The following is a 49,344-nucleotide window of genomic DNA, read 5'->3' on the forward strand; positions in this document are numbered from 1 at the left end:
GGTATAAGAGACAGCCGTTATGGTGCCGCCGTGACTGCTGTTGGCACAGGTTCAGTCGGGGCCGGTTTCGTGCGCGCCCTCGCTTTGCCGTCAGAGTGCGGTGTCCGGTGTTCCGGCTGACTTGTTGCGGGTTTCCATGAGGTGCAGCTGCAGCTTTGCTTCTGCTTCCCGGCGCCGCTTGGCCTGCTCGCGCATCTGCCGTGTCGCCTCGGAGCTCGCGGAATGGATCTGTCCGGCCGTTCGATTGCGGGGAGCGCCACCGCCGGAGGGTGCCGCCGCCATAAGTTCTTCGCTCATGCCCAATGGTCACATGGCCGTGATCTTGCGGGAAGAGCTGATGCCGGAGCGTGACCGGATCGGAACCTGGCCATTCATAAGGGCCGGCGGCGGTTGGGAAGGCACCCCGGGCTTCGTAAGGATCGCTCACCGGGGCTCTTGCCGTCGGCCCCACCTTCATTTTACGGGCCCGGAGCCCGGCGAAACAGGGGTAAATATTCGCAGAGCCCGGCGTCGAACCTGGACCACTTTCGTTTCGGAAATTTCCGACGTATTATGCAGGCGTGCTTCCGGACATTTTCGGCGCCCTCGCGAACCCGTCGCGGCGCACCATCCTCGACGAGCTTCGCAACGGCCCCCGGACGGCGGGCGAGCTTACCGGCCTGCTCGCCCAGAGCCGGTCGACAGCCTCGGAACACCTCGCCGTGCTGCGCGAGGCGGGGCTGGTGCGGGAAGAACGGCAGGGACGCCACCGGGTTTACCACCTTCAGGCAGCCGGCCTGGCGGAGGTGCATGGCTGGCTGAAGCACTACGAGAACTACTGGAACCGGCGCCTCGACGCGCTGGGCAACGTATTGGACAGCAACCGGCCGAACGGCACCGCACCGAAAGAGGAGAACTGACATGACTGACAACACGATCCGCCTCACGCGCCACTTTCCGCACCCTCCGGAGGCGGTCTGGAAGGCACTCACCACCCCGGATCTGCTCGCTCGCTGGTGGGCCGCCGGCGACATCGCCCCCACCGTCGGGCACCGCTTCACCCTGGACATGGGCGGCTGGGGTACGCAGCAGTGCGAAGTCCTCAACGTGGATCCAGGCACGTCCATCAGCTTCCTCTTCGCCGAAGGCGCGCTGGACACCACCGTGACGTGGACCTTGGAGTCAGTGGAGGACGGCACGGTACTGCACCTGGAACATGCCGGCTTCAGGCTCGACACCGCAATGGGCAAACAGGCTTTCCAGGGCATGGGTAACGGCTGGCCGGGAGTTCTGTCCCGGATCGACGGCGTTCTCGTGGACGCTGCATAGCCGCAGGACTTCAGCGCGCACCATACAGAAACGGGAAGGGCCGGCACCGCAGGTGCCGGCCCTTCCTGCCTCCCCAAACCAGTCCCCTTGACTCTCCAGGCACCCCTTCCCTACACTTTTCATAAAGCAGAATCTAAATTCCACAAAGCGGAAACGGTAGAAAAGCCGAGAAGCAGGGAAGATAGATCAAAGCCCCTCCCCGGAAGGACCTACGATGACGTACACAGTGAACTGCTCCATCCTCCTGACGGAGCTGCCCCTGCTCGAGCGCCCGGCAGCAGCCAAGGCGGCAGGTTTTGACGCCGTCGAGTTTTGGTGGCCGTTCGAGAGCTCAGTCCCTTCCGACGCCGAAACCACGGCCTTCGAGCGTGCCATCACCGACGCCGGCGTGCAGCTTTCCGGCCTGAACTTCAACGCCGGAAACATGCCCGGCGGCGACCGCGGCCTGGTGTCCTGGAAGGGTCGCTGCTCCGAGTTCAAGGACAACATCGACGTCGTCGCCGGCATCGGCGAACGGCTCGGCTGCAAGGCCTTCAACGCCCTCTACGGCAACCGCCAGGAGGAATTCAGCCCGGAGGAACAGGACGAGCTCGCCGCCAAGAACCTGGCCGCGGCCGCAGAAGGCGTGGCCCGGATCGGTGGCACCGTCCTCCTCGAACCCGTCAGCGGAGCCCCGCGCTACCCGCTCCTCAAGGCCCAGGACGCACTCGACGTGATCGCCCGGGTCAAGGCGGAATCCGGCGCCCGGAACATCAAGCTCCTCGCGGACTTCTACCACCTGGCCGTCAACGGGGACGACGTCGCCGCCGTCATCGAAAACCACGCCAAGGACTTCGGCCACATCCAGATTGCCGACAACCCCGGCCGCGGGGCTCCCGGAACCGGCGAGCTTCCCCTCGGCGAGTGGATCGCCCGCAGCCGCGAACTCGGCTACGACGGCTACATCGGCCTCGAATACAAGGAACCGCAGGAAACCGCCTTCAGCTGGGCCATCCGCGAACACGCCGCCCGCTAATCCCCGCCCGCTCCATCTAAAGACTTCAGAAAGAGAACCATCATGAGCAACGTTGCAGTCATCGGACTCGGAATCATGGGCCTGCCCATGGCCATCAACCTCGTCAAAGCCGGCCACACCGTCACCGGCTTCAACCGCAGCCAGGACAAGATCGACAAGCTCGTCTCCGAAGGCGGCAAGGGTGCCTCCAGCATCGCCGACGCTGTTAAGGACGCCGACGTCGTCATCACCATGGTCCCGGACTCCCCGGACGTCGAGGGCGTCGTCAGCGGCCCGGACGGTGTCTTCGCCAACGCCAAGCAGGGCGCCCTGTGGATCGACGCCTCCAGCATCCGCCCCGACGTCGCCAAGCGGCTGGCCGACGACGCCAAGGCAGCCGGCATCCGCCCCCTCGACGCCCCCGTCTCCGGCGGCGAACAGGGCGCCATCGACGCCGTCCTGTCCATCATGGTCGGCGGTGACGCAGCTGACTTCGAGGCAGCCCAGGACGTCCTGAACGCCGTCGGCAAGACCATCGTCCACGTCGGCCCCTCCGGCTCCGGCCAGACCGTCAAGGCAGCCAACCAGCTGATCGTCGCCGTCAACATCGAGGTCCTCGGCGAAGCCATCGCATTCCTCGAGGCCTACGGCGTGGACACCGACGCCGCCCTCAAGGTCCTCGGCGGCGGACTGGCCGGCTCCAAGGTCCTGGACCAGAAGGGCCAGAAGATGCTGGACCGCAACTTCGACCCCGGCTTCCGCCTCGCCCTCCACCACAAGGACCTGGGCATCGTCACCTCCGCCGCCCGCGAAGCCAACGTCTCCATCCCGCTCGGCGCCGTCGTCGCCCAGCTCGTCGCCGCCACCGTCAACCAGGGCGACGGCGGCCTGGACCACTCGGGACTCTTCAAGCAGGTCCTCCAGCTCAGCGGCCGGAAGTAGCGCCTCCCCCGGAGTTTTTGTACAGATAATCGGCCCTAAAGGCCCTCCGGCGGCCATTATCTGTACAAAAACTCCCCAGCCGCCGTCGGGAATTACGACGGCGGCACCCCCACTAAGTGCCCGGCAAAACGCCGGGCCTTCCTTCAGCACACCCAAAAACAGACTTCCCAAGGAGCACACCATGACCAAGATGCGCACCGTAGACGCTGCCATCGCCATCCTGGAAAAGGAGGGCGCCACCGAGGCGTTCGGCCTGCCGGGCGCGGCGATCAACCCGTTCTACTCCGCCATGAAAGCCCACGGCGGCATCCGCCACACCCTGGCCCGCCACGTTGAAGGCGCCAGCCACATGGCCGACGGCTACTCCCGCGCAGCCGACGGCAACATCGGCATCTGCATCGGCACCTCGGGCCCCGCCGGCACCGACATGATCACCGGCCTGTACGCCGCGTGGGCCGACTCCATCCCCATGCTCTGCATCACCGGCCAGGCCCCGGTTGCCAAGCTGCACAAGGAAGACTTCCAGGCCGTGGACATCGAGTCCATCGCCAAGCCCGTCACCAAGATGGCCATGACCATCCTGGAGCCCGGCCAGGTTCCCGGCGCGTTCCAGAAGGCCTTCCAGCTGATGCGCTCCGGCCGCCCCGGCCCGGTGCTGCTGGACCTGCCGATCGACGTGCAGATGGCCGAGATCGAATTCGACATCGACACCTACGAGCCGCTGCCCGTCGAGAAGCCCAGGGCCTCCCGCAAGCAGCTGGAAAAGGCCCTGGACATGCTCACGGCCGGCGAGCGCCCGCTGATCGTGGCCGGCGGCGGCATCATCAACGCCGGCGCCTCCGCGCAGCTGGTGGAACTGGCCGAGCTGCTGAACGTTCCCGTCATCCCCACCCTGATGGGCTGGGGCGCCATTCCGGACGACCACGCACTGATGGCCGGCATGGTGGGCCTGCAGACCAGCCACCGCTACGGCAACGAGAACTTCCTGCGCAGCGACTTCGTGATCGGCATCGGCAACCGCTGGGCCAACCGCCACACCGGCGGGCTGGACACCTACACGGCGGGCCGCAAGTTCGTGCACATCGACATCGAGCCCACCCAGATCGGCCGCGTGTTCTCCCCGGACTTCGGCATCGCCTCCGACGCCGGCGCCGCCCTGGACGGCCTGCTGGAAATCGCCCGCGAACGCGCCGCCGCGAAGGCGCTGCCGGACTACAAGGCCTGGGTTGCCGAGTGCGCCGAGCGCAAGGCCACCCTGCACCGCAAGACCCACTTCGACAACGTGCCCATGAAGCCGCAGCGCGTATACGAGGAGATGAACAAGGCCTTCGGCAAGGACACCACCTACGTGTCCACCATCGGCCTGTCCCAGATCGCCGGCGCCCAGATGCTGCACGTGTTCGGCGCCCGCAAGTGGATCAACGCCGGCCAGGCAGGCCCGCTGGGCTGGACCGCCCCGGCCGCCCTCGGCGTCGTGCGCGGCAAGCCGGGCGAGAACGTGGTGGCCCTGTCCGGCGACTACGACTTCCAGTTCATGATCGAGGAACTGGCCGTGGGCGCGCAGTTCAACCTGCCGTACATCCACGTGGTGGTGAACAACTCCTACCTGGGCCTGATCCGCCAGTCCCAGCGCGGCTTCAACATGGATTACCACGTGTCCCTGGGCTTCGACAACATCAACTCCCCCGAAACCGAGGGCTACGGCGTGGACCACCTCAAGGTCGCCGAGGGTCTGGGCTGCAAGGCCATCCGTGTGACCAGCCCCGAGGACATGCCGGCCGCGTTCGACAAGGCCAAGGCCCTGATGGGCGAGTTCCAGGTTCCCGTGGTGGTTGAAGTGATCCTGGAAAAGGTCACCAACATCTCCATGGGCCTGGAGATCAACGCCGTGAACGAGTTCGAGGAACTGGCCACCACGGCAGCCGACGCCCCCACCGCCATCCTGGCCCTGCAGGACTAGCAGCCTGCAGGACTAACAACCTGCAGGCCCCGCATCCAGGGTCCAGCAGACGCATCGAAAAAGTACCGAAGATAAGGCAAGCAATGCGCATCGTGATCGCGCCGGACAAGTTCAAGGGCTCACTCTCCGCCCCGGACGTCGCCCGGCACCTTGAAACCGGGCTCCGGAACGGCACCGCCACAGCGGGCTTGCCCGGCACCCTGGAGGTACTGCGGATTCCCGTGGCCGACGGCGGCGAGGGCACCCTCGACGCCGCCGTCGGCTCCGGGTTCACCCGGCGCCGTGCCGTGGTCAGCGGCCCCACCGGGCAGCCGCTGACGGCCGAGTTCGCGGTCCGCGGCCGGGAGGCCGTAATCGAAATGGCCGCGGCGTCCGGTTTGGCCGTGCTCCCGCCCTCCGCTTTTTCCAAGAACGACGGCGGGAGGCCGGGTTCCGGGTCCGCCCGGACTGCCAGCAGCCTGGGCACCGGCGAACTGATCCGTGCGGCGCTGGACGCCGGCTGCCGGCAGATCATCCTGGGCGTCGGCGGCAGCGCCAACACCGACGGCGGCGCCGGAGTTCTGCAGGGGCTCGGTGCGAAGCTGCTCGACGCCGCCGGCAACGAACTTCCCCTCGGCGGCGCCGCCCTTGCGGACCTGGCCGCCATCGACTTCTCCGGCTTTGATGCGCGGCTGGAGGAGTCCCGTTTCATTCTGGCGAGCGACGTGGACAACCCGCTCCTCGGAGCGGAAGGCGCGGCCGCCATCTTCGGACCGCAGAAGGGCGCCACCGCCGCGGACGTCGGCGAACTGGACGCCGCCCTGGCCAATTTCGTCCAGGTGCTCGCCACGGAGATCGGGCCCCGCGCGGTCAAGGCCGCCGGCGCACCGGGCGCCGGGGCGGCCGGCGGCGTCGGCTACGCCGCCATCGCGGCACTGGCCGCATCACGCCGGCCGGGCATCGACGTCGTGCTTGAATTCACCCGGCTCGCCGACCGGCTGGCCGGCGCGGACCTGGTGATCACCGGCGAAGGCAGCCTCGACGAACAGAGCCTGCTGGGCAAGACGCCCATGGGCGTCGCCCGCGCGGCAGCTGCCGCGGACGTGCCGGTACTGGCTGTCTGCGGCCGCACCACGCTCTCGCCGGAACAGCAGCAGAACTCCGGCTTCCGGCAGGTCTATCCCCTGACGGCACTGGAGAGCAATGTAGAGATATGCATAGCTGAAGCAGGACGCCTGCTTCAGGAATTGGGTCAGCACATCGGCGTGCACCTGACCGACACTGCTAACACGAAGGAGCCCCTGAATGTCTGAAGAACGCTTTGACCTGGTCATCCGGGGCCGGCGCATCCTCACCACCGCCGGGATCGCGGCCCGTGAAGTGGGCGTGCGCGGCGGCAAGATCGTCGCCCTCGAACCGCTCGGCAACGGCCTGCAGGGCGCCGAGGTGGTTGAACTCGCCGACGACGAAACCCTGATCCCCGGCCTCGTGGACACCCACGTGCACGTCAATGAGCCCGGCCGCACCGAGTGGGAGGGCTTCGCCTCCGCCACCCGCGCCGCGGCTGCCGGCGGCGTCACCACCATCATCGACATGCCGCTGAACTCCATCCCGCCCACCACCAACGTGGACGGCCTCAAGCTCAAGCGCGAGGTGGCCGAGGACCAGGCGTTCGTGGACGTCGGGTTCTGGGGCGGCGCGATCCCGGGCAACAAGGCCGACCTGCGCCCGCTGCACGACGAGGGCGTCTTCGGCTTCAAGTGCTTCCTGCTGCACTCCGGCGTGGACGAGTTCCCGCACCTGGAAGCGGACGAGATGGAGGAGGACATGCGCGAGCTGAAGTCCTTCGACTCGCTCATGATCGTCCACGCCGAGGACTCACACGCCATTGACCATGCACCCCACCCCGGCGGCGCCCACTACTCCACCTTCCTGGCCTCCCGCCCCCGCGGCGCCGAGAACAAGGCCATCGCCGAGGTGATCGAGCGTGCCCGCTGGACCGGCGCCCGCGCCCACATCCTGCACCTGTCCTCCTCCGACGCCCTGCCGATGATCGCTTCGGCAAAGCGCGACGGCGTGCACCTCACCGTGGAGACCTGCCCCCACTACCTCACGCTCATGGCCGAGGAAATCCCCGACGGCGCCACCGCGTACAAGTGCTGCCCGCCCATCCGCGAAGCCTCCAACCGCGAGCTCCTCTGGCAGGGCCTGCAGGACGGCACCATCGACTGCATCGTCTCCGACCACTCCCCCAGCACGCTGGACCTGAAGGACCTGGAAAACGGGGACTTCGCCGTCGCCTGGGGCGGGGTTTCCTCGCTGCAGCTGGGCCTGTCACTCATCTGGACCGAGGCCCGGCACCGCGGCATCCCGCTGGAACAGGTGGTGTCGTGGATGGCAGAGAAGCCCGCGTCCCTGGCGCGGCTCTCCAACAAGGGCCAGCTGGCGCTGGGCTACGACGCCGACTTCGCCGTCTTCGCCCAGGACGAGGCCTTCGTGGTGGACGTGTCCAAGCTCAAGCACAAGAACCCGATCACCCCGTACGACGGCAAGGCACTCTCCGGCGTGGTCCGCCGCACCTACCTGCGCGGCAGCGTGGTGGACGGCCAGACCCCCGGCGGCAAGCTGATCCGCCGCGGCGGCATCTGAGGGCCGCGCGGTGGCTGTGCATGCCCATTCACCGCGCGGCACGTCGGCCCGTAGTTTCGCCAAGGCCCACGGCCTGGCCGTCTGGGTAGCTCCGCCCGAAGGCCAGGACATCGACCCGGAGGTCCTGGCCCGGGCTGCCGAACTGGTGCTGGAACGGGCCCTTCAGTTTGCTCCGGAGGCGGAAGTCCACTGGCCTGCCGCCGGAGCTGCAACATCCGCCGCCGGGAGGCACCCGGGCATGCCCCCTGGGGAGGGGGCGCCCAACGGCGCGCCCGGCGGCGGAACGTCCGTGCCGCCGTCGTCCTCTCCGGAGGACTCCCAAACGGACTCCTCGGAAAGTGAGTTCCCGGAAACGGACTCCGCACAAAAGGACGACGGCGCCGCCACCCACCTCCCGCCGTCGGCCGGACACGTCAGCCGGGTGGCCGTGGACCTTGCCCGCTCCGAGGTGCTGCTGGACGGCGACCTGGTGCCGCTGACCGGCGTCGAATTCAAGCTGCTGCGGTACCTGGTGGAGCACTGCTCACGGACTGTGGACCGGGAGGAGCTAAGGCTTTTCCTGGAGTCGTGCGACAGCCCCGGCGCCGCCGCCCGTTCCATCGACGTGTACGTGGGCCGGGTACGGCGGAAGCTGCGCGGCGGCCGGCACGCGATCGCCACCGTCCGCGGCGGCGGCTACCGCTTCATCTGCGGACCCGCTGCGACCGTCCGAGGGCCTGCGGAATACAGTATCTAAGGCTGCTGTTATCCATCTCAGTCCGATCAGTGAATTCGCTTGACCAGATTTTCGCTCGACCCAGATCCATCAGAAGGAATGCCATGAGCCCCAAACTGACCACCAAGCTCCAGCCCGGAACCCAGGCGCCGGACTTCACCCTGCGGGACGCAGAAGGCAAGCAGACCTCGCTGGCCGATTACCGCGGCAAGAACGTCATCGTGTACTTCTACCCCGAGGCCGCCACTCCCGGCTGCACCACCGAAGCCTGCGACTTCCGCGACAACCTGGCTTCCTTCCAGGGTTCCGGCTACGCGGTGCTGGGCATCTCCCCCGACGCGCCGGAGAAGCTGGCGGCTTTCACGGGCGACTTCGATCTCACCTTCCCGCTGCTGGCCGACGAAGACCACGCCGTGGCCCTGGCCTACGGCGCCTGGGGCGAGAAGCTCATCGACGGAGAAGTGCACGAGGGCATCGTCCGCTCCACCGTGGTCCTGGACCCCGAAGGCAAAGTCACCCTGGCCCAGTACCAGGTCAAGGCGCAGGGCCACGTCCAGGCGCTCCGCGAACAGCTCGGCGTCTGACCCCCGACGCCTCCTCATCCCAGACGCGTCCTCACCTTTCACCGCCTGATTCCAGACGCGTCCTCACCTTTCGCCGCCTGATCCCAGACGCGTCCTCACCTTTCGCCGCCTGATCCCAGACGCGTCCTCACCTTTGGTCGCTTAAACCGAAACCCTCCCGCATGAACTGCGGGAGGGTTTCGGGTTAAGCGGCAGGACGTGAGGACGCGTCGGGTCGTGGGCGGCAGGACGTGAGGACGCGTCGGGTTTTAGGCGACGGGATGTGAGGAAGGGTCTACTTCAGGACCACGGTCCGGTTGCCGTTGAGGATGATGCGGCCTTCGCAGTGCCAGCGGACGGCGTTGCTGAGCGCCTTGCATTCGGTGTCGCGTCCGGCGGCGACGAGGTCCTCGGGGCCGAAGGTGTGGTCCACCTCGACGACCTGCTGCGCGATGATCGGGCCCTCGTCGAGTTCGGCGTTCACGTAGTGCGCGGTGGCGCCCACGGTCTTCACGCCGCGGGCGTAGGCCTGGTGGTACGGCTTGGCACCCTTGAATGACGGCAGGAACGAGTGGTGGATGTTGATCGCCCGGCCGTCCAGCTTGCGGGCCAGGTCGTCGCTGAGAACCTGCATGTACCGGGCGAGCACCACCAGTTCAACGTCGAGGTCATCGACGATCTCCAGCAGCCGGGCCTCTGCCTCCGGCTTGGTGGCTGCGGTGACCGGGATGTGGAAGAACGGGATGCCGTGCCAGTCCACGAGGGCCTGGTGATCCGTGTGATTGGACACCACACCCACCACCTCGATGGGCAGTTCACCCACGCGGGCGCGGAAAAGCAGGTCGTTGAGGCAGTGGCCGAACTTCGAGACCATGATCAGGACCTTGCGGCGGGACCCGTTGCGTTCCAGCCGCCACTTCATGTTGTACTTCTCGGCAACCGGGGCGAAGCCTGCGCGCAGCTGCTCCAGGGTGGCCTCGTTGCCGTCGGACGCGAAGTGCACCCGCATGAAGAAGTGCCCTTCGGACCGGTCGCCGAACTGCTTGTTGTCGATGATGTCGCAGCCGTACTCGAGCAGGAAGCCGGAGACGGCGTGCACGATGCCCGGGCCTTCGGGGCAGTCCAGGGTCAGCACGTGCTCGACGCTGTTGGCGGGCTGCCCGGCGGCACGCGGCTCAGTCTGAATAGCAGTCATGGTCAGCACTCAATTACATTCACAGCGAGGCCTCCTCGAGAGGTTTCCTTGTACTTGGTTTTCATGTCGGCGCCGGTCTCGCGCATGGTCTTGATGGCCTTGTCCAGCGACACCTTGTGGCTGCCGTCCCCGTGCAGGGCCAGGCGTGCGGCGTTGATGGCCTTGACGCTGGCGATCGCGTTCCGTTCGATGCACGGGATCTGTACCAGCCCGCCCACGGGGTCGCAGGTCAGCCCGAGGTTGTGTTCGATCCCCACCTCGGCGGCGTTCTCCACCTGTTCCGGGGTGCCGCCAAGCACCTCACAGAGTCCGGCAGCGGCCATGGAGCAGGCCGAGCCGACCTCACCCTGGCACCCAACTTCCGCACCGGAGATTGAAGCGTTGATCTTGAACAGGATCCCGACGGCGGCCGCCGCCAGCAGGAACCGCACCACACCGTCGTCGTTGGCGCCGGGAACAAACTTAACGTAGTAGTGCAGGACGGCCGGCACGATTCCTGCTGCCCCGTTGGTGGGGGCGGTGACGATGCGGCCACCGGCCGCGTTCTCCTCGTTGACGGCCAGCGCGAAGAGGTTCACCCACTCCATCGCGCGGAGCGGGTCCGTGCTGGCCGAGTCCTTGGACAGCGTCTGGAAGAGCTGCGGCGCACGCCGCTTCACCTGCAGCCCGCCGGGCAGGATGCCCTCCGCGGAGCAGCCGTTCTCCACGCATTCGCGCATGACGGCCCACAGCTTCAGCAGTTCCTCGCGGAGCTCCGCCTCGCTGCGCCATGCCAGCTCGTTGGCGAGCATGACGTCGGAGATCGACATGCCCTCGCGGCGGCAGATCTCCAGGAGCTCGTTGGCCGTGGTGAAGGGGTACGGCAGCTGGGTGTCGTCGGCAACCACCTTGGCACCGGCGTCGGCATCACCGTCGACGACGAAACCGCCACCGATGGAGTAGAAGCTCCGTTCGCTCAGTACCGTGCCGGCGTGGTCCAAAGCGCGGAACGTCATGCCGTTGGGGTGGGCCGGCAGCGACTTGCGCCGGTGCAGCACCACGTCCTCGTCCCAGTTGAAGTCCACCCGGTGGTCCCCGCCGATCCGGAGCTCGGCGTCCAGGGCGGCGGCTGCCACCTTGTCGTCGGCTGTGGACGTGTCCACGGTTTCCGGCTCCAGGCCCTGCAGGCCGAGCACCACGGCCTTGTCGGAACCGTGGCCCCGGCCGGTGGCGCCGAGGGATCCGAAGAGCTCTGCCTGGACCCGAGTGGTCGAGCTCAGCAGCCCGCCGCCCTTGAGTCCGTCGGCGAACTGCTTTGCCGCCCGCATCGGGCCGACCGTGTGTGACGACGACGGCCCGATGCCAACGGAAAACAGGTCCAGTGCGCTAAGCGCCATTAAGGCACCTCAGGGGAAGCGAACTCCCTCATGGCGTCCAGGAGCCAGCGGCCCAGGTAATCCGCGAACGAGGCGCGGGGGAACAGCCGGAAGCTTTCCTCCCCGTCCTTGAACAGGACGACCGGAATGTTGCCCACCTCGGTGTTCAGGGCGGTGCCCGGCTTGAGGGTGCGCGGGTGCAGGTCCAGGGCGCAGCCCTTTTCCAGCACCGCACGGGCCCGGGGGCCGGACAGCTCGAACGTGGTGCGGTTGGCGGACAGGTCCACCACCTGCCCGGCGCCGTCGCCCAGGGCCGACTTGAGGGAGCCGATCAGGTCCCCGCCCAGGGAGTCGTGGGCGTCTTCCGGGGCTACCACCAGGAACTCCTGTGGGCCAAGCCACAGGACGCTGATGCGGTCCGTGCCGCGGACCTCGCCGCAGCTCACCGGCAGGCCGCCTGTGACGGAGCCGATCCGGGCGCCGGTTTCGGAGTTCGGGTCAACCCGGACGCCGGCCATGGTCTGGAACGGGCCCTCCTTGAGGGTGACTGTTCCCTGCACGGACCCGGAGTCGAATGCTTCGGCGAGGTGGGAGGCTGGGCTGCGGCGGATTTCCCGGAGTCCATTGATGCCTGTGAAGGCTGCGGTGTTAGCCATCTTTGCGGGTCCCTTCGGGGTCAAACAGTACGGTTTCTGCCACGACTACGTCGACGAGCTGGTTGCCGGCGGCAGCCACCAGGGTTTCGCCGATCCGGTTGCGGCCGTTCTTGATCAGCGCCAGGCCGAACGAGCGGCCCAGGGCGGCGCTGTGGTAGCTGGAGGTCACGAAGCCCTGCATCGGGACCGGGCCGTAGGCGGGGTTCGCCGGGATGCCCTTCTCCACCAGCTGGGTTCCTTCCGGAAGCTTCAGCGAGCCGTCCACTGGAAGGACGCTGACCAGGTGCTTGCGGTCATCGCGGTGCTGGTCGACGCGGTTGTAGGAGCGCTTGCCGATGAAGTCCTTGGCCTTGGAGACGATCCATTCCATGCCGGCGTCCTGCGGGGTGACCGTGCCGTCGGTGTCCTGGCCGACGATCGGGTAGCCCTTCTCGGCGCGCAGCACGTGCATGGTCTCGGTGCCGTAGGGGGTGATGTTGAACTCGGCGCCGGCCGCGGCAACGGATTCCCACGTGTTCAGCCCGTACCAGGACGGCACATTGATTTCGTACGCCAGTTCACCGGAGAACGAGATCCGGCAGACGCGGGCCTGCACGCCGGACGCGAGGGTGGTTTCGCGGAAGGTCATGAACGGGAACGCCTCGGCGGACAGGCCGCCGTTGGCTGCCAGTTCCGGGGCGACCTTGGCGATGACGTCGCGGGACTTGGGTCCGACGACGGCGATCGTGCTCCACTGTTCGGTCACCGAGGTGCAGTGCACATCGAGTTCCGGCCATTCGGTCTGCAGCCATTCCTCCAGCCAGTCCAGCACCTTGGCGGCGCCGCCGGTGGTGGTGGTCATGAAGTAGGTTTCCTCGTCCAGGCGCAGGGTCACGCCGTCGTCGAAGATCATGCCGTCAGCGAGGCACATGACGCCGTAGCGGGCAGAACCCGGAGCCAGCTTCTTGAACGCGTTGGTGTAGATGCGGTTCAGGAACTCGCCTGCGTCCTTGCCGCGGATCTCGATCTTGCCGAGGGTGGTGGCGTCCATGAAGCCCACGGAGTCGCGGACGGCGGCGCACTCGCGGAGTACGGCCTCGTCCATGTCCTCGCCGTTCTGCGGGTAGTACCACGGCCGCTTCCACTGTCCGACGTCCTCGAACAGGGCGCCCTGGGCGACGTGCCAGGGGTGGATCGATGTGACCCGGGCGGGGTCGAACAGCTCGCCGCGCTGGCGTCCGGCCAGTGCCGCGAAGGCCACGGGGGTGAACGGCGCACGGTAGGTGGTGGTGCCGATGTCGCCGATGCCCCGGGAAGCCTCGCCGGCCTGGCGCAGGGCCGCGGCGATGACGCCGATGGCGTTCACGCCGGACGTCTTGCCCTGGTCGTTGGCGGTGCTGATGGAGGTGTAGCGCTTGACGTGCTCTACGGACCGCATGCCGGCGCCGGTGGAGCGCAGGACGTCGGCCACGGACTGGTCACGCTGGAAGTCGACGAAGTGGTGGTGCCAGTCGTCGGGGGTTCCGGTCTGGCCGGGGACAACCCACAGCTGGCGGGTCGGGGCGGATGCCTTTGGCTCGGCCAGGACGGACGGCTCAACAGCGGACTCGAAGCCGGCAGCGATCACTGCGGCGGCACCGGCGGAGATGCCCTCGGCCAGGCAGTCGGCGAGTTCGAAGCTGCCGCGGCCCGAGCCGATGGTCTGCTGGTTGGCAACCAGGGTGGACGGCACGAAGGCCGCGAGGTCCTCGTCCCAGCGCAGCTTGCCCTGGCGCTGCGAGTGCAGGTGCACCAGCGGGCTCCAGCCGCCGGACACTGCCAGCAGGTCGGCGGCGATCTCTTCGACGCCGGAGGTGAGTTCGCCGTCGTCGTTAATGCTGCGGACGGTGACGCTGTTCAGGCGGCCATCCGGGTCAGCGGCGGTGTTGGCCACGGCGCTGCCGATGAGGACACGGGTGCCGGCTTCGACGGCGGCGGCAGCCACCGGGGTGAGGCTGGAACGGGCGTCGACGACGGCGGCGACCTTGATCCCGGCGGCGCGCAGGTCCGCGACGAGGGCGTAGGCGCTGTCGTTGGTGGTGCTGACCACCACGCGCGAACCGGCAGCCACGGCGTAGCGGTTCAGGTAGGTACGCACGGCCGAGGCGAGCATGATGCCCGGGCGGTCGTTGTTCTCGAACACCAGGGGACGCTCGTGGGCGCCCGGGGCCAGGACAACCTGGCTGGCACGGATGTGCCAAATCCGCTGGCGGGAGACGCCGGAAGCTGCCGGGCTGGAGAGGTGGTCAGTGCGGTTCTGGACCGCGATGACGTAGTTGGAGTCGTACGCGCCAAAGGCGGTGGTGCGGTTCAGCACGGTGCTCTCGGCGCCGGAGACGAGCTCGGCCTCGACGTCGGCGACCCATTCGAGCGCCGGCTTGCCCTCGATGGTCTCGGCCAGTTCGGGGGCCGTGGATCCGGACAGCAGCGAGCCGCCGAGTTCCGGCTGGTCGTCCATCAGGATGACGCGTGCGCCGCTGCGGACAGCTTCGCGGGCTGCGGCGAGGCCTGCGGGGCCGCCGCCGATCACCAGGATGTCGGTGTGGACGTACTTCTTGTCGTACTCGGCGCGGTCATCGGCCGGGTCCAGCTTGCCGAGGCCGTTGAGCAGGCTGGCCTGCAGGCCGTCCACGAGCGAAACGGTGGTGGCGGGGAGCATGGATTCGGCGACGTCGCCGGGGAACCGGGCCTCGATCCGGACCAGCGCGTTGGGTTCTTCCACGCCTGCGGCCAGGATGCCGCGGGCACGGTCCTCGTACAGGGAGTTGCCGGCGGCGACGCGGCCGTTGGCCAGCATCGCGGAGGCCAGCGTGTCACCCGGGTGGCCGGTGAATTCCTCGCCGTCCACGGTGAAGCGCCAGGAGATGCTGCGGTCGATGCGGCCGCCGGTGCTGAGGCGCGCGTTCTGGGAGGTCACTTGGTCGCTCCTTCCGGGGCGGTGCTGGGGCTGAGGGGGGTGGTGCTGGCCGGGCCGGTGCTTGCAGTGCCGGTGTCAGCTGCCGGAGGGACGGGTGCGGCAGGCCGCGGCGTCCCCATCGGGTAGACGGCCTGGATGTCGTACGTGACCGTGTCGCGGAGCATGTTGAACCACTGCCGGCAGCCGGTGCTGTGCACCCAGCGTTCGGCGAAGGTGCCCTTGGTGTTCTCGCGGTAGAACAGGTACTCGGCCCATTCCCGGTCCGTGAGGTCGTTGGGGTTCTCGGGGTAGGGCACGTGGGCCTGGCCGCCGTAGTGGAACTCGGTTTCGTCCCGCGGGCCGCAGTTGGGGCAGGAGATAAGCAGCATGTGCGTCTTCTTTCTTATGGACCGTGGCTAGTGGGCGACGGCGGCAGCGCCGTGTTCGTCGATCAGGGCGCCCGTTTCGAAGCGCTCCAGGGCGAACGGCTTGTTGAGCTTGTGCGGTGCGCCGGTGGCGATGGTGTGCGCGAAGGTCAGGCCGGCAGCGGGCGTGCCCTTGAAGCCGCCGGTTCCCCAGCCACAGTTGACGAACATGTTTTCCACCGGGGTGGTGCCCACGATCGGCGAGGCATCCAGCGTGGTGTCCACGATGCCGCCCCAGGTCCGGAGCACGTGTGCCCGGGCGAAGATCGGGAAGAGCTCGACGGCGGCGGCCATCTGGTGCTCGATCACGTGGAAGGAGCCGCGCTGGCCGTAGCCGTTGTAGGAGTCGACGCCGGCGCCCATGACCAGTTCACCCTTGTGCGCCTGGGAGACGTACACGTGGACGTGGTTGGACATGACGACGGTGGGGTGGACCGGCTCGTGGAGCTCGGACACCAGTGCCTGCAGCGGGTGGGACTGGATGGGGAGCCGGAAGCCGGCCATCTCCGCCAGGACCGAGCTGTGGCCGGCGGCGCAAAGGCCCACCTTTTCGGTGTTGATGGTGCCGCGGTTGGTCTTGACGCCCACCACGCGTTCGCCGTCCTTGATGAAGCCGGTGACTTCGCAGTTCTGGATGATGTCCACGCCCATCTCGTCACACTTGCGGGCGAAGGCCCAGGCGACGTGGTCGTGCTTGGCGATGCCGGCGCGCGGCTGGTAGGTGGCGCCCATGACCGGGTAGCGGATGTCGTCGCGGATGTTCAGGATGGGGCAGAGTTCCTTGACCTGCTGCGGGTCCAGCCATTCGGCGTCCACGCCGTTGAGCTTGTTGGCGCCCACGCGGCGGATGCTCTCGCGGACGTCGCCCAGGGTGTGGGCCAGGTTCATCACGCCGCGTTGGCTGAAGAGGAAGTCGTAGTCGAGTTCCTCGGGCAGGATCTCCCACAGCTTCAGGGCGTGCTCGTAGATGGCGGCGGACTCGTCCCAGAGGTAGTTGGAACGGATGATGGTGGTGTTGCGGGCCATGTTGCCGCCGGCGAGCCAGCCCTTTTCCAGGACGGCGATGTTGGTCATGCCGTGGTTCTTGGCCAGGTAGTAGGCGGTGGCCAGGCCATGCCCGCCGCCGCCGACGATCACGGCGTCATAGGAGGGCTTGGGGTCCGGGTTGTGCCACAGGAATTCCGGGTGCTCCGGGAGGTGGTGCGTGCTCACTGGGCTGCTCCGATCATGTCATTCTCAAAAGCGGCGATTTCGCCTGCGCCGCTGAGCTGGGGGTACAGGGGGAACTTCTCGGCGAGCGCGGTGACGCGTGCGCGGAGTTCGACGGCGGTGTCGTCGTCGAGCGTTCCGGTGCCGGCGGCGCCGATCAGGGCCTTGGCGATGATGTCCGCGACCTCGGTGAATTCGGCGGCGCCGAAGCCACGGGTGGCCAGGGCCGGGGTACCGATCCGGAGGCCGGAGGAGACCATCGGCGGGCGGGGGTCGAACGGGACGGCGTTGCGGTTGACGGTGATGCCGATCCGGTGCAGGGTGTCCTCGGCCTGCTGGCCGTCCAGCTCGGAGTTGCGCAGGTCAACGAGGACCAGGTGGACGTCCGTGCCGCCGTTGACCACCGTGATGCCGGCAGCTTCGACGTCGGACTGCAGGAAGCGCTCGGCCAGCAGCTTGGCACCTTCGAGAACGCGCTGCTGGCGCTCCTTGAAGCCCTCGGATGCTGCGAGCTTGAAGGCCACGGCCTTGGCGGCGATGACGTGCTCCAGCGGGCCGCCCTGCTGGCCGGGGAAGACTGCACTGTTGATCTTCTTGGCGTACTGTTCCTTGGCGAGGATGACGCCGCCGCGGGGACCGCCGAGGGTCTTGTGCGTGGTGGTGGTGACGACGTCGGCGTACGGCACCGGGTTGGGGTGCAGGCCTGCGGCGACGAGGCCGGCGAAGTGCGCCATGTCCACCATCAGGTAGGCACCGACGAGGTCGGCGATCCGGCGGAACTCGGCGAAGTCGAGCTGGCGGGAGTAGGCGGACCAGCCGGCCACGATGAGCTTAGGCTTGTGCTCCAGGGCGAGGGCCTCGACCTCGGCCATGTCAACGCGGAAGTCGGACTCGCGGACGTGGTAGGGGACCACGTTGTAGAGCTTGCCGGAGAAGTTGATGCGCATGCCGTGGGTGAGGTGGCCGCCGTGGGCCAGGTCCAGGCCGAGGATGGTGTCGCCCGGGTTCAGCAGTGCGAACATGGCGGCAGCGTTGGCCTGCGCGCCGGAGTGCGGCTGGACGTTGGCGAACTCGGCGCCGAAGAGTGCCTTGATGCGGTCGATGGCCAGCTGCTCGACGACGTCGACGTGCTCGCAGCCACCGTAGTAACGCTTGCCCGGGTAACCCTCGGCGTACTTGTTCGTGAGGACCGAACCCTGCGCCTCCATGACGGCCGCGGGAGCGAAGTTCTCCGAGGCGATCATTTCCAGCGTTGACTGCTGGCGGTCCAGCTCGCGGGCGACTGCTTGCTGGATCTCGGGATCGACTACGGAAAGTCGGTCGTTCAACTGCTCAACCACGAATGCTCCTTATGAAATACCACTTAGCTTGGGACTGATATATCAGTATGACGACAATGGTATGATTGAGCTCACAACAGAGTCAATAGCAGAAGCAAAATGACAATGCGCTTCCGCTTGGAGCCCAGAAAGGGAACCTCGCTGTGAATGCTCTTCCCGCCATGCCACCCGCCGAGGATGAAACGCTGTCCCAGGCCGAGGCAGCGTACCGGCAGCTGCGCGACAAGCTGATCATGCTGGACATCCGTCCCGGCGAGCCCATCAATGACGGCCAGCTGGCGGCCGAGCTCGGCTTCGGACGCACCCCCGTTCGCGAGGCCATCAAGCGGCTGGAGGTGGACCACCTCGTGGTGTCCTACCCCCGGCGCGGAACCTTCGCCACGACTGTGGACTTCACCGAACTGGCCGACGTCTCGGAGATCCGGGAACTGCTGGAGCCGCTCGCGGCGCGGCGTGCCGCCAAGCGGGCCAACAGCGCCATGCGTGACGAACTGCTGGACGTGGCCAAAGCCATCTCCGAACTGGCGCCGACGCCGGCCCAGTCCCGGGAGCTCATGCGCTACGACCTGACGGTCCACCGCCTGATCTACCGTGCAGCGGCCAACCCGCACCTTGAGGACACCCTGATCCGTTACGACAACCTGGCCACGCGCATTTGGTGCCTGGTCCTGGACAAGGTGCCGTCAGTGAGCGGCCACATCAATGAGCACGTGGACCTGCTCAAGGCCGTGGCGGAGGGGGACGCGGACAGGGCAGGCGAGCTGGCGCTGCACCACGTCACGAGCTTCGAGGAAACCATCCGCAAGGTGCTCTAGGCTGCACCCGGCCACAGACGCTTCCTCACCTCTGGTCGCCCAACCCCAAACGCTTCCTCACCTCTGGGAACGGAGAATCCCCCGGGACTTTTCCCGGGGGATTCCCCGTTCATGGGTGAATGCGGGACTGGCAGGGTCGCAGCCTGATTTCTAGTGGCCGCCGCCTCCGATCACGCCTTTTTCGACGGCCTTCGTGACCGCATCGGCCTCGTCCTGGGTGAGGGTGCCGTCCTTGACCGCCGTATCGAGCCTGGTCTTCAGCGCTGATGCGCGTTCGGCCTGCTTCGCCTCGCGGATCTCCGTCAGGGCCGCGGTGACCTTGGACTCCTCGACGCCGAGTGCCGCGGCAAGCGACTTGGCCATCGCCGCGTCCTGGGCGGTGCGGTCAGGTTTGGTGCCCTCGGCGGGCGCCGCCGTCGGCTTGTTGGCCTCGCGGAACGCCTGGATCGCCTCGGTCACTTTCGCTTCATCAACGCCCAGCTTGGTGGCAAGGTCTGCAGCGATCTGGCCGCGGTCGCCTCTGTGGCCGCCCCGGACGCCGTCAGTCGAGCCGCTGCCCTCCGCCGACGTGCTCGAGGTGGCGCTGGGGCTCGGGGTGGTGGCGGCCGAGGCCATTCCGGTAACCCCCAGGCCGGCACCGAGCGCCAGCGCGCCCGCAGTGATGCCGAGGGTGATTTTCTTGGTTCGTGACATGGTGTCTCCTTGATCGGCCGTGCCATACGGCTGTGAACGGAAGGGCCTCTGTCCTAGCCCCCTTCCTCAAAGATCCGGGATCACGTTAAGGCGCCGCTGTTCGGAAACTGTCAGGAGGCTGTGAACCCCGCCGGCGGACCCGGGTGCCTCACTCTTCGGTGTGCCCCATCCTCCGGCTGACTTCCCGGGCGGAATGCTTGAGTTCCTGGACCAGGGTGCGTGATTTGCGGGGGTCGAACCGGAATTCGGGTCCCGAAACACTTATGGCGCCCAGGACGGTCCCGTGATGGCCGAACACCGGCGTGGCTATGCCGTTCAGCCCCAGCTCAAGTTCGCCATATACGGTCGCATAGCCTGCTTCGGCCACCTCAGCCAACTGTTCTTCAAGATTCTGCCTCGACGTGATGGTCCTCGGAGTTGTGGGTGGCATGCCTGTCTCGCCGAGGACACGGCTCCGTTCGGCGGCGTCCATGGCCGCAAGGAAGACTTTTCCGCTGGACGTGGCATGAATCGGGGTCAGCCTGCCGATCCAGTCCTGGGTGGCCAGCGTGGACGGCCCCATGGCTTCGTCGACATTCACGACGTAGTTGGAACTAAGGACGGCAAGGTTGACCGTTTCCCCGGTCTGGGCGGCGAGTGCTTCGAGAATAGGCCGGGCCTCGCGGACGAGATTGAGCCGCACCGGTATGGAATTTGCGAGCTGCAGGATCCCGAGCCCCAGCTGGTACTTGCCGCGTCCAGTGTTCTGTTGCGCCATTCCGCGGGCTTCGAGCACACGCAGCAGCCGGGAAATCGTGGACCGGTGCACGCCCATTTCCTCAGCCACCTCGCTGACCCCTGCCCCGCCCGTCCGGGCAAGGATCTTCAGCACCGTTATGGCCCGCTCAACAGACTGCAGGCTTGCCTGTGGCTCCCCGTCCGCCGCGAAATCAGGTCCCTGCGTTTTGTGAGACAGCATGCCTCATTTTCGCAGACGAATCCGCCGCCCTGAAATGCCGCCGGCTCCGGCGCATCACGGCCGGACGGCTGCGCGCCTCCGGCAGGAACATCACCAATCGGATCCGCGACGTGCGCACAGCGCAACAAATCGACCGTGATTTATGCCACAAAACCTATTGACAGTGCGGAGGGCGCACACCAGACTTGTTGCATATGGGATTCAATGTTGCTCCTACCGCAACTGGACCCTCTGCCTTCTCCGTTCCGACCAGCCCCTGATCGACCCTGTACTTCCCAAACGAGGCGGGACCCCGGAGCAGCCGATCCGCAAGACACGGCAACGACGCGTGTCTTTCAAACAGGCTTTCGCCCGCGCTATGCCATTCCTACTCCACCGAAAGTGATTGTGAGGATCCCATGAGTTTCAGATCAGTAGACGAGGCCCCGATTCGCGGCTTCCACCGCAAGCTAATCGTTGCTTGCTCGGGAGGGCCCCTGCTCGACGGCTACCTGCTGGCAATTGTCGGCATCGCTCTTCCCGGCATCACCAAAGACATGCATCTGCCCGCGAGTACCGAAGCCATGATTGGCGTCGCTTCACTGATCGGGATGTTCTTCGGCGGTCTGATCTGCGGGCCGCTGACGGACCGCATCGGCCGCAAACCCATGTACACCCTCGACCTGCTGGTCCTGATCATTGCCTCCGTACTTTCAATCTTCGCCACGGAAGCATGGCACTTGATCCTCCTGCGCTTTATTATCGGTGCAGCCATCGCCGCGGACTATCCCATTGCCACAGCGCTTCTTTCCGAGTGGCTTCCCACCAAACGGCGCGCCCGCATGTTCAGCGCGGTCATCATCATCTGGTACATCGGCGCGTCCCTGGCCTACCTTGTCGGTTACCTCATCAACGAGGTGATGGGTGAGGACGGCTGGCGCTGGATGCTCGCCACGGCCGCCGTACTGGCAACAATCGTCTTCCTGCTCCGTGTCGGCACGCCGGAATCACCGCGGTGGCTTGTTGGTGCGGGGCGCGTCGAAGAGGCCTGCAGGGTCATTGAGGCCACCCTCGACACCAAAGTCACGGCCGCCGAACTGGCCGGCTCCATGCCCCTGGCGGACGAAGGGCGGGGCAGGATTGCCGACCTCTTCCGCGGCATTTACCTGCGGCGGATGGTGTTCATCGTCGTCTTCTTCACCTGCGCGATCGTGCCGCTCTTTGCCCTGCTGACATTCGGTCCGCAGCTGCTCGGATCTTTGGGCATGGAGTCAGGCAATGAAGCGAACCTCGGCACAGCCATCATCAACCTGGTGTTCGCGATCGGCTGCCTGCCGGCCATGCGGATGCTCGACAGCATTGGACGCCGCAAGACCATCATCTGGTCCTTCGGCCTGATGGTGCTCCCGCTGCTCGCACTGGGAGCGTGGACGAACGCCCCGGGTCCGATCATCGTAGGGTTCTTCTGCCTCTACGCACTGTTCTCCGGTGGCCCCAGCATCCTCGAATGGGCCTACCCCAACGAGCTCTTCCCCACCCGCATCCGCGCTGCCGCCGTCGGAATGGCCGTTGCCCTGACCCGCTTTGGCGCGGCCGTGGGAACCTTCCTGGTCCCGCTCTCCCTCTCCACCCTGGGCACGTCGACGACGATGTACATCGGCGCCGGCATCACATTCGTCGGTTTCCTCGCCTGCATGGCCTGGGCTGAGGAGACACGGAACCGCTCCCTGGAGGAGACCGGCGCAACCGGGGTGGTGCCGGCATCCCCTCATCCGGCGCCGGTCCTCACCGCCGCCAGTAAGACCACCGCGGGGCGCTGAGCCGCCCTCAAGAGCCGGTCCCCAAAACCACACGCGACAGAACCACAAGGAGCAACGAGCAAATGACCGAGATCCGCGAAATCCTTCCCATCCCGGAGCGGAACCGGACCGTGGCCACAGCCATGGGAATCCATGACCAGCAGGCCGGGTTCACGCCGGTGGCTCCGTTGAGGGCGCCTGACGGCGCGCCCAACGTCGTGATCGTCCTGGTCGACGACATGGGGTTTGGTGCCTCAAGCGCCTTCGGTGGGCCGTGCGAGATGCCGACGGCGGACAGACTGTCCGACGACGGCCTCCGCTACAGCCGCTTCCACGTTACGGCCTTGTGCTCCCCCACCCGGCAGGCACTCATGACCGGCCGGAACCACCACTCCGTCGCCATGGGGGTGACCACCGAGATGAGTACCTCCGCCCCCGGCTACACGGGCTTCCGCCCTGCCAGTGCCGCCACGATCGCGCAGACGCTCAGCCACAACGGCTACAGCACGGCCGCGTTCGGCAAATGGCACCAGACCCCTCCACGGGAAGTCAGCCCCTCGGGGCCCTTTGACCGCTGGCCCATCGGTGAAGGCTTCGACAAGTTCTACGGGTTCATGGGCGCCGAAATGAACCACTGGTATCCCCAGCTCTTCGACGGAACCACGCCGGTGGAACCGGACCGGCTGCCGGAAGACGGCTACCACCTCTCCGAAGACCTCGTCGACCACGCCATCGACTGGGTCCGCACGCAGAAGACGCTCACGCCGGAAAAACCGTTCTTCAGCTACATTGCCTTTGGCGCCACGCACGGCCCCTTCCATGTGGGCAAGGAGTGGAAGGACAAGTACCGCGGCCGCTTCAACCAGGGCTGGGATGCCCAGCGGGAAGCCACCCTTGCCCGGCAGAAAGAACTCGGCATCGTCCCGGAATCCGCCGAGCTCGGCCCCTGGGCCGACGTCGTGCCGCACTGGGACGAACTCGACGACACGGAACGCCGCGTTTCCGCGGCCTTCATGGAAACCTACGCCGGCTTCGCCGAACACACGGACCGCCAGGTTGGCCGCTTCGTGGACGCGCTGAAGGAAATGGATCAGCTGGACAACACCCTGTTCATCTACCTTCTGGGCGACAACGGCGCCTCAGGGGAGGGCGGCATCGAAGGCACCATGCGTGAGCACCTGGTGGGCCACGGCTTTCAGGACAGCACCGAAACCATGGCCCGGGAGATCGACGCGCTGGGTGACGCGACCACCTACGCCATCTACCCGGTCGGCTGGGCGCTGGCCATGAACACGCCCTACCAGTGGACAAAACAGGTGGCCTCGCACTACGGCGGAACCCGGGACGGCATGATCATGAGCTGGCCAAAGGGTATCGAATCCGGCGGCGGAATCAGGCACCAGTGGCACCATGTCATCGACATTGCCCCCACCATCTTCGAAGCAGCCGGAATCCCGCACCCCGTTCTGGTCAACGGCGTCAGGCAGCAACCCATCGAGGGCACCAGTATGCTGTATACCTTCAACGATCCCGACGCCGAGGACCGACGGCGGACACAGTACTTCGAGATGTGCGGAAACCGCAGCATCTACCACGAGGGGTGGACGGCGGTTACCCGGCACGGCACTCCCTGGCAAATGGTGCCCGAAGGGCTGCCGGCCTTCGACCAGGACGTGTGGGAGCTTTATGACACCCGGAGCGACTGGAGCCAGGCCCACGACCTCGCCGAAACGTATCCGGACAAGCTGCGCGAACTTCAGCAGCTGTTCCTGATCGAAGCCAGCAAGTACAACGTGTTTCCCCTCGACGACCGTGTCACCGAGCGGGAGAACCCGGAGGTTGCCGGACGGATCGACCTGTTCAGCGGCAGGACCTCGGTGACATACCGGGCCGGGATGGGGCGCTTTACGGAAGAGACGACCCTGAACGTGAAGAACAGGTCGCACAGCGTCACGGCCCGGGTGGACATCCCCGAAGGCGGCGGCGACGGCGTCCTTATTGCCCAGGGCGGACGGTTTGGAGGCTGGTCCCTGTACGTGGTGGACGGGCACCTCAGCTACGCCCACAACTGCTACGGCCGGGATCTTTACACGGTGCGCTCGGAGGAGCGGCTGGAAGCCGGACCGCAGGAGCTCACCTTAGAGTTCCAGTACGACGGCGGCGGCATCGGCAAAGGGGGCGAAGTCCGGCTGGCTGCCGGCGGCAGGATCGTCGGCAAGGGCCGGGTGGAGCAGACCACCGCGTACTACTTCTCCTTCGATGAGACGCTCAACGTGGGGGTCGACCGCGGCACGCCGGTCACCGACGATTATCTCCCGGTGAAGAACGCCTTCACCGGAACCATTGACTCCGTCCGCATCGACCTTACCGACGACGGTTCAGAACACCACCTCACGGCCGCGGACCGCCAGCGCATCGCCCTGGCCCACCAGTAGCCGCACGGAACCGGTTTGTGTCCGCCGGCCATAGTCATCTGACCGGCGGACACGAAAAACTAACGAAACCGAGGAAATGAATCTGTTCACGAACAACCTCCCAGCCCCTGCTTTTCCCGAGGGGGCACACTCAGTGGCCCCGAACAAGGGCTGCTGTGCGCCGGTCCGGGAACGTGGGCCGGCGGAAACCGCCAGCGGACAGGAGGCACATTCCACACCGCGTTCCGGGCCCGCCGCGCATTGTGACATCGAGCTGCCGGGTGGATGCTTTCAAATGGGTGACGGCTTTGGCGAGGGGTATCCGTCGGACGGCGAGACACCTGTCCATGAGGTGCGGCTGGACGGGTTCCGAATCGATTCGACAGCGGTAACCAACGCCATGTTCGCGACGTTCATTGCCGCCACCGGCTACCGGACGGAGGCGGAACTGTACGGGTCCTCCGCCGTGTTCCATCTGTTGTCCACGGCCAAAGCCGGCGAGGTCCTCGGTGCGGCCACCGGGTCACCCTGGTGGCTGGAGATCCGGGGCGCGCATTGGGCGCACCCCACCGGGCCGTCGTCGAACTGGAAGGAAGTACCGGACCACCCGGTCGTGCACGTCTCGCACCACGATGCCCTGGCCTACTGCGCCTGGGCGGGGCGCCGCCTGCCCACTGAAGCCGAATGGGAGTACGCCGCCCGCGGCGGCCTGAACGGGATGCGGTACGCCTGGGGGAACAACCTAACCCCCGGCGGGGAACACCGCTGCAACATCTGGCAGGGCGCCTTTCCCACGGCAAATAAACAAGAGGACGGCCACCTGGGTACCGCCCCCGTAAAGTCCTTCCCTCCCAACGGCTATGGCCTGTACGAGATGGCAGGCAACGTATGGGAATGGTGCAACGACTGGTTCCTGCCCAAGTATTACCGGAATTCCCCCACCGAAAACCCCCAAGGGCCCACCGTCGGCAAAGGACGCGTCATGCGAGGCGGCTCGTACCTCTGCCACGACTCGTACTGCAACCGCTACCGCGTGTCCGCCCGGACCTTCAACACTCCCGAGTCCTCCTCCGGCAACCTCGGCTTCCGCACCGTCGCCGCCCACTAGGAAGAACCCGACGTGACTCAAACCACACCGCCCACCGGTCAGCGCCGCAGTCTTACCGCCCGGATACTGCGTGGGGGAGCCGAACCAGATCCCCGGTTCACCCTCGCCAACGAACGCACATTCCTCGCCTGGATCCGCACGTCCCTGGCCCTGCTCGCCGGCGGAGTCGCCGTCGAGGCTTTCATGGCCGACTTCTTCAGCCCGGAACTCCGCAAGACCGTCTCTCTGCTCCTTCTCGTGCTGGCTCTCACGATTGGCGGAGGGTCCTTCTTCCGCTGGCTCAACATAGAACGCTCCATGCGCCACAAAACGCCGCTGCCCCTGCCCTGGATTGCACCAATCCTTGCCACGGGCTCCGCCCTCGTTGCGGTCGCAATGGCAGGCTTCGTCCTGGTGAAACCCCTCTGACCATGCCGACGAAACGATCCGTCACCAGCCACTGCGACCCCGGACTGCAGCCCGAACGCACGGACCTGGCATGGGGACGCACTGCCTTGGCCCTCGTGGTCTCCGCGGCCATCTTCCTGCGATGGCTCCCGCACCACGGCTGGTTCGTGAGTGTCCTGATAGCGGCCGCCACCATCTCCGCCTGGACCACTCACTTGACCCGAAAGCGCCGGTTCCGGCGGGCCGTCCAGGGCATAAACCGGGGACAGGTGCCTCCAGACACCGCATCCGCGGCAACCCTCGCTGCCAGCGTGATCGTCCTGGCACTGCTGGGAATCTATGCAGTCATGTTCCTGCCCCCGATGCAGTGACCTGCGTAAGATGCACGGCGATCGCATAACCTCGATCGCGGCATCACCTACTGAGGGGTAGTGTGAAGGCCATGGACGAGTCGCCTCGAGACGGTGAGCTGACACCGGAGCTGTTCTCCAACGTGGACCGGGCCACGCTTCGGCGCCAGGTGTTGGAGATCATCAGCGACGTCCTGGCCGATTCTGACCCGAAGAAGGCGTGGGCCAGGGAGCAGCTGCTTGACCTCCTGGCGGCGCATATGGATGACCCTGAACAGGCGCTGCTGCACCATCTGATCAGCACGAGGAACGTGCCCGATTCCTCCCATGAGGAGGAGACTTCCGAACATGTCCCGAGGATGCTGCTGACCGCGTTCCAGCCCATCAGGCTGCTGGCAAGCGGAGAAGTGATCGGGGTTGAGGCGCTGTCGCGGTTCGTGAGCCATGAAGGGACAAGCGCAGACGTCTGGTTCCGGGGAGCAGCGGACCTGGGGCTGGGGCCGGACCTGGAAATCGCCGCCCTCCACCTCGCCCTGGCTGCAGCCGGCGAGATTCCGGAACAGCTTTTCGCGTCGTTCAACCTGAGCCCCGCCGCCTGCGCCGACCCCCGGGTCCAGGCGCTGATGCTGGGCGGGGCCGTCGCCCCGGACAGAATGGTCATTGAGATCATGGGTGACATCGCCGACCGGGAACTGTCGGCCCTCGCCGAGGTTCTGAGCCCCCTGCGCCAGCACGGCGTGCGCCTCGCCGTTGACGGCTCCGGACCGGCTGCCACCTCGGCCAAGCAGATCCTGCATCTGCTCCCGGACATCATCAAGGTGGACCGCGAGTTTCTCTGCGGCGCCGCCGCCGCGGGCGACGGGCCGCCCACGGCCCCCTTCGTTTTCGCCCTGGCCGAGCAGACCGGCGCGACGCTGTCCGCGGAAGGGATCGAAACCCGCGAGGAACTCTCGGCGGTGATGGAACAGGGAATCACCAGGGGCCAGGGCTACCTCCTGGGCAGGCCCTCGGTGGACCCCCGGGACTGGGCAGCCTGGACCGGCGATCCTGAGCCGGTGGAGGACCGCGAATAGGAACGTGCCGCAGCCGCCGGCAGGCCGGCCTTTCGGAAGGGATCGTATTAAACGCCGACGGCGGCCCCCACCGTTAGTGGGAACCGCCGCGCGGGTGGGCTGAAGTCAGCCCCGTGTTGCGAAGGATCCTTTGTTGCGGAAAGACCCTTAGACGATGGCGGCGCGGAGTTCCTTCGCAGCCTGTGCCGGGTCCTCGGCACCGTAGATGGCGCCACCGGCGACGGCGACATCAGCGCCGGCCTTCTGCACGTCACCGATGGTGGCGAGCTTCACGCCGCCTGCCACGGAGAACGGAACGCGGGCCTCGGCACCGGCCTTGAGCAGACCGTTCAGGTCGAAGCCGGGCTTGGCCTGCTCGTCCAGGCCGGCGTGCATCTCGACGAACTTGGCACCCAGGGCACGGACTTCCTTGGCGCGGGTGACCTTGTCCTCGATGCCGATCAGGTCAACGACGACGCCCTTGTTGTGGGCCTTGGCAGCCTTGACCGCACCGGCGATGGTGGAGTCGTCGGCGGAGCCGAGAACGGTGACCAGGTCGGCGCCGGCCTTGAAGGCGATGTCGGCTTCGAGTTCACCGGCGTCCATGGTCTTCAGGTCGGCGAAGACGATCTTTTCCGGGTGGGCGTTCTTCACGGCGGTGATGACGGAGAGGCCTTCGGCCTTGATCAGCGGGGTGCCCAGTTCGATGATGTCAACGTGCTCGGCAACCTTGCCGGCCAGTTCGAGGGCAGCTTCGGTGGTCAGGAGGTCAATGGCAACCTGGAGCTTCATGATGTTTCTTCCTTTGTTCGATTAGGTCTTTCAGGATCGGTTTCTCCCTGGTTCCATCCTCGAATGCCGGGCGGGTGGGCGCTACGACATGATCGGACGGTCTTTCCCACCCAAAGGGATAGGGGACGGCCGCGATTTTTATACAATGGACAGGTGTCCGTTCCCACCCAAGCCACCACAGCTGCATCCCTCCCGGAGACGCCTGAGGGCGTAGGGCCGCTGCTGGCGGCCATCGAGCGCCTGTCCACGGCTTCGCTGACCGAGATTGCCCAGCGGCTGCACGTGGCCACCCTCCCGTACGTGGCCAGCAGCGCACTTGTGATTTTTACGGAAGACTGCACCGGCCGGCCGCAGAAGAAATCGGGTGATGAGTCTGTCATCAGCCAAGTTTCGATCGCGGAACTGGACGCGGTCAGGGAGTTGCTGGCGGGGCACGAAGCCTGGCAGGGGCGGGCACTGATCGGAGGGCAGGAACGCCCGGTCCTTGCGTTGCCGTCGCCCACGAACGCGCTGCTGGTACTGGTCGATCCGCGGCCGGCGGCGGGCGAACGCGGTGAGGCTCCGGCGGAACTGGAAGTGCCGGGGCTGGTCCGCTACCTGTGGAACCTCGCCGCCGAACGCATCCGCGAAAAGGTGGCGGATGCACCGCCGTCGTACCTCATTGAGTCCCGCGCGGCGTCAGCCGAACGGGTCAGGGTGACGGCGGAGCTGGTGGACCGGCACTCAACCACTCTGGAGACCCTGCTGGCCGCGCTGCGCTCCCCCGCCCTGGCCGACGACGCCGCGCGCAAGTCCGCCACCGACGTCGCCGCCAAGGCCCTCGTGGAACTGCGGACGCTCAACGACCGCACCACCGAACTTGTTGAGGAACCGGTTGCCACCGCGTTCCAGCGCCTCCGCGAGGACCTCCGCCCGCTCACGCACTTCAGCGGCATCGACGTCCAATTCATCGAACCGCCGGTCAACGGCAGGGCCCTTCCCGGGGAGGTGGCGCATGCTGCCCGGGCCATCGTGCGGGGCCTTGTGCTCGCCATGGTGGAGCAGCCCGACGTGCGCCGCATCCGCACCCAGTGGGACTGCGACGGCGAGAACCTCCTTATCAACGTCCGCGACGACGGGATGGGCAACCTGTCCGCCGACGCCCCCAGCATCACCCGCCTGAACCAGCGGGTGGAGGTCCTGGCCGGCCGGATGACGATCGACCTGATGCAGGGCTGGGGCGCCGACGTCGCCGTCACCCTGCCGCTGGACCCGCCCGGGCGCAAACTGCCCGACGCCGCCGCCTGGGACCTGGGCGAGCGGGAACTGGAAGTGCTCCAGCTGCTGGCCGCCGGGCAGCGGAACCGGGGGATAGCCGCGAAGCTGCACCTCAGCGAGAACACCGTGAAGTTCCATCTCCGCAACATCTACCGCAAGCTCGGGGCCACATCGCGCACCGAGGCGATCGCGATGGCACACAGCAACGGGCTGCACTGAGCGAATTCCCTGCCGCGGGCCCTTCCGGCGCTGCTTGCCCCCGCCCGCAACCGGTGGCAGGGTGGCGGCATGGCGATCGAAGTTCGTCCGGCAACGCAGTTCGAGGACGTGAAAGCGCTGGTGGGACCCAAACGGCCCGATGCGACAGTCTGCTGGTGCCTCAGTTACCGCATCCCGTCCAAACAGAACGTTGAACTGCGGGGCACAGCCCGTGGGGAGCTGGTCCGGGATCTGCTGGCGCAGGATCCTCCGCCTGGGGTTTTGGCGTACGACGGCGGCGAACCAGTCGGGTGGGCAGGTGTCCATCCGCGCGCCGACACCAGCTTCGCCCGCAACCGGCGGATCCCCCACGTGGACGACCTGGACGTGTGGTCCGTATGGTGCATCAGGGTCCGGCCCGGGCACCGGGGCAAGGGAATTTCCCACCGGCTGCTGCAGGGTGCTGTCGACTTCGCGCGCTCCTACGGTGCGCCCGCCGTCGAGGGGTACCCGGTGGACAACCAGGGCAGGAAGGTGGATCTGACCATGGCGTATGTGGGCACCCGCAAGCTCTTCGAGGCGGCGGGCTTCACCAAAGCCGCCGACACCGACAGCGTCCTTACCGGCTTCCCGCGGGTACTCATGCGCCTTGCCCTCCGCTGATTCCCGCCGTCGGGCTTAACGAAATGTCAGCTCCGTCACACTTCCCGCATAAAGTTAGGTCATGGCTTCGAACAATGTCATTGAACCCGATGCCGACGGCGAAGGCGGCCAGGCGGGCGGTGTCCAGTCCGTTGACAGGGCCCTCGCGGTCCTGGAGATCCTCGCCCGCGACGGGCATGCAGGCGTGAGCGAAATCGCCGAGGAAATGGGCATCCACAAGTCCACTGTGTCCCGGCTGCTCGGTTCCCTGGTGACCCGGGAGATCGTCCACCAGAACAGTGAACGGGGAAAGTACCAGCTGGGTTTCGGCATCCTCCGCCTGGCCAGTTCGATTCCCGGCCGGCTGAGCCTGGTCCGGGAAGCGCGCGATGTCCTCGAAAACCTGGCGGAGGAATTCAAGGAGACCGTCAACCTGGCCGTCCTCCGCTCCAACTACGCCGTCAACGTGGACCAGGCCATGGGGCCTTCCACCCTGGCAACCTACGACTGGGTGGGCAGCCTGACGCCCTTGCATGCGACCTCGAGCGGGAAGGTTCTGCTGGCAGCGCTGACGGCTGATGAACGCGAGCGCATCCTGAACGAGACGGGGCTGCCTGCCCGGACACAGCGGACCATCACCAACCGCGACGAACTCGAAAAGCAGCTGATCGACGTCGCCCATGACGGCTACGCAGTGGTCCTCGAAGAGTTCGAAATCGGACTGAACTCCATGGCGGTGCCGGTCTACAACCACCTCGGAACGGTGATCGGCGCAGTCAGTATCTCCGGACCGGCGTTCCGCTTCGACCCCGAGAAAACGCCCGGCCTGATCGAGGGCCTGGGCCAGGCCGGACAGAAGATCAGCTCCAACATGGGCTACACGCGGCGCTAAAAAACCGCTGGTTGAGCTTGTCGGGTTTCGACAGGCTCAACCAGCGGTTACAGGTCGGACAGCGGTACCTTCCCGGCTACGGCACGGTGGCCGCAGCCACGCCGTCCCGAGCCTCCTGGGAGGGCGCTGGAACGGCGAGGCTCCTGCGCCACTTGGTGAAGAGCCGCGGCTGGTTCATGCCCAGGACAGCCACCGGGTCCTCACCACGGTAGTAAACCGCGAGGAAGTTGTGCTCCTGGGGATCGCCCGCCTCGATCTCCAGGCGGTCGTAGCCGGCCGAGTGGCCGGCGAACTGGATCTTCACGCCATGCTGGTCTGACCAGAAGTACGGCGGCTTCAACGGCTGCGCCGGGGCGTCACCGTCCAGCAGCGCCTGCACCGCCAGGGCGGCACGCTCGAGAGCACCGGTCCAGTGCTCCACCCGGCGGTTCCTGCCGACAGCCGCATCGAACCAGGCAGCACAGTCGCCCACCGCCACGATGCCCGGCACGTTGGTGCGCCCCATCGCATCACACAGCACACCGCCGTCGACCTCCACGCCGGAACCCGCGAGCCACTCAACATTCGGCTCAGCGCCGATGCCCACCACCACGACGTCGGCGGCCAGCTCACGGCCATCCGCCAAACGGAGGCCCGTCGCGCTGTTTCCGTTGCGGTGGAACTCCGCGACACCGGTGCCGCAGACCAGGTTCACACCGTTGGCCGCGTGCAGCTTAGCCACCACTGACCCCATGTCCTCGCCGAGCTGGGCGGTGAAGGGCACCGCGCCGTTGTTGATCATGGTTACGTCCAGCCCGCGGGAGGCTGCGGAGGAGGCCACCTCGGCGCCGATAAAACCGGCACCGATCACAATCATGCGGGCACCGGCCACCAGCCTGGGTGTCAATCCCTGGGCATCGGCCATGGTCCGCAGATAGAAGACGTTGTCCAGGCCGGCAAGGGCGGGGATCTGGCGGGCGCGGGCACCGGTGGCGATGACGATGCCGTCTGCAGAGACAGTCTGGCCGTCATGCAGGCTGATGGTCCGTGAGGCTGCATCGAGTCCGACGGCGCCGCCGCCCAGCAGCCACTCGGCGTTCAGCCCGTCGTCGTCGGTCTCGAGGAAGAGGTCCTCGGCCGTAATGGTGCCGAGCAGGAAGTCCTTGGACAGGGGCGGCCTGTCATAGGGACGGTGATGCTCATCGCCGATGATGACCAGCCGTCCCGAGAAGCCTTGAGCGCGGGCCGCCCGGGCCGCCGAAAGACCGGCCAACGATGCTCCCACAACCGCAAGCGTCTGCATAAATCACTTCTTCCTTAATTGCTTCATGCGCAACGAAAGTCACGATAAGCAACAGCGTGGTGCATCTCATATCCACTGTCAATAAGTGACGAAACCAACGGAAATCTCTTGACATCGCGTGTGAGCTAGAGCACTCTGTTGCTGTAGACGAACCGCGTTGATTATCGCGGAACGGCACCTAAAAAGAGGTTCCGACGCCCTCCCCCGGCGGAACCGCCGCTCCGCATACACGTAACCAAGATTGTCGACGGCGACAATCGAGTCCGAGGACGGACCAACCTGCTGCCGGCCTGACCGCCGACGGCAGCTGGGCCGCCCCAAATTCAGATAGGGAAACCCCTTATGACAATCAATAGTGACGTCACTATCGATGAAAGCAGTGAAGACGGTCGGGCCTCGGGGGTGGAACCGGCCATGGAACGGGAACCAGTTCAGGATGACCTGGAAATTCTTCAGGCCCTCCGGGAAACCGAATCAGAACATGAAGAAGCACGGCGCAGCAGCCTTCTGTTCCAGAAGGGAGGCATCGACAAGGTAGTCTTCGGCGTCGCCGGACTGCTCACGCTGGCCTTTGTGATCTGGGGCTTCGCCGGCAAGGACAACCTGTCCGCCACATCCCAGGTGGTCCTTGACTGGGTCATGCAAAACACCGGCTGGCTGTTCGTAGCCCTGTCCTCCCTGTTCGTGGTTTACGTACTGTGGCTGGCAGTCAGCCGCTTCGGAAACATTCCGCTGGGCAAAGACGCGGAAAAGCCCGAATATTCGATGGTGTCGTGGGTGTCGATGATGTTCGCGGCCGGCATGGGCATCGGCCTGATGTTCTACGGCGTGGCCGAGCCGCTTTACCACTACATCTCCCCGCCGCCGGGCACGGTTGACGGCCAGACGCCCGCGGCCGTCCAGACCGCGATGGCAACCTCCATCTTCCACTGGACCCTGCACCCGTGGGCCATGTACGCGGTGGTGGGCGTTGCAATGGCCTATGGAACCTACCGCCTGGGCCGCAAGCAGCTCATTTCCACGGTCTTCACGTCCCTGTTCGGCATCAAGCGGGTGGAAGGCCCCCTCGGCAAGGTCATCAACATGCTGGCCATCTTCGCCACGCTGTTCGGAACGGCAGCGTCGCTCGGACTTGGGGCCCTGCAGATCGGCAGCGGCATGGCCTCGAACGGCTGGATCGGCGGCCAGCTCGCCACCCCCGTGCTCGTTGTCATCGTTGCCGTGCTCACCGCCTGCTTCGTGGCCTCGGCAGTGTCCGGAATCAGCCGCGGCATCCAGTGGCTGTCCAACATCAACATGGTCCTGGCCGCAGTCCTGGCCGTCATCGTGTTCGTCGCCGGGCCCACACTCTTCATCCTGAACCTGATCCCGGCAGCGGTGGGCGATTACGCCCGCGACCTCGCCGAGATGGCGTCCCGGACCGAAGCCGTCGGTGACGATGCCCTGCGTACGTGGATGTCCGGCTGGACCATCTTCTACTGGGCCTGGTGGGTCTCATGGACGCCCTTCGTCGGCCTGTTCATTGCCCGCATCAGCCGCGGCCGCACCATCCGCCAGTTCGTCACCGGTGTCCTGCTGGTCCCCAGCATCGTCAGCGTGATCTGGTTCGGCATCTTCGGCGGCGCCGCCATCAACATCCAGTCGACGGCGGATGCCACCCCGGACACCGGCGATGGCCTGGCCAAGATCGTGGATGGAACGCCCTCGATTTCCTTCGACGGCGCCCTCTTCGACCTGCTGCACCACCTGTCCCTGCCGAGCGTGATTGCCGCCGCGGTCTCCATCCTTGCGATGGTCCTGGTAGCCATCTTCTTCGTCACGGGTGCCGACGCGGCCTCCATCGTGATGGGCTCGCTCAGCTCCAACGGTGCTGAAGAACCCCGCCGCGGCGTTGTGATCTTCTGGGGTACCCTCACCGGTGCCGTCGCGGCCGTGATGCTGCTGGCCGGCGGCGACAAGCCCGCAGAGGCACTCTCCGGACTGCAGCGGATAACCATCGTGTCTGCCCTGCCGTTCGTCATCGTGATGTTCCTGATGTGCTTTGCCCTCACGAGGGACCTTCGCAGGGACCCGCTGTCACTGCGGAGCCGGCTGGTTACATCCGTCGTCGAACGCTCCATCCGGAGCGGGGTTGAAAAGCACGGAGGCGTCCAGTTCGATCTGGTGACCAAGCACGAATGTGATGAACGCTGCGCCAAGGATGAGCTTGATCCCGACGGGAAAAAACTGCACTAGACACGGCAAACACTGAATAAAGCGCGGCCGGATCCCGGTAGTACCGGGGTCCGGCCGCTTCTACACTCCCCCAAACTTTGACACTGAATCTCCACTAAAACGCCGCCCCGGGAAGGGAAACACAAACTCATGACCGTCCAGCTGGGCTTGCCTGTTCTGCGCAAGGAAACCCCCAGAACAAGCCTTTTGCCGGCACCGCAACGGCGGCCGGCAGGGCAGCCCTCAGGGCTGTTCGACCGCTTCGGCCGCCGGGCCACCGACATGAGGCTGTCTGTGACGGACAAGTGCAACCTACGCTGCACGTACTGCATGCCCGCGGAGGGCCTGGAGTGGCTCCCCCAACCCGCCGTCATGACCGCCGAAGAGATCGTACGGATCGTCGGGATCGGCGTCGGGCATCTCGGCGTCAGGGAACTCCGCCTGACGGGCGGCGAACCGCTGGTCCGCGGCGACCTTGTTGACATCGTCAGCGCACTCCGCGCCCGCCACCCCGCCCTTCCGATCTCCATGACAACCAACGCCGTGGGGCTGGACAGGAAAGCCCAGGCGTTGAAGGATGCGGGACTCACGCGGATCAATGTTTCCCTTGATTCCCTGCACGAAGAAACCTTCGCCAAAATCACCAGGCGCCCCTACCTGAACCGGGTGCTGTCCGGCGTTGAGGCTGCCTCCGCCGCAGGCCTGGGTCCGGTCAAGATCAACGCCGTGCTCATGCGCGGCATCAACGACGACGAAGCGCCGGACCTGCTCGACTGGGCCCTTGAGGGCGGCCATGAGCTGCGGTTCATCGAACAGATGCCGCTCGACGCCGACCATGGCTGGTCCCGGCACGAAATGATCACTGCAGCGGAAATCCGGAAGATTCTGGAGGCCCGGTTCGTGCTCTCCCGCGATCCGCGGGAGAGGGACGGCGCACCTGCCGAACGCTTCCGCGTTCAGCACCGCGAAACGGCGGCGCGAGGCGCCGCCGGCCCGGTTCTGGGAACGGTGGGAATCATCGCCTCGGTCACAGAGCCATTTTGCTCGGACTGCCGCCGAACCCGCATCACCGCCGAGGGCACGATCATGAGCTGCCTCTTCTCCCGCCAGGAGTTCGACCTCCTTGGCCTCCTCCGGGACGGCGCGTCCGACGTCGAGCTGGCACAACAATGGGAGAACGCGATGTGGGCCAAGCCGAAAGCACACGGCAGGGAACAGACAGGGCTGGATGCAGACGACTTCGTGCAGCCGGACCGCACCATGAGCGCGATCGGAGGCTGACGTGGCAGTGCTGGTACGTTACTTTGCCGCGGCCGCAGCCGCCGCCGGCACCACAGAGGAACACTACGACCTCACCCCGGGGTCAACAGTGGATGACCTCCTGTCCGAAATCGCCGCGGCCAACCGCCCCACGCCGCCTGCCGGGACCCCGGAGCTCAGCCGGCTTCTGTCCAGGAGCAGCTTCCTCCGGAACGAAGTGGCAGTCCGCGACCGTTCAATCACACTTGAGCCGCAGGACGTACTCGACGTCCTCCCGCCCTTCGCGGGCGGCTGACTTTCCGCCCCCGACAAGCATGTTCCAAAACTACGAAAGGCACCCCTCATGGCACCATCGGCGGCCGCAACGGCAGATGTAAAAGTGGAAACAGACGAAGAGCGCACCTTGGATGACTGCGATTACGGGTGCTTTTTCTGCTCCTGCCCTGAGACGGACTGACTAATGCGGCGTCGCACCGCCGAGCCCAGCGCCTTTGCTGTCCGTCCAGTTCCGGCACAGCTCGAAAGCGATCTCCGCACCTCGGGCTGTCGCATTCCTGGAGCCCTGAGAGCCGGCATTCTCGCGGCCAGCTTCCTGGCCGGCGACATATCCCACCATGAATGCAGTCACCGGTGCAGCGGCGTGAATTACTGAATCCGCGGATTTCCTCGCCAGATCCAGCAGCAACTCCTGATCGACGTCGAGATCAGGGATCCGCAACGCCCTCGCCAGCTGCTCGCACCACTCCCCCAGGACCTGCATTTCATCGTCGACGGGCATGATCTCTCCTTAATTCAGCACCCACTGAGCACTTCACCTTGAAGCTGGTGCCCTGACCTTACAAGCCATGGCGGCGTAAGTCATGGGCTTTCAGCGTCGGGACAGACTGGTCAAAAGTGAGGAAGCGTCGCGCCGGACCCGGCAGGACCTGAGGAAGGGTCCTATCAAACCGGCAGGAAGTGAGGAAGGGTTCTATCAGACCCGGCAGGATCTGAGGACGCGTCCGGTTAGAACCTGCGGGAGGTGAGGAAGGGTGTTTTAGCGGTCGAGGTCGCCGCGGATGAAGGCTTCGACCTTTTCGCGGGCGAGGTCGTCGTTGAACTGCTCCGGCGGGGACTTCATGAAGTAGCTCGACGCCGAGAGCAGCGGACCGCCGATGCCCCGGTCCAGGCCGATCTTCGCCGCACGGATCGCATCGATGATCACACCGGCCGAGTTCGGCGAGTCCCACACCTCCAGCTTGTACTCCAACGACACCGGCGCGTCACCGAAGTTCCGGCCCTCCAGGCGCACGAAGGCCCACTTGCGGTCATCCAGCCACTGCACGTAGTCGGACGGGCCGATGTGCACGTCCTTCGCGGACAGCTCCGCCTCGACGTTGGAGGTCACGGCCTGGGTCTTGGAGATCTTCTTGGATTCGAGGCGGTCGCGCTCGAGCATGTTCTTGAAGTCCATGTTGCCGCCGACGTTCAGCTGGTACGTCCGGTCCAGGGTCACGCCGCGGTCTTCGAACAGCTTCGCCATGACGCGGTGCGTGATCGTGGCACCGATCTGGCTCTTAATGTCATCGCCCACGATCGGCACGCCGGCGGCGGTGAACTTGTCGGCCCATTCCTTGGTGCCGGCAATGAACACCGGGAGCGCGTTCACGAACGCCACGCCGGCGTCGATCGCGGCCTGGGCGTAGAACTCGGCCGCTTCCTGGGAACCGACCGGCAGGTAGCAGACCATCACGTCAACCTGCGCGTCCTTCAGGGCCTGGACCACGTCAACCGGCTCCTCGGTGGACTGCTCGATGGTCTCCAGGTAGTACCGGCCCAACCCGTCCAGGGTGTGTCCGCGCTGCACCGTCACGCCGGTCGGCGGGACCTCGGCCAGCTTGATCGTGTTGTTCTCGCTCGCCAGGATCGCGTCGGCCAGGTCATGTCCGACCTTCTTGCCGTCCACATCGAACGCGGCAACGAACTGCACATCATTGACGTGGTACTTGCCGAACTCCACGTGCATCAGACCCGGAATCGTGGCCTGGGGGTCGGCATCCCGGTAGTAATGGACACCCTGAACCAGCGAAGCGGCACAGTTGCCCACGCCGACGATAGCTACACGAATCGGATTTGCAGACACGGAACTCCTTTGGGGGAAAGCTGTTGCCGGGAGCGGCCGGGGAAGATGGGCCGGGCGGCAGGGATATAGGCGGGTATCGGACCCTTCGAAGCGCCGCCCCCTGCGGCGCCGGTCTCATCCGAACACGCTGCCTTCCATCGTCCTCCGCAGGCCGGGTGGTGCGCAATGCCATGAACGGGCGGTAGCGCCTACCCAAACGGGCAGGTCATGATTCCCCGTCGGCGGCGCGGCCCAGGCGGCGAAAGTCATGTTCTTGACATTGACTGTGAGCTGACGCACTCTGTTGCATAAACCGAACCCTGTTGATTATTGCGGAACACGAGAGGATCCCACGTGCTCACGCACCTCCTGACGAACACGGTGCTTCGCGCCCATGCCCTGCCCGCCGGTGAGGCCACTCCCGGTGCGGCGTTAGCCGCAGGCGCGCGGGCCCATCCTTCGCATTGGATCCCTTGACCTGCCCCCGCCGCACTGCGGGTCCCATATAGAAAGTCATAGTCCTGGACGGCGCCTCCCCTGGCCCTGGAACCGAGGACCAGCCGAACCTGTCCGCGGGTGACGTGCAGCTGCCTGCACGAGAAACCCGCCAATACCCAGTAAGGAACCCCTTATGACAATCAAAGGTGATGTCACAACCGAGCAAAGCAGCAAAGATAGACAGGTTGCCCGCAGGCTCACGGCCTCCGACATAAACGTCGTGGACCAGCGGATGCTGAAGAAGGCCCTCGGCGGCACAGTCGTAGGCAACACCATGGAGTGGTACGACGTCGGCGTGTTCGGCTACCTGATCACCACCATGGGTCCGGTCTTCCTTCCGGAAGCGGACAGGACCGTCCAGACCCTGTTCCTGCTCGGGACATTTGCGGCCACCTTCATCGCCCGCCCCATCGGCGGCGTCGTGTTCGGCTGGCTGGGCGACAAGGTGGGACGCCAGAAGGTTCTTGCGGCCACGCTGATGCTGATGGCGGCCAGCACGTTCGCCGTCGGCCTGCTGCCCGGCTATGCGCAAATAGGCGTCTGGGCGGCCGCGCTGCTGGTGCTCCTGAAGCTCGTGCAGGGCTTCTCCACGGGCGGCGAGTACGCCGGTGCCACCACGTTTGTGTGCGAATACGCCCCCGACAAGCGGCGGGGATATTTCGCCAGCTTCCTGGACATGGGCTCCTACATCGGGTTCGCCCTGGGCGCCGCCACCGTCTCGGTCCTCCAGGTCACACTCGGGGAAGCCGCCATGGAGGACTGGGGCTGGAGGCTGCCGTTCCTGGTAGCCGGCCCCCTGGGTCTCATAGCCATCTACTTCCGGAACAGGATCGAGGAGTCCCCGCAGTTCCAGGCAGCCCTGGACGCGCAGGAGTCGGCCGCCGTGAAGGCCGCCGCCGGCGATGCAGCCGTCGCCAAGGGTCCGGTAAGCCTCATCGCAAGGTACTGGCGTCCGATCGTGCTGGCCATGATCCTCGCCGGCGCAGCCAACACCGTCGGATATGCCCTGACGTCCTACATGCCGACGTACCTCACCGAGTCCAAGGGTTATGACCCCGTCCACGGGACGCTGCTGACCATCCCGGTACTGGTGGTGATGGCCCTGTGCATCCCTCTCACCGGCAAGCTCTCCGACCGCATCGGAAGGCGCCCCGTCCTGTGGATCGGCGCCGGAAGCACCGTCCTGTTCGCCGTCCCTGCATTCACCCTGATCGGCATCGGCGAGGTCTGGTCCACGCTGGCGGGCCTGTCTCTGGTCGCCTTCCCCGTGACGTTCTACGTGGCTAACCTCGCCTCGGCGCTGCCCGCCTTGTTCCCCACTTCAAGCCGCTACAGCGGCATGGGCATCGCCTACAACTTTTCGGTGGCAATTTTCGGCGGGACGACACCCTTCTTCATCCAGGGCCTGATTGAGGCCACTGGCGACGACATGGCCCCGGCCTACTACCTGATGGGCACCTCGGTCATCGGCGCGATCGCCATTTACTTCCTCCGCGAGTCCGCGCGGCGGCCGCTGCCGGGCTCCATGCCGAGCGTGGATACGGAAGAGGAGGCCCGGGAGCTCATCGCGTCCCAGCAGACGTGGCGCTAGCCGCGGGTCCCCTTACAGCAAGTGTCCCCGTCGTGTTGAACGACGGGGACACTTTTTTGGGGCAGTAGGCAGAATGCGTTCAGGCAGCAAACAGGGCTGTCCGCACGGCCTTTTCAAAGCCGTCGACGTGGGCGCGGGCCATCTCCGCGGCGCGGGCCTCGTCGCCGTCAATCACCGCATTCAGCAGCTCGACGTGCTCATGGACATGGCCGGAAAGGTTCGGCAGGCGGTCAAGCACCATGCACCAGATGCGCGTTGCCAGGTTGTCGTAGCGGATCAGGGCGTCTTCCAGGTGCGGGTTCGCCGCAGCGGCGTAGATGCCCTGGTGCACCCTGGCATCCAGGCGCAGGGTCTCCACGACGGACGCACGGTTCACATCGAAGGCCTCAACCTCCTCCACGATGAGGCGGAGACGGTCCCGGACCGCCGTGGTGGCCACACGGGCGGCACGGGAAGCCGCAAGGGGCTCAAGCTGCGCGCGGATCTCAGAGATGAAGGCGAGGTCCGTAACCTCCACACGCGTGGCGAACGTGCCGCGGCGTGGGTACGTCACCACGAGCCGGTCCACTTCAAGCCGCTTCAGCGCTTCCCTGACGGGAGTGCGCCCGATGCCGAGTTCCTTGGCGATTCCCTCGTCGTAAAGGGGATCCCCGGGCCGGATCTCCAAGGTGAGCAGGCTGTCACGTATCCGCTCGTAGGCCACGTCGGCCAACGACCTCGAACCTCCGGCCTCAGTCGCCGCCAAAGCTTCAAACGCCACCGTTCCGCCTCTCCTATGGGGCCCACTATTGACCTCATCCGCACACCAGTATACGCTGGCCATCACCCTTGATATATCAATAAGGTGATTAGCCGTATATCTAAAGGATTTTCACATGAGCGTTGTGGATACAGCCACAAAAGCCAGCCCGTCGCCGCAGACGGAAGCCGCTGGAGAAACCAAGACCGGAAAGTTCGTGCTCACACTGTCGTGCGCACAGCGCGCCGGCATCGTTCAGGCCGTAACCACGTTCCTGTTCGAGCGCGGTTTCAACATTGAAGAGCACCAGCAGTTCGACGACGGCCTCCGCCAGACCTGCACCTGCGCACGGCCTTTTCCGGTGCTACCGGGCACGACCTGCAGAAGCTCGAAGAGGAGTTCCGCCCCATCGCGGAGCGTTTCGACATGAAGTTCGGCGTACACGACGGGACCAAGCAGCGGGTCCTGGTGATGGTTTCCAAGTTCGGGCACTGCCTCAACGACCTGATTTTCCGCTGGCGGGGCGGCAGCCTCGGCGGCGAGCTGGCCCTGGTGGTTTCCAACCACGAAACGCACCGGGCGATGGCCGAGGCGGCCGGTCTTCCGTTCGTGCACATCCCCGTGACTCCGGAAACCAAGCAGGAAGCCGAGCGGCGCCTGCTCGAACTCGTCGACGAATACGACATCGACCTCGTCGTCCTGGCCCGCTACATGCAGGTGCTCTCCGATGACCTGTGCCGCTCCCTCGAGGGCAGGGCCATCAATATCCACCACTCCTTCCTGCCGGGATTCAAGGGAGCGCGCCCGTACCACCAGGCCTACGACCGCGGCGTCAAGCTGGTGGGCGCCACCGCCCACTACGTCACTGCCGACCTTGACGAGGGTCCGATCATCGAGCAGGAAGTCATCCGCGTCGACCACAGCTTCGGCCCCACCACGCTGTCCACCATCGGGCAGGACGCGGAGGCCCTCGCACTGGCGCGCGCCGTCCGCTGGCACTGCGAACACCGTGTGCTGATCGACCAGGCCAGCACCATCGTCTTCCGATAAATCAGCGTCTTCCGCTAAGGCAGCCACCTGAAGGCCGCCGAAGCCCACTACCTACGCAGGAGAACTTTCATGGCATCGACACCACGTATTGTCATCATCGGAGCCGGGATCGTCGGGACCAACCTCGCCGACGAACTGGTCGCCCGGGGCTGGAACAACATCACGGTCCTGGACCAGGGGCCCTTGAACATGCCCGGCGGCTCCACCTCGCACGCCCCGGGACTGGTCTTCCAGACCAACCCGTCCAAGACCATGGCATCCTTTGCGAAATACACGGTGGAGAAGCTGCTGTCCCTGACCGAGGACGGCGTCAGCTGCTTCAACCAGGTGGGCGGCCTGGAAGTCGCCACCACCGAAACCCGACTCGCCGACCTCAAGCGCAAGCTCGGCTACGCTGCCTCGTGGGGCATCGAAGGCCGGATCCTGTCCGCCAGCGAATGCAAGGAGCTCTACCCGCTCCTGAACGAGGAGGATATCCTGGGCGGCCTGCACGTCCCCAGTGACGGCCTGGCACTCGCCGCCCGCGCCGTGCAGCTGCTGATCAAGCGCACCGAAGCCGCCGGGGTCAAGTACCGCGGCTCCACCACGGTGACGGGCATCGAGCAGTCCGGACCGCGCGTCACCGGCGTCGAGACCCCCGACGGCGTCATCCCGGCCGACATCGTCATCTCCTGCGCCGGATTCTGGGGCGCCAAGATCGGCTCCATGATCGGCATGTCCGTTCCGCTGCTCCCGCTGGCCCACCAGTACGTGAAGACCACCCCGGTGCCGGCCCAGCAGGGCAAGAACGAACTGCCCAACGGCGCCCGGCTGCCCATCCTCCGCCACCAGGACCAGGACCTCTACTACCGCGAACACGGCGAACGCTACGGCATCGGTTCCTACGCCCACCGCCCCATGCCCGTCGACGTCGACACCCTCGGCAGCTACGCCCCCGAGACCGTCAGCGAACACAACATGCCGTCCCGGCTCGAGTTCACCCTCGAGGACTTCCTGCCGGCCTGGGAGGCCACCAAGCAGCTGCTGCCCGCGCTGGCGGAAAGCGAAATCGAGGACGGCTTCAACGGCATTTTCTCCTTCACCCCCGACGGCGGCCCGCTCCTTGGCGAGTCCAAGGAACTCGACGGCTTCTACGTCGCCGAGGCCGTCTGGGTCACGCACTCCGCCGGAGTGGCCAAAGCCATGGCAGAGCTGCTGACCACGGGCAAGTCCGAAACCGACCTCGGCGAATGCGACATCACCCGCTTCGAGGACGTCCAGCTCACCCCCGAATACGTCAGCGAAACCTCGCAGCAGAACTTCGTGGAAATCTACGACGTCCTGCACCCGCTGCAGCCGCGGCTCTCCCCGCGGAACCTGCGCGTCAGCCCGTTCCACGCCCGGCACAAGGAGCTCGGCGCGTTCTTCCTCGAATCCGGCGGCTGGGAGCGGCCCTACTGGTTCGAAGCCAACGCTGCCCTCCTGAAGGAGATGCCGGCCGAATGGCTGCCGCCGGCCCGTGACGCCTGGTCCGGAATGTTCAGCTCCCCCATCGCGGCCGCCGAAGCGTGGAAGACCCGCACGGCCGTTGCAATGTACGACATGACGCCGCTCAAGCGCCTCGAAATCTCCGGCCCGGGAGCCCTGAAGCTCCTGCAGGAACTGACGACGGCGGACCTGGCCAAGAAGCCGGGCGCGGTCACCTACACGCTGCTGCTGGACCACGCCGGCGGCGTGCGAAGCGACATCACCGTGGCCCGGCTGAGCGAGGATACCTTCCAGCTCGGCGCCAACGGCAACATCGACACCGCCTACTTTGAGCGCGCCGCCCGGCACCAGACCCAAAGCGGATCAGCCTCCGACTGGGTCCAGGTGCGCGACACCACGGGCGGCACGTGCTGCATCGGCCTCTGGGGCCCGCTGGCCCGCGACCTGGTCAGCAAGGTCAGCGCTGATGACTTCAGCAACGACGGCCTGAAGTACTTCCGCGCCAAAAACGTCGTCATCGGCGGGATCCCCGTCACCGCGATGCGTCTTTCCTATGTCGGCGAACTCGGCTGGGAGCTGTACACCAGCGCCGACAACGGACAGCGCCTCTGGGATGCGCTCTGGCAGGCAGGGCAGCCCTTCGGTGTCATCGCAGCCGGACGTGCGGCGTTCAGCTCGCTGCGCCTCGAGAAGGGCTACCGCTCCTGGGGCACGGACATGACCACCGAGCACGACCCCTTCGAGGCAGGCCTCGGCTTCGCGGTGAAGATGGCCAAGGAAAACTTCATCGGCAAGGGCGCGCTCGAAGGCCGCACCGAGGAGAGCTCGGCCCGCCGGCTGCGCTGCCTGACCATCGATGACGGCCGCTCCATCGTCCTCGGCAAAGAGCCCGTCTTCTACAAGGAGCAGGCCGTCGGCTACGTGACCAGCGCCGCCTACGGCTACACCGTGGCCAAGCCGATTGCCTACTCCTACCTGCCGGGCACCGTCTCCGTCGGGGACTCCGTTGAAATTGAATACTTCGGACGGCGTATTACGGCCACCGTTTCGGAAGAGCCGCTGTACGACCCGAAAATGACCCGGCTCCGCGGCTAAACAGCCAGCAGGGCCCTCCGGGGGGCACGCAGCCCGGCTCATCCTCGCAACGGGAGCCGGGCTGCGTGCAGCACCCTATCCTCGCCTCTACCAGGCCCCAGCATCTACCAGGCTCCAGCCTTTCCACCAGGCTGTAGCCTCTACCAGCCCAGGAATGGACAAATGATCGGTTCAGAAACAATCAATGACTATCTCGGCAGGCTTGCCGCCCGGAAACCCACTCCCGGGGGCGGCGCTGCCGCGGCACTCCATGCCTCGCAGGGTGCGGCCCTGGTGGCGATGGTGGCGAGATTCAGCACCGGCGGCAAATATGAGCAGCACGCAGAGACCACCTCCCGGATCATCGCCGCCGCAGACCAGCTCGTTGGCGAGACGCTGGGCCTGGCCGACGCCGACGAAGCCGCCTTCAAGGCCGTGATCGCCTCGTACAAGCTGCCTGCCGAAAGCGACGATGAGCGTGAAGCGCGTGCTGCCGCCATCGACGCCGCACTTGGCCAGGCCGCCGAACCGCCGGCCCGGCTGATCAAGCTGTCGGGCGCCGTCGTGGATCTCGCAGCCGAACTTCTGGATATTGCGAACCCGAACGTCATCAGCGACATCGCCGCGGCAGCCGACGCGGCCCGGGCAGCGGCCACCACCGCCCGGGTCAACATCGACATCAATGTCGTCGCCATCAAGAATGCCCAGGCGCGCGCCGCACTGGCTGAACAAACTGACGGACTCGAAGAAAAAGTCGTGCTGGCAGCAGACTCGCTCTCGCGCCAGGTACGGGAAAGGATCCTCCGATGACTGCATCCCTGCTTTCCGGCAAGCCTCTCGCCAAACTGATCCAGCAGCAGGCCCGGACCGAAGCCAAAGCCCTAACCGAAGACGGCACCTGCCCGACGCTCGCCGTCGTGGTTGCGACAGAGGACAGCTCCACCCACTGGTATGTCCGCTCCATAGAGCGCGCCGCGGAAACCGCCGGCATCAACTGCCGGATCATCGACGTCGGCCACGACGCGACCGAACAGGTCCTCATCACCGTCCTGAAGGACCTCAGTGCAGAACCTTCCGTCAACGGCATCATCCTGCAGACTCCCCTGCCCCCGGGCGTGAGGACCCAGGAGCTGGTCAAGTACATCTCCCCGGAAAAGGACATCGACGGCGCGAATCCGCTGAGCCTGGGGCTTCTCGCCGTCGGGGAGCGCGCCTTCGCGCCGGCCACGGCACGCGCCGTGGTGGAAATCCTGGACCACTTCGAAATCCCGGTGGCCGGCCGCAACGTAGTGGTGGTGGGCCGGTCAACCGTGGTGGGCAAGCCGCTGTCCCTGCTGCTGCTGCAGAAGGACGCCACCACAACGGTCTGCCACTCGAGGTCCGGCCCGCTCGGGAAGTACACCCGCGCCGCCGACGTCGTGGTTGTTGCTGCCGGCCGCACCGGACTGCTCACCGGGACTGATGTTTCGGAACATTCAGTGGTCATCGATGTGGGAACGAACGTGCTCGCTGACGGCTCTCTCGTCGGCGATGTCGACGAAGCCAGCGTCAGCACGGTCGCTGCAGCACTGACTCCTGTCCCCGGCGGGGTCGGTTCCGTGACCACCGCACTGCTGCTCCTCCACACCGCCAAGGCGGCGCGCGAACAGTTCCGCGCCCTGGCACCGGTCCTCACGCCATGACAACGGCACTGATGGTGGCCGGCACCGCGCCGGCGCCCGCCGAGACCAAGGTCGTCACGGACTGGACCGCGCTCATGCCGGGCGATTTTGTCACCGTCGTGGAGCAGTACTCGACCCGGCACAGCGGCTGGATCGACGACCTGACCGAGGACGGCGGCATCTTGTGGCTGATCCGCGCCTTCGGTGGCGGACGCCGCATGTTCTGCCGCGACAACGGCGACGTCGTGACGGTTGAGGCTGCCTAGACGGGCCCAAGGGCCGCAAAAAAAATCCGATGCTTGAACCCCTTCCCACTGATATATCTTTGAGATATATTTGGAATATCAGGGTGGCCGCTGTTGGGAAGGGGCCCAAAGCCGCATCGCCTAGCGCAAAAAAGCAATTTTCGTTTCCCGTAAACGGTGTTTCGGAGGCCTGAAATACCTGGGGAGGTAAGCGCCGAAGCACCGCTTTCGGGAAACGAACAGCAGCGCAGGGCATTCCCGCCGCGCAAGCCGGCCAACGCCAAGTGTCCCCGCCCTTTTGCAAGCCAACCAACGAGGCCCATTCACCAACGAGGAACCACCAGTGACAGCTCCAGCCCTTCAGACCATCGAAAGGCCGGGCACGGCCGCCGGGCGGGACACTCACGGAGAGCACACCTGGGCGGAAGCACGCAGGCTGGCTTTCGAATGCGCCCGCCCGCTTGGACCCGAGCGTGTCCCGTTGGCGGAGGCGAGCGGAAGAACTCTGGCGGCAGACGTCGTCGCGCTTCAGGACCTGCCCCATTACGCCTCATCCGCCATGGACGGCTGGACGGTCAGCGGGGACGGTCCGTGGACCCTGACGGAACCGGGACAGCCGCTCCGCAGCGGAGAGGCCAGCCCGGTGGTGACCGGCGGCGTCATCCCTGCCGGCACCCAGGCGGTCCTCCGCGTCGAGAGCGGACGGCTCACCACCACAGCAGCTGGCAGGGCCGTACTGATGCTGGGCGACGGGGCGGCTCCCGGCGAACCCCGCCCTGGCCAGCACATCCGCAGGTCCGGCGAGGAAGCGGCAGCCGGCGAGGTCCTCATCCCCGCCGGGACAGCCTTGAACCCGGCACATATCGCCCTGGCCGCCGTCGCCGGCCATGACCAGCTGATGGTGCACGGCAAGCCCCTGGTCAAGTTGCTTGTGACCGGCTCGGAGGTGGTTACGGCGAGGATCCCGGCACCCGGACAGGTCAGGGACGCCTTCGGACCCCAGCTCAGCACTGTCGTCGGGATGCTGGGAGGCGTCCCGGGCCAGCTGGTCCGGATCGGGGACTCCTACGAGGAATGGCTGACGGCACTGGGCGCCGCCGAAGCGCCGATGGGGCAATGGCCGGACGTTATCGTGACCACCGGCGGAACGGGCCGCTCGGGCGCGGACCATTTCCGCAATGCCGTGACAGCCCTCGGCGGCCGGCTCCTCATCGACGGCATCGCCATGCGGCCCGGCCATCCCGTGGCCCTGGGCAAGCTGCCCAACGGTCGCTTCGTCGTCGGACTTCCCGGCAACCCGCTCGCCGCCCTCATGGCCCTTTTCACCGTCGGCGGTCCCCTGCTGGCCGCCCTTGGGCACCAGCCGGTGCCCGGAGTCAGCCGGGTGCTGTGCGGCGCAACCGTCGACGCCCACCGGGCGTCCACCCGGCTCATGCCGTTCCGCTGGGTCAACGGCATGGCGGTTCCCGCCCCGTTCACTGGCCCCGGCATGATGCGCGGACTGGCCGGCGCCGACGGCGTCATGGTGGTTCCGTCCCGGGGAGCACAGCCCGGTGAGCCGGTTCCGGCCTTTGCCCTCCCCTGGTGCCCGCCGCTGCAGGCGTCGCTGCCCGGCAATCTGGCCTGGGGCAACAGCTTGGAATGGGGGGACTAGGGCATGGCACGCATGACCCAGCGCCGGAAGGTCCACCGCTACCTGCTGGACGGCTCCGAGGCCGCCATGGAATTCCCCGTACGGGTGCGCGAGGACGTGCTGGCGGCCGAGGAGCCGCTGGAGATCCGCTTCGGGAACATGTCGTTCGCCGTAACGATGCGGACACCCGGTGACGACTTTGACCTCGTGGCCGGTTTCCTGGTTTCGGAAGGCATCATCAGCTGCCAGGAGGATCTCGTCTCGCTCCGCTTCTGCGCCGGCGAGGACGAAACCGGCCGGCAGACATTCAACGTCGTCGAAGCACAGTTCCGTCCCGGACTGGTTCTGCCGGAATCCGGCCGGCACGTCTACACCTCCAGCTCCTGCGGGATCTGCGGCAGCACCTCCATTGAGGCCGTACGCAAGACCCTCACCCACGACGTGCACGCGGACCAGCTGCGCGTGCCGGTGGACGTGCTGGCCAGCCTCCCCGAACAGCTGCGCGAGGCCCAGGCGCTGTTCGACAAGACCGGCGGCGTCCACGCGGCAGGACTGTTCAGGATCGACGGCGGCGGTGAAGCAGAGCTGCTTTGCCTCCGCGAGGACGTCGGGCGGCACAATGCCGTGGACAAGGTGGTCGGGTGGGCACTGCGCGAAGGGCTCCTGCCGCTGCGCGGCACCGTCCTGCAGGTTTCCGGCCGGGCGTCTTTCGAGCTCGTGCAGAAAGCCGCCCTGGCCGGCATCCCGGTCCTGGCGGCGGTCAGCGCGCCCTCAAGCCTGGCGGCGGACCTCGCCGCCGACACCGGGGTGACCCTCGTGGGCTTCAGCCGGGGCAAGAGCCTGAATGCCTATGTGGGCCAGGAACGGCTGGCGCCCGCCGCCCAAACCCAGAATCTTCCTGCAAACGTAAATGACAAGTAATCAAGCAATTAGGAGAAAGATGACTTCGAACATCTCTGCGCCTGCCGTGTCCACCACGCAGTCGGGTG

General features: G+C 66.2%; 44 protein-coding genes and 1 pseudogene. 30 read left to right on the forward strand and 15 right to left on the reverse strand.

The features are described from left to right. Positions 1-90 precede the first annotated feature (90 nt). Positions 91-297, reverse strand: a complete 207-nt coding sequence (locus ACFUTU_RS15915; protein WP_377965921.1) for a hypothetical protein — start codon at positions 295-297, stop codon at positions 91-93. Between the two features lie 263 nt (positions 298-560). On the opposite strand from ACFUTU_RS15915, the gene ACFUTU_RS15920 reads away from it, so the two are divergent. The 9 genes from ACFUTU_RS15920 to bcp all read left to right on the forward strand — a co-directional run bounded on the left by ACFUTU_RS15920 (position 561) and on the right by bcp (position 9,131). Continuing rightward, positions 561-899 carry an ArsR/SmtB family transcription factor gene (locus ACFUTU_RS15920; protein ID WP_377965923.1) on the forward strand — a complete coding sequence of 113 codons (339 nt, stop codon included), beginning with the start codon at positions 561-563 and terminating at the stop codon, positions 897-899. A gap of 1 nt (position 900) precedes the next feature. Next, positions 901-1,308, forward strand: coding sequence for an SRPBCC domain-containing protein (locus tag ACFUTU_RS15925; RefSeq protein WP_377965925.1), 408 nt, complete (start codon positions 901-903; stop codon positions 1,306-1,308). A 214-nt stretch (positions 1,309-1,522) separates the two neighbouring features. Further along, entirely contained in the window at positions 1,523-2,323 is an 801-nt protein-coding gene (locus ACFUTU_RS15930) for a hydroxypyruvate isomerase family protein (protein ID WP_377965927.1), read from the forward strand. Positions 2,324-2,365: 42 nt separating this feature from the next. Further along, positions 2,366-3,244: a 2-hydroxy-3-oxopropionate reductase gene (locus ACFUTU_RS15935; protein ID WP_377965929.1), complete on the forward strand. Its 879-nt coding sequence runs from the start codon at positions 2,366-2,368 to the stop codon at positions 3,242-3,244. Between the two features lie 181 nt (positions 3,245-3,425). Continuing rightward, entirely contained in the window at positions 3,426-5,204 is a 1,779-nt protein-coding gene (gene gcl, locus ACFUTU_RS15940) for a glyoxylate carboligase (RefSeq protein WP_377965931.1), read from the forward strand. An 83-nt stretch (positions 5,205-5,287) separates the two neighbouring features. Further along, positions 5,288-6,496, forward strand: a complete 1,209-nt coding sequence (locus ACFUTU_RS15945) for a glycerate kinase (RefSeq protein WP_377965933.1) — start codon at positions 5,288-5,290, stop codon at positions 6,494-6,496. Continuing rightward, complete coding sequence (allB, locus tag ACFUTU_RS15950) at positions 6,489-7,832, forward strand: allantoinase AllB (protein ID WP_377965935.1); 1,344 nt, start codon at positions 6,489-6,491, stop codon at positions 7,830-7,832. Before ACFUTU_RS15945 ends, allB begins: the two co-directional genes overlap by 8 nt. A gap of 10 nt (positions 7,833-7,842) precedes the next feature. After that, positions 7,843-8,568 carry a winged helix-turn-helix domain-containing protein gene (locus ACFUTU_RS15955; RefSeq protein ID WP_377965937.1) on the forward strand — a complete coding sequence of 242 codons (726 nt, stop codon included), beginning with the start codon at positions 7,843-7,845 and terminating at the stop codon, positions 8,566-8,568. 83 nt (positions 8,569-8,651) lie between these two features. After that, the gene (gene bcp, locus ACFUTU_RS15960; RefSeq protein ID WP_377965939.1) at positions 8,652-9,131 is read left to right on the forward strand and encodes a thioredoxin-dependent thiol peroxidase; all 480 of its coding nucleotides are present in this window, start codon (positions 8,652-8,654) and stop codon (positions 9,129-9,131) included. 274 nt (positions 9,132-9,405) lie between these two features. Here the strand turns inward: bcp and purU (ACFUTU_RS15965) are convergent, their stop codons facing one another. The 7 genes from purU (ACFUTU_RS15965) to glyA are packed head-to-tail and all read right to left on the reverse strand — an operon-like array spanning position 9,406 to position 18,204. After that, complete coding sequence (gene purU, locus ACFUTU_RS15965) at positions 9,406-10,305, reverse strand: formyltetrahydrofolate deformylase (RefSeq protein WP_377965941.1); 900 nt, start codon at positions 10,303-10,305, stop codon at positions 9,406-9,408. 2 nt (positions 10,306-10,307) lie between these two features. Beyond that, entirely contained in the window at positions 10,308-11,681 is a 1,374-nt protein-coding gene (locus ACFUTU_RS15970) for an L-serine ammonia-lyase (protein ID WP_377965943.1), read from the reverse strand. Further along, positions 11,681-12,316 (reverse strand): sarcosine oxidase subunit gamma, encoded by a 636-nt coding sequence (locus tag ACFUTU_RS15975; RefSeq protein ID WP_377965945.1) that lies wholly within the window; start codon positions 12,314-12,316, stop codon positions 11,681-11,683. The genes ACFUTU_RS15970 and ACFUTU_RS15975 overlap by 1 nt, the downstream gene beginning before the upstream one ends. Next, the gene (locus ACFUTU_RS15980; RefSeq protein WP_377965947.1) at positions 12,309-15,251 is read right to left on the reverse strand and encodes a sarcosine oxidase subunit alpha family protein; all 2,943 of its coding nucleotides are present in this window, start codon (positions 15,249-15,251) and stop codon (positions 12,309-12,311) included. Before ACFUTU_RS15980 ends, ACFUTU_RS15975 begins: the two co-directional genes overlap by 8 nt. Further along, positions 15,248-15,619 carry a sarcosine oxidase subunit delta gene (locus ACFUTU_RS15985; RefSeq protein ID WP_377965949.1) on the reverse strand — a complete coding sequence of 124 codons (372 nt, stop codon included), beginning with the start codon at positions 15,617-15,619 and terminating at the stop codon, positions 15,248-15,250. The genes ACFUTU_RS15980 and ACFUTU_RS15985 overlap by 4 nt, the downstream gene beginning before the upstream one ends. 27 nt (positions 15,620-15,646) lie before the next feature. Then, positions 15,647-16,867 carry a sarcosine oxidase subunit beta family protein gene (locus ACFUTU_RS15990; protein ID WP_377965951.1) on the reverse strand — a complete coding sequence of 407 codons (1,221 nt, stop codon included), beginning with the start codon at positions 16,865-16,867 and terminating at the stop codon, positions 15,647-15,649. Then, entirely contained in the window at positions 16,864-18,204 is a 1,341-nt protein-coding gene (glyA, locus tag ACFUTU_RS15995; RefSeq protein WP_377965953.1) for a serine hydroxymethyltransferase, read from the reverse strand. Before glyA ends, ACFUTU_RS15990 begins: the two co-directional genes overlap by 4 nt. A 143-nt stretch (positions 18,205-18,347) precedes the next feature. Between glyA and ACFUTU_RS16000 the strand changes: the two genes are divergently transcribed. Next, a complete protein-coding gene (locus ACFUTU_RS16000; protein WP_377965955.1) occupies positions 18,348-19,019 on the forward strand; it encodes a GntR family transcriptional regulator in 672 nt (223 codons plus the stop codon). Positions 19,020-19,169: 150 nt separating this feature from the next. On the opposite strand, the gene ACFUTU_RS16005 is transcribed toward ACFUTU_RS16000, so the two are convergent. Together ACFUTU_RS16005 and ACFUTU_RS16010 are read right to left on the reverse strand one after the other, a co-directional pair. Next, a complete protein-coding gene (locus ACFUTU_RS16005; protein WP_377965957.1) occupies positions 19,170-19,712 on the reverse strand; it encodes a hypothetical protein in 543 nt (180 codons plus the stop codon). 148 nt (positions 19,713-19,860) lie between these two features. Further along, entirely contained in the window at positions 19,861-20,670 is an 810-nt protein-coding gene (locus tag ACFUTU_RS16010) for an IclR family transcriptional regulator (RefSeq protein ID WP_377965959.1), read from the reverse strand. Positions 20,671-21,068: 398 nt separating this feature from the next. Between ACFUTU_RS16010 and ACFUTU_RS16015 the strand changes: the two genes are divergently transcribed. The 6 genes from ACFUTU_RS16015 to ACFUTU_RS16040 all read left to right on the forward strand — a co-directional run bounded on the left by ACFUTU_RS16015 (position 21,069) and on the right by ACFUTU_RS16040 (position 27,780). Further along, entirely contained in the window at positions 21,069-22,469 is a 1,401-nt protein-coding gene (locus ACFUTU_RS16015; RefSeq protein WP_377965961.1) for an MFS transporter, read from the forward strand. Between the two features lie 62 nt (positions 22,470-22,531). Beyond that, positions 22,532-24,883, forward strand: coding sequence for an arylsulfatase (locus ACFUTU_RS16020; protein WP_377965963.1), 2,352 nt, complete (start codon positions 22,532-22,534; stop codon positions 24,881-24,883). A 76-nt stretch (positions 24,884-24,959) separates the two neighbouring features. Continuing rightward, positions 24,960-25,970: a formylglycine-generating enzyme family protein gene (locus tag ACFUTU_RS16025; RefSeq protein ID WP_377965965.1), complete on the forward strand. Its 1,011-nt coding sequence runs from the start codon at positions 24,960-24,962 to the stop codon at positions 25,968-25,970. Positions 25,971-25,982: 12 nt separating this feature from the next. Beyond that, positions 25,983-26,378: a YidH family protein gene (locus ACFUTU_RS16030; RefSeq protein ID WP_377965967.1), complete on the forward strand. Its 396-nt coding sequence runs from the start codon at positions 25,983-25,985 to the stop codon at positions 26,376-26,378. 2 nt (positions 26,379-26,380) lie between these two features. Next, positions 26,381-26,728: a DUF202 domain-containing protein gene (locus tag ACFUTU_RS16035; RefSeq protein ID WP_377965969.1), complete on the forward strand. Its 348-nt coding sequence runs from the start codon at positions 26,381-26,383 to the stop codon at positions 26,726-26,728. Between the two features lie 71 nt (positions 26,729-26,799). Further along, positions 26,800-27,780 (forward strand): EAL domain-containing protein, encoded by a 981-nt coding sequence (locus ACFUTU_RS16040; protein WP_377966002.1) that lies wholly within the window; start codon positions 26,800-26,802, stop codon positions 27,778-27,780. 147 nt (positions 27,781-27,927) lie between these two features. Here ACFUTU_RS16040 and hxlA read toward each other — a convergent pair whose 3' ends face one another. Continuing rightward, entirely contained in the window at positions 27,928-28,551 is a 624-nt protein-coding gene (gene hxlA, locus ACFUTU_RS16045) for a 3-hexulose-6-phosphate synthase (protein WP_377965971.1), read from the reverse strand. 153 nt (positions 28,552-28,704) lie between these two features. On the opposite strand from hxlA, the gene ACFUTU_RS16050 reads away from it, so the two are divergent. The 3 genes from ACFUTU_RS16050 (at position 28,705) to ACFUTU_RS16060 (ending at position 31,540) form a co-directional block, all read left to right on the forward strand. Then, entirely contained in the window at positions 28,705-30,027 is a 1,323-nt protein-coding gene (locus ACFUTU_RS16050) for a LuxR C-terminal-related transcriptional regulator (RefSeq protein ID WP_377965973.1), read from the forward strand. 69 nt (positions 30,028-30,096) lie between these two features. Beyond that, positions 30,097-30,669, forward strand: a complete 573-nt coding sequence (locus tag ACFUTU_RS16055; RefSeq protein ID WP_377965975.1) for a GNAT family N-acetyltransferase — start codon at positions 30,097-30,099, stop codon at positions 30,667-30,669. Between the two features lie 61 nt (positions 30,670-30,730). Beyond that, positions 30,731-31,540, forward strand: coding sequence for an IclR family transcriptional regulator (locus tag ACFUTU_RS16060; protein WP_377965977.1), 810 nt, complete (start codon positions 30,731-30,733; stop codon positions 31,538-31,540). A 76-nt stretch (positions 31,541-31,616) separates the two neighbouring features. Here the strand turns inward: ACFUTU_RS16060 and ACFUTU_RS16065 are convergent, their stop codons facing one another. After that, a complete protein-coding gene (locus ACFUTU_RS16065) occupies positions 31,617-32,822 on the reverse strand; it encodes an NAD(P)/FAD-dependent oxidoreductase (protein ID WP_377965979.1) in 1,206 nt (401 codons plus the stop codon). A 342-nt stretch (positions 32,823-33,164) separates the two neighbouring features. On the opposite strand from ACFUTU_RS16065, the gene ACFUTU_RS16070 reads away from it, so the two are divergent. The 3 genes from ACFUTU_RS16070 (at position 33,165) to ACFUTU_RS16080 (ending at position 36,591) form a co-directional block, all read left to right on the forward strand. Continuing rightward, positions 33,165-35,057: a BCCT family transporter gene (locus ACFUTU_RS16070; protein ID WP_377965981.1), complete on the forward strand. Its 1,893-nt coding sequence runs from the start codon at positions 33,165-33,167 to the stop codon at positions 35,055-35,057. A 129-nt stretch (positions 35,058-35,186) separates the two neighbouring features. Next, positions 35,187-36,317: a GTP 3',8-cyclase MoaA gene (gene moaA / locus ACFUTU_RS16075; protein ID WP_377965983.1), complete on the forward strand. Its 1,131-nt coding sequence runs from the start codon at positions 35,187-35,189 to the stop codon at positions 36,315-36,317. A 7-nt stretch (positions 36,318-36,324) separates the two neighbouring features. Beyond that, entirely contained in the window at positions 36,325-36,591 is a 267-nt protein-coding gene (locus ACFUTU_RS16080) for a MoaD/ThiS family protein (RefSeq protein ID WP_377966004.1), read from the forward strand. A gap of 162 nt (positions 36,592-36,753) precedes the next feature. Here ACFUTU_RS16080 and ACFUTU_RS16085 read toward each other — a convergent pair whose 3' ends face one another. Next, positions 36,754-37,074 (reverse strand): DUF6457 domain-containing protein, encoded by a 321-nt coding sequence (locus ACFUTU_RS16085; RefSeq protein ID WP_377965985.1) that lies wholly within the window; start codon positions 37,072-37,074, stop codon positions 36,754-36,756. A gap of 258 nt (positions 37,075-37,332) precedes the next feature. Beyond that, the gene (locus tag ACFUTU_RS16090; protein WP_377964666.1) at positions 37,333-38,418 is read right to left on the reverse strand and encodes an inositol-3-phosphate synthase; all 1,086 of its coding nucleotides are present in this window, start codon (positions 38,416-38,418) and stop codon (positions 37,333-37,335) included. Positions 38,419-39,028: 610 nt separating this feature from the next. Here ACFUTU_RS16090 and ACFUTU_RS16095 point away from each other — a divergent pair. Then, positions 39,029-40,486 (forward strand): MFS transporter, encoded by a 1,458-nt coding sequence (locus ACFUTU_RS16095; protein ID WP_377965987.1) that lies wholly within the window; start codon positions 39,029-39,031, stop codon positions 40,484-40,486. A gap of 79 nt (positions 40,487-40,565) precedes the next feature. On the opposite strand, the gene ACFUTU_RS16100 is transcribed toward ACFUTU_RS16095, so the two are convergent. Next, positions 40,566-41,246 carry a GntR family transcriptional regulator gene (locus ACFUTU_RS16100; protein WP_377965988.1) on the reverse strand — a complete coding sequence of 227 codons (681 nt, stop codon included), beginning with the start codon at positions 41,244-41,246 and terminating at the stop codon, positions 40,566-40,568. A 115-nt stretch (positions 41,247-41,361) separates the two neighbouring features. Between ACFUTU_RS16100 and purU (ACFUTU_RS16105) the strand changes: the two are divergent. The 7 genes and pseudogenes from purU (ACFUTU_RS16105) to fdhD all read left to right on the forward strand — a co-directional run bounded on the left by purU (ACFUTU_RS16105) (position 41,362) and on the right by fdhD (position 49,276). Then, positions 41,362-42,275: pseudogene (purU, locus tag ACFUTU_RS16105) on the forward strand (formyltetrahydrofolate deformylase). A gap of 69 nt (positions 42,276-42,344) precedes the next feature. Next, entirely contained in the window at positions 42,345-44,837 is a 2,493-nt protein-coding gene (locus tag ACFUTU_RS16110) for an FAD-dependent oxidoreductase (RefSeq protein WP_377965990.1), read from the forward strand. 162 nt (positions 44,838-44,999) lie between these two features. Continuing rightward, entirely contained in the window at positions 45,000-45,626 is a 627-nt protein-coding gene (locus tag ACFUTU_RS16115; protein WP_377965992.1) for a cyclodeaminase/cyclohydrolase family protein, read from the forward strand. Continuing rightward, complete coding sequence (locus ACFUTU_RS16120; RefSeq protein WP_377965994.1) at positions 45,623-46,498, forward strand: bifunctional 5,10-methylenetetrahydrofolate dehydrogenase/5,10-methenyltetrahydrofolate cyclohydrolase; 876 nt, start codon at positions 45,623-45,625, stop codon at positions 46,496-46,498. Before ACFUTU_RS16115 ends, ACFUTU_RS16120 begins: the two co-directional genes overlap by 4 nt. Then, on the forward strand, positions 46,495-46,743 hold the full coding sequence (locus tag ACFUTU_RS16125) for a hypothetical protein (RefSeq protein WP_377965996.1): 249 nt from the start codon (positions 46,495-46,497) through the stop codon (positions 46,741-46,743). Before ACFUTU_RS16120 ends, ACFUTU_RS16125 begins: the two co-directional genes overlap by 4 nt. A 322-nt stretch (positions 46,744-47,065) precedes the next feature. Further along, the gene (locus ACFUTU_RS16130) at positions 47,066-48,376 is read left to right on the forward strand and encodes a molybdopterin molybdotransferase MoeA (RefSeq protein ID WP_377965998.1); all 1,311 of its coding nucleotides are present in this window, start codon (positions 47,066-47,068) and stop codon (positions 48,374-48,376) included. A gap of 3 nt (positions 48,377-48,379) precedes the next feature. Then, positions 48,380-49,276: a formate dehydrogenase accessory sulfurtransferase FdhD gene (fdhD, locus tag ACFUTU_RS16135; RefSeq protein WP_377966000.1), complete on the forward strand. Its 897-nt coding sequence runs from the start codon at positions 48,380-48,382 to the stop codon at positions 49,274-49,276. Positions 49,277-49,344 lie beyond the last annotated feature (68 nt).

Origin of the sequence: Arthrobacter sp. NPDC057388, from assembly GCF_042668165.1 — a bacterium.
Taxonomy (GTDB): Bacteria; Actinomycetota; Actinomycetes; order Actinomycetales; family Micrococcaceae; genus Arthrobacter.

Bases quoted from the DNA above. Each gene is read 5' to 3' on its own strand.
- ACFUTU_RS15915 (WP_377965921.1), bottom strand. From the start codon at position 297: ATGAGCGAAGAACTTATGGCGGCGGCACCCTCCGGCGGTGGCGCTCCC.
- ACFUTU_RS15925 (WP_377965925.1), top strand. From the start codon at position 901: ATGACTGACAACACGATCCGCCTCACGCGCCACTTTCCGCACCCTCCG.
- ACFUTU_RS15930 (WP_377965927.1), top strand. From the start codon at position 1,523: ATGACGTACACAGTGAACTGCTCCATCCTCCTGACGGAGCTGCCCCTG.
- ACFUTU_RS15935 (WP_377965929.1), top strand. From the start codon at position 2,366: ATGAGCAACGTTGCAGTCATCGGACTCGGAATCATGGGCCTGCCCATG.
- gcl (WP_377965931.1), top strand. From the start codon at position 3,426: ATGACCAAGATGCGCACCGTAGACGCTGCCATCGCCATCCTGGAAAAG.
- ACFUTU_RS15945 (WP_377965933.1), top strand. From the start codon at position 5,288: ATGCGCATCGTGATCGCGCCGGACAAGTTCAAGGGCTCACTCTCCGCC.
- allB (WP_377965935.1), top strand. From the start codon at position 6,489: ATGTCTGAAGAACGCTTTGACCTGGTCATCCGGGGCCGGCGCATCCTC.
- bcp (WP_377965939.1), top strand. From the start codon at position 8,652: ATGAGCCCCAAACTGACCACCAAGCTCCAGCCCGGAACCCAGGCGCCG.
- purU (WP_377965941.1), bottom strand. From the start codon at position 10,305: ATGACTGCTATTCAGACTGAGCCGCGTGCCGCCGGGCAGCCCGCCAAC.
- ACFUTU_RS15970 (WP_377965943.1), bottom strand. From the start codon at position 11,681: ATGGCGCTTAGCGCACTGGACCTGTTTTCCGTTGGCATCGGGCCGTCG.
- ACFUTU_RS15975 (WP_377965945.1), bottom strand. From the start codon at position 12,316: ATGGCTAACACCGCAGCCTTCACAGGCATCAATGGACTCCGGGAAATC.
- ACFUTU_RS15985 (WP_377965949.1), bottom strand. From the start codon at position 15,619: ATGCTGCTTATCTCCTGCCCCAACTGCGGCCCGCGGGACGAAACCGAG.
- ACFUTU_RS16005 (WP_377965957.1), bottom strand. From the start codon at position 19,712: ATGTCACGAACCAAGAAAATCACCCTCGGCATCACTGCGGGCGCGCTG.
- ACFUTU_RS16010 (WP_377965959.1), bottom strand. From the start codon at position 20,670: ATGCTGTCTCACAAAACGCAGGGACCTGATTTCGCGGCGGACGGGGAG.
- ACFUTU_RS16015 (WP_377965961.1), top strand. From the start codon at position 21,069: ATGAGTTTCAGATCAGTAGACGAGGCCCCGATTCGCGGCTTCCACCGC.
- ACFUTU_RS16020 (WP_377965963.1), top strand. From the start codon at position 22,532: ATGACCGAGATCCGCGAAATCCTTCCCATCCCGGAGCGGAACCGGACC.
- ACFUTU_RS16025 (WP_377965965.1), top strand. From the start codon at position 24,960: ATGAATCTGTTCACGAACAACCTCCCAGCCCCTGCTTTTCCCGAGGGG.
- ACFUTU_RS16035 (WP_377965969.1), top strand. From the start codon at position 26,381: ATGCCGACGAAACGATCCGTCACCAGCCACTGCGACCCCGGACTGCAG.
- ACFUTU_RS16040 (WP_377966002.1), top strand. From the start codon at position 26,800: ATGGACGAGTCGCCTCGAGACGGTGAGCTGACACCGGAGCTGTTCTCC.
- hxlA (WP_377965971.1), bottom strand. From the start codon at position 28,551: ATGAAGCTCCAGGTTGCCATTGACCTCCTGACCACCGAAGCTGCCCTC.
- ACFUTU_RS16055 (WP_377965975.1), top strand. From the start codon at position 30,097: ATGGCGATCGAAGTTCGTCCGGCAACGCAGTTCGAGGACGTGAAAGCG.
- ACFUTU_RS16060 (WP_377965977.1), top strand. From the start codon at position 30,731: ATGGCTTCGAACAATGTCATTGAACCCGATGCCGACGGCGAAGGCGGC.
- ACFUTU_RS16065 (WP_377965979.1), bottom strand. From the start codon at position 32,822: ATGCAGACGCTTGCGGTTGTGGGAGCATCGTTGGCCGGTCTTTCGGCG.
- ACFUTU_RS16070 (WP_377965981.1), top strand. From the start codon at position 33,165: ATGACAATCAATAGTGACGTCACTATCGATGAAAGCAGTGAAGACGGT.
- moaA (WP_377965983.1), top strand. From the start codon at position 35,187: ATGACCGTCCAGCTGGGCTTGCCTGTTCTGCGCAAGGAAACCCCCAGA.
- ACFUTU_RS16085 (WP_377965985.1), bottom strand. From the start codon at position 37,074: ATGCCCGTCGACGATGAAATGCAGGTCCTGGGGGAGTGGTGCGAGCAG.
- ACFUTU_RS16095 (WP_377965987.1), top strand. From the start codon at position 39,029: ATGACAATCAAAGGTGATGTCACAACCGAGCAAAGCAGCAAAGATAGA.
- ACFUTU_RS16110 (WP_377965990.1), top strand. From the start codon at position 42,345: ATGGCATCGACACCACGTATTGTCATCATCGGAGCCGGGATCGTCGGG.
- ACFUTU_RS16115 (WP_377965992.1), top strand. From the start codon at position 45,000: ATGATCGGTTCAGAAACAATCAATGACTATCTCGGCAGGCTTGCCGCC.
- ACFUTU_RS16120 (WP_377965994.1), top strand. From the start codon at position 45,623: ATGACTGCATCCCTGCTTTCCGGCAAGCCTCTCGCCAAACTGATCCAG.
- ACFUTU_RS16125 (WP_377965996.1), top strand. From the start codon at position 46,495: ATGACAACGGCACTGATGGTGGCCGGCACCGCGCCGGCGCCCGCCGAG.
- fdhD (WP_377966000.1), top strand. From the start codon at position 48,380: ATGGCACGCATGACCCAGCGCCGGAAGGTCCACCGCTACCTGCTGGAC.